Below are 41,543 nucleotides of genomic sequence, written 5' to 3' on the forward strand. Positions count from 1 at the left end.
CGACATCTCCGGCCTGACCCTGCACGCCGTCACCGAGGCCACCCTCGACGCCCCCGGCGCCACCGCCCACCTGGCCCGCGTCGGCACCACCGGAGCGCAACCGCGGAACGAGAGCCCCGATCCGTTGTGGGGTGCCGGTGTCAGCCGGCCCTCGCGGGCTCCGGCTGCGCGACGGCCGGCTCGGCCACCGGGGCGGCGGCCACCGGCCGCTCCCGCAGCGACAGCAGTACGCGTACGACTCCGATCCACACCAGGCACGAGCCGAGCATGTGCACCCCGACCAGGATCTCCGGGGTGTCGGTGAAGTACTGCACATAGCCCACGATCCCCTGGGCCAGCAGGATCAGGAACAGCTCACGGGCCCGGTGCAGCGGGCCGATGGGCGCGTCCACGGCCTTCAGGACGAACCAGAGCGCGACGGTCAGCGCCACCACGACCCACGCCAGGTCGGCGTGCAGCTGGGTGACCAGCTTCCAGTCGAGCGGGATGCGGTGCACATCGCTGGAGTCGCCCGCGTGCCGCCCGGCGCCCGTCACCACCGTGCCCACGGCGATCAGCAGCCCCGCCGCGACGGCGAGGAGCCGGGCCAGCTGGGCGACCGCCTTGCCGACCAGCGGGCGCGGTGCCTCGTCGCCCTCGCGGGCCCGCTGCCAGGTCATCAGGGCGACCGTGAGCAGCGCGGTGGACAGCAGGAAGTGCGCCGCGACGGTGTACGGGTTGAGGCCGACGAGCACCACGATGCCGCCGAGCACGGCGTTGCCCATCACGATCCAGAACTGCACCCAGCCCAGCAGGGTGAGGCCGCGCCGCCAGGGCTTCGCGGAGCGGGCCGCGATGATCGCCCAGCCGACCGCCGCGCACAGCACGTACGTGAGCATGCGGTTGCCGAACTCGATGGCGCCGTGGAAGCCCATCGCGCTCGTCGTCGTCAGGCTCTCGTCGGTGCACTTCGGCCAGGTCGGGCAGCCGAGACCGGAGCCGGTCAGCCGGACGGCGCCGCCGGTCACGACGATGACGACGGCCATCACGACCGCCGACATGGCCGCCCGGCGCACCGTCCTGGGCTGGGGCGTCCAGACCTCGGCGATGTACAGCAGCGGGTTGCGCAGGGCTTGAGCGACTTCGGCTCGGGTCAGCTTGGGCACGCGCACCATGGTAGGACGCCGCTTGTGCAAGCTTTCACGAGGGGGCGCCGCCCTGATCGGAGCGACGGCCCCCTGGGGGACGAGTTGCCCGAAACGGCGACGGAACGCATCCGGGGGCTCACTCCCAGCGGAAGAACCGCGCCGCCGCGCCGAGCCCCAGCACCGTCCAGACCGCGAGGACGCCCAGGTCGCCCCACGGCATCCCGGCGCCGTGCGCGAGGACGTCCCGCAGCCCGTCCGAGAGGGCCGCGATCGGCAGCAGCCCCAGCACCGACTGCACCGCGTCCGGGAACTTCTCCAGCGGCACGATCACCCCGCCGCCCACCAGGAGCAGCAGGAAGACCAGGTTGGCGGCGGCGAGCGTCGCCTCCGCCTTCAGGGTCCCGGCCATCAGCAGCCCGAGCCCGGAGAAGGCGGCCGTCCCCAGCACCAGGAGCAGCAGCACGGCCAGCGGGTCGCCGTGCGGCGACCAGCCCAGCGCGAAGGCGATCACCGTCAGCAGCACCACCTGGAGCACCTCGGTGACCAGCACGGACAGGGTCTTCGCGGTCATCAGCGCCCAGCGGGGCAGCGGGGAGGCGCCCAGGCGCTTGAGCACCCCGTAGCGCCGCTCGAAACCGGTGGCGATGGCCTGGCCGGTGAAGGCCGTCGACATCACGGCCAGCGCCAGCACGCCGGGCGTCAGGAAGTCGACCGCCTCGCCCGTGCCGGTGTCGACGATGTCGACCGAGCTGAACAGCACCAGCAGCAGCGTCGGGATGACCACGGTCAGCAGCAGCTGCTCGCCGTTGCGCAGCAGCATCCGCGTCTCCAGCGCGGTCTGCGCGGCGATCATGCGCGGCAGCGGGGCGGCGCCCGGCCGGGGGGTGTACGTACCGGCGCTCATGCGCGCAGCTCCTTGCCGGTCAGTTCGAGGAAGACGTCCTCCAGGGTGTGGCGCTCCACGGAGATGCCGGAGGGCATCACGCCGTGCTGGGCGCACCAGGAGGTGACGGTGGCCAGCAGCTGCGGGTCGATGTCGCCGGTGATGCGGTAGGCGCCGGTGCTCAGCTCGGCCGCCCCGGTGCCGTCGGGGAGCGCCTTGAGCAGTGAGCCGAGGTCGAGCCCGGGGCGTCCGGTGAAGCGCAGGGTGTTCTCCGCGCCGCCCCGGCACAGGGCCTCGGGGCTGCCCTGGGCGACGATCCGGCCGGCGTCGATGACGGCGACCTCGTCGGCCAGCTCCTCGGCCTCGTCCATGAAGTGGGTGGTGAGCACGATGCCCACGCCGTCGGCGCGCAGTTCCCGGACGAGGTCCCAGGTGGAGCGGCGGGCCTGCGGGTCGAGCCCGGCGGTGGGCTCGTCCAGGAAGACCAGCTCGGGCCGGCCGACGACGGCCATGGCCAGGGCGAGCCGCTGCTGCTGGCCGCCGGAGAGCCTGCGGTAGGTGGTGCGGCCGCAGGAGCCGAGGCCGAGGCGCTCGATCAGGGCGTCGACGTCGAGCGGGTGGGCGTGCAGCTTCGCCATGTGGCGGAGCATCTCGTCGGCGCGGGCGCCGGAGTAGATCCCGCCGGACTGGAGCATCACGCCGATCCTGGGGCGCAGCCGTGCCGCGTCGGCGACGGGGTCGAGCCCCAGGACCCGGACCGTGCCGCCGTCGGGGCGCCGGTAGCCCTCGCAGGTCTCGATGGTGGTGGTCTTGCCGGCGCCGTTGGGGCCGAGCACGGCGGTGACCGCGCCGGCCGGGATCTCCAGGTCGAGGCCGTCCACCGCGGTCTTGTCGCCGTACCGCTTCACCAGGCCGCTGATCCGGACGGCCGGGCCGGAGAAGGGTCCCGGGGGAGGCGGGGCGGGCTCGCTGTTCATGGCAGACGAGTCTAGGCAGCCGCGCGCCGTGCCCCGGCCCGGGGGCTTGATTAGGTAACCCTAAGTGATGGATTGCACGGTTGATCGTTTCGGACCGTGGTTGTCAGGGTCGGGTGAATTACGCAACAATGGCGTTGTGAAATACACGGGCGAGGCTCCTCAGGAGGAACTCGCGACCGGGGAGCGCTCGACGCGCAACCGCGTCGCGCGCTCCATCCTGGACCACGGCCCGTCCACCGTCGCGGAGCTGGCGGAGCGCCTGGGGCTCACCCAGGCGGCCGTCCGCCGCCATCTCGACGCCCTCGCCTGCGACGGCGTCGTCGAGGCCCGTGAGAAGCGGGTGTACGGGGCGCGGACCCGGGGCCGCCCGGCCAAGGTGTTCGCCCTCACCGACTGCGGCCGGGACGCCTTCGACCAGTCCTACGACACGCTCGCCGCGGACGCCCTGCGCTGGATCGCCGAGACCGCGGGCGACGAAGCGGTCATGGCGTTCGCCCGGGCCAGGACCGCCGAGCAGTCGGCGGCCTACCGCGCGGCGATCGAGGCCGCGGACCCCGAGGCGCGCACGGAGGCGCTGGCCAAGGCGCTGTCCGCCGACGGGTACGCTGCTACGGCGCGCAGCGCGCCGGGCCCGCAGCAGGGTGAGCAGCTGTGCCAGCACCACTGCCCGGTCGCACACGTCGCCGAGCAGTACCCGCAGCTGTGCGAGGCGGAGACGGAGATCTTCTCCAGCCTCCTGGGGACCCATGTGCAGCGTCTGGCCACCATCGCCCACGGCGACGGGGTGTGCACGACGTACATTCCGCGCAGCGGCCACCCCACCCCACAGACCACCGATTCAGCATCTGCAAGCACGGCCGGGAGGAACCCCGCATGACGCTCCCCACGGAGACTGCCCACCCTGAGCTCGAGGGCCTGGGCACGTACGAATTCGGCTGGGCCGACTCCGACGAGGCAGGCGCGGCGGCCAAGCGCGGCCTCTCCGAGGCCGTCGTCCGCGACATCTCGGAGAAGAAGAACGAGCCGGACTGGATGCTGAAGCTGCGGCTCAAGGGCCTCAAGCTCTTCGGCAAGAAGCCGATGCCGAACTGGGGCTCGGACCTGTCGGGCATCGAGTTCGACAACATCAAGTACTTCGTCCGCTCGACGGAGAAGCAGGCGGAGTCCTGGGAGGACCTGCCCGAGGACATCAAGAACACGTACGACAAGCTCGGCATCCCCGAGGCGGAGAAGCAGCGCCTGGTCGCCGGCGTCGCCGCGCAGTACGAGTCCGAGGTCGTCTACCACCAGATCAACGAGGAGCTGGAGGCGCAGGGTGTCATCTTCATGGACACCGACACCGCGCTGAAGGAGCACCCGGAGCTCTTCAAGGAGTACTTCGGCACCGTCATCCCGGTCGGCGACAACAAGTTCGCCTCGCTGAACTCGGCGGTCTGGTCCGGTGGCTCGTTCATCTACGTCCCGAAGGGCGTGCACGTCGAGATCCCGCTCCAGGCCTACTTCCGTATCAACACGGAGAACATGGGCCAGTTCGAGCGGACGCTGATCATCGTCGACGAGGACGCCTACGTCCACTACGTCGAGGGCTGCACGGCCCCGATCTACTCCTCCGACTCGCTGCACTCCGCGGTCGTCGAGATCATCGTGAAGAAGGGCGGCCGCTGCCGCTACACGACGATCCAGAACTGGTCGAACAACGTCTACAACCTGGTCACCAAGCGCGCCGTGGCCTACGAGGGCGCGACCATGGAGTGGGTCGACGGCAACATCGGCTCCAAGGTCACCATGAAGTACCCGGCCGTCTACCTGATGGGCGAGCACGCCAAGGGCGAGACCCTGTCCATCGCCTTCGCGGGCGAGGGCCAGCACCAGGACGCCGGCGCCAAGATGGTCCACATGGCCCCGAACACCTCGTCCAACATCGTCTCCAAGTCGGTGGCCCGAGGCGGCGGCCGCACCTCCTACCGCGGTCTGATCGAGATCGGCGAGGGCGCGCCGGGCGCGAAGTCCAACGTCCTGTGCGACGCGCTGCTCGTCGACACGATCTCCCGGTCCGACACCTACCCGTACGTGGACGTCCGCGAGGACGACGTGTCGATGGGCCACGAGGCGACCGTCTCCAAGGTCTCCGAGGACCAGCTCTTCTACCTGATGAGCCGCGGCATGACCGAGTTCGAGGCCATGGCGATGATCGTGCGCGGCTTCGTCGAGCCGATCGCCAAGGAACTCCCGATGGAGTACGCCCTGGAGCTCAACCGGCTGATCGAGCTGCAGATGGAGGGTTCGGTCGGCTAGTGCCGCCGAGGCCGGCCCGGCAGGGCCGGCCCCCGAACCTCCCCGACACCTGTCCGACCGAGAAAGCGAGCACTACGACAGCCATGGCTGAGGCTCAGAACATCCCCGCGGGGTCCACCACCGCCGGTTCCATCGCGGTGGCCGCGGAGTCGACCGTCGCCACGCGCATGAGCGCCCCCCCGTCCTTCGACGTCGCGGACTTCCCCGTCCCGCACGGCCGTGAGGAGGAGTGGCGGTTCACCCCGCTGGAGCGGCTGCGCGGCCTGCACGACGGCACCGCCGTCGCCACCGGCAGCGGTGTGAAGGTCGCGATCGAGGCCCCCGAGGGCGTCACGGTCGAGACCGTCGGCCGCGACGACGCCCGGCTCGGCAAGGCCGGCAAGCCGGTGGACCGGGTGGCCGCGCAGGCCTACTCGTCCTTCGAGCAGGCCCACGTCGTCACCGTCCCCAAGGAGGCCGTGCTCACCGAGCCGATCCGGATCGCCGTGCACGGCGAGGGCGGGGTCGCCTACGGCCACCAGGTCGTGGAGCTGGGTGCCTTCGCCGAGGCCGTCGTCGTCATCGACCACACCGGTGACGCGGTGCTCGCCGCCAACGTCGACTACGTCCTGGGCGACGGAGCCAAGCTGACCGTCGTCTCCGTGCAGGACTGGGACGAGCGCGCCGTCCACGTCGGCCAGCACAACGCGCTGGTCGGCCGGGACGCCTCGTTCAAGTCCGTCGTCGTCACCTTCGGCGGCGACCTGGTCCGGCTGCACCCCCGGATCGCGTACGCGGGCACCGGCGGCGAGGCCGAGCTGTTCGGCCTGTACTTCACCGACAAGGGCCAGCACCAGGAGCACCGCCTCCTGGTCGACCACAACACCCCGCACTGCAAGTCCAACGTGGCCTACAAGGGCGCGCTCCAGGGCGAGGACGCGCACGCGGTGTGGATCGGCGACGTGCTCATCCAGGCCCCGGCCGAGGGCACCGACACCTACGAGATGAACCGGAACCTGGTTCTGACCGACGGTGCGCGGGTCGACTCGGTGCCGAACCTGGAGATCGAGACCGGCGAGATCGTCGGCGCCGGCCACGCCTCCGCGACCGGCCGCTTCGACGACGAGCAGCTGTTCTACCTCCAGTCCCGCGGCATCCCGGCCGAGGAGGCCCGCCGCCTCGTCGTGCGCGGCTTCTTCGCCGAGCTGGTCCAGCAGATCGGCCTGCCGGACGTCGAGGGCCGGCTCCTCGACAAGATCGAGGCCGAGCTGGAGGCGTCGGTCTGATGGCCTTCGTCAAGGCGTGCGCGCTGAGCGAGCTGGAGGACGACACCCCCAAACGGGTGGAGCTCGACGGCACGCCGGTCTCCGTCGTCCGCACCGAGGGCGAGGTGTTCGCGATCAACGACATCTGCTCGCACGCGAACGTCTCGCTGTCCGAGGGCGAGGTCGAGGACTGCTCGATCGAGTGCTGGCTGCACGGATCGAGCTTCGACCTCCGCACCGGCAAGCCGTCCGGTCTTCCCGCGACGCGCCCCGTCCCCGTATACCCCGTCAAGATCGAAGGGGACGATGTGCTCGTCTCCGTCACCCAGGAGTCCTGAGTCACCCATGGCAACGCTTGAAATCCGCGACCTGCACGTCACCGTCGAGGCCGACAACGCCACGAAGGAGATCCTCAAGGGCGTCGACCTGACCGTGAAGCAGGGCGAGACCCACGCCATCATGGGCCCCAACGGGTCCGGCAAGTCCACCCTCGCCTACTCGCTGGCCGGTCACCCCAAGTACACCGTCACCAGCGGCACGGTGACCCTGGACGGCGAGGACGTCCTGGAGATGTCCGTCGACGAGCGGGCCCGCGCCGGCCTGTTCCTCGCCATGCAGTACCCGGTCGAGATCCCCGGTGTCTCGGTCTCCAACTTCCTGCGCACCTCCGCCACCGCCGTCCGCGGCGAGGCCCCCAAGCTGCGTACCTGGGTGAAGGAGGTCAAGGACACGATGGCCCAGCTCCAGATGGACCCGGCCTTCGCCGAGCGCAACGTCAACGAGGGCTTCTCCGGCGGTGAGAAGAAGCGCCACGAGATCCTTCAGCTGGAGCTCCTCAAGCCGAAGGTCGCCATCCTCGACGAGACCGACTCCGGTCTGGACGTCGACGCCCTGCGCATCGTCTCCGAGGGCGTCAACCGGGTCCGCGACACCGGCGAGGTCGGCACCCTGCTGATCACGCACTACACCCGGATCCTCCGGTACATCAAGCCCGACTTCGTGCACGTGTTCGCCAACGGCCGGATCGCCGAGTCCGGCGGCGCCGAGCTCGCCGACAAGCTGGAGAACGAGGGCTACGAGGCGTACGTGAAGGGTGGCGCTGCCGCGTGACACAGCTGCCGGGCCTCCTCGACACCGAGGCGATCCGCAAGGACTTCCCCCTTCTGGACCGCACGGTCCACGACGGGAAGAAGATCGTTTACCTGGACAGTGCCGCGACATCCCAGAAGCCGCGCCAGGTTCTCGACGCCCTCAACGAGTACTACGAGCGGCACAACGCAAATGTGCACCGCGGTGTGTACACGATCGCGGAGGAGGCCACGGCGCTGTACGAGGGCGCCCGTGACAAGGTCGCCGCCTTCATCAACGCACCCAGCCGCAACGAGGTCATCTTCACCAAGAACGCCTCGGAGTCGCTCAACCTCGTGGCCAACATGCTCGGCTGGGCCGACGAGCCCTACCGGGTCGACCACGAGACCGAGATCGTCACCACGGAGATGGAGCACCACTCCAACATCGTGCCCTGGCAGCTGCTCTCGCAGCGCACGGGCGCGAAGCTGAAGTGGTTCGGCATCACCGACGACGGCCGGCTCGACCTGTCCAACATCGACGAGATCATCACCGAGAAGACGAAGATCGTCTCCTTCACGCTGGTCTCGAACATCATGGGCACGCACAACCCGGTCGAGAAGATCGTCCGGCGCGCCCAGGAGGTCGGTGCGCTCGTCTGCGTCGACGCCTCCCAGGCGGCCCCGCACATGGTCCTCGACGTGCAGGCGCTCCAGGCCGACTTCGTGGCCTTCACCGGTCACAAGATGGTCGGCCCGACCGGCATCGGCGTGCTCTGGGGACGACAGGAGCTCCTGGAGGACCTGCCGCCGTTCCTCGGCGGCGGCGAGATGATCGAGACCGTCTCGATGCACTCGTCGACCTACGCGCCCGCCCCGCACAAGTTCGAGGCCGGTACGCCCCCGATCGCGCAGGCCGTCGGCCTCGGCGCGGCCGTGGACTACCTCTCGGCGATCGGCATGGAGAACATCCACCGCCACGAGCAGGCCATCACCGCCTACGCGGTGAAGCGGCTCCTCGAGGTGCCGGACCTCCGGATCATCGGCCCGGCCACCGCGGAGGACCGCGGCGCGACGATCTCCTTCACGCTCGGCGACATCCACCCGCACGACGTGGGGCAGGTGCTGGACGAACTGGGCATCGCGGTCCGGGTCGGCCACCACTGCGCCCGCCCGGTCTGCCTGCGGTACGGAATTCCTGCGACGACGCGAGCGTCGTTCTATCTGTACTCCACGCCCGCCGAGGTCGACGCCCTGGTGGACGGCCTGGAACACGTCCGGAACTTTTTCGCCTAGACGCGGCTGGGGATTGACTCGTGAAGCTGGATTCCATGTACCAGGAAGTGATCCTGGACCACTACAAGCACCCCCACGGGCGCGGCCTGCGGGACGGCGACGCCGAGGTGCACCACGTCAATCCGACGTGCGGTGACGAGATCACGCTGCGGGTGCGGTACGACGGCGAGACCATCGCCGATGTGAGTTACGAGGGCCAGGGCTGTTCCATCAGCCAGGCCAGCGCCTCCGTGCTGAACGAGCTGCTGGTCGGCAAGGAGCTGGGCGAGGCGCAGAAGATCCAGGCCGCGTTCCTGGAGCTGATGCAGTCGAAGGGGCAGCTGGAGCCCGACGACGCGATGGAGGAGGTGCTGGAGGACGCGGTCGCGTTCGCCGGTGTCTCCAAGTACCCGGCCCGGGTGAAGTGCGCGCTGCTCAGCTGGATGGCGTGGAAGGACGCGACGGCGCAGGCGCTGTCCGAAGGGAAGACCGCATGAGCGACAACGAGACCGTGACCACCAAGCCGGCCACCGAGGAGGAGGTCCGCGAAGCGCTGTACGACGTGGTCGACCCCGAGCTGGGCATCGACGTCGTCAACCTGGGGCTGATCTACGGCATCCACATCGACGACGCCAACATCGCCACCCTCGACATGACTCTCACGTCCGCGGCCTGTCCGCTGACCGACGTCATCGAGGACCAGGCGAAGTCCGCGACGGACGGCATCGTCAACGAGCTCCGGATCAACTGGGTCTGGATGCCGCCGTGGGGCCCCGACAAGATCACGGACGACGGCCGCGAGCAGCTGCGCGCGCTGGGCTTCAACGTCTGAGCATCCGCGTTCCGCGTACGAACCCGAACGGCCCCCGGCGATCCCGCCGGGGGCCGTTCGGCGTTACGGCCGCCACAGGTGGGGGGACTGTTCCTCCGGTGTCGCCGGGGTGGTCGGCAAGCGGTAGCAGCGTGACTGGACGGTGACTGTCAGCATGGCAGGGGCCTTCTCGGACTTGACCTCTTTGTTCAGTCTTATGTCAACCATGACCCGCCGCCCCTTGGACTCGGCGACGATCTGTGGACTGTTGCCGATCGTGCCGTCCATGCCGTCCTTCGTGATCTTCCAGCCGTCCTTCGGAAGCCCGGCCCGCAGGCGGTTCATGCCCTTCTCCAGCTCGGCGAACGGCGCCTTGTAGAGACTCCAGGGGTGATACGCGTAGTAGGGCTCTTCCTGGCTGTAATCGTCCGAGCAGGGCATCGTCATCGCCCCCGGCTCCGTTGCTTTACCCTTGACGTCGATGATTTCGAGAATTCGGCTGGACGCCTGCTCGACATCTGCCACCGCGGCAGCCTTGTCCCGTGTCTCCATCGCCGCATCCTTTCCTGAACACGCCACTGAAAGCGCGCATAGCGCGATACTGAGTCCCAGTGCAGAAAATCTACTATTCAAGTTTCACCTTGGAGTAACGGCCGGCGATGACGGCTGCCTGATTGAGCAGGCTGAGGGAGTCCTCTTCGTAGAATTCCTTGTGGCTGTGGGCATCGCTTTTCATGATGTTCCCGCCGAAGGAATCGTCGGTGGGGATGCTTCCGTTGTCGCCGAGCCCCAGGAATCGGCCCCCCTCGCGGACTATTCGGTCGTCCCAGCCATCGGCTCCCATGGCCCACACGTGGTCGCCTCTGACGCCCAGGTCCGCAGCGTGATCGGCTTGGACACCGGGACTGCCCGCGAAGACATAGTCGTCGGCGGCCTTGAGGTCCTGCCAGGTCCCCGACTGCGCCGAGACGCCGACGACTGTGCTGCCGTAGCTGTGTCCGAGGACGGTCGTGTGTGAGCGAGTGCCGTCGGCGGCCTGCTGCGCGACTCTGTTCCCCTCCAGGAAGTCGTGAAGCCTCGGGCCCCCTTCTTCCGCGTACTCCCCACGCGTCGCCTGCGGAGCGACGTTGTCCGGTGCGTTGTAGTCGAGCCACAGGATGGTGGAGATTTTCTGGTCAGGGGCCAACTGGTGACTCGTGCTCCAGAGTCCTTCGGTGCGGCCCAGGTCCCCGCGGGTGGATTCCAGGCTCGCTTTCGTGCCGGGGACCCAGACGCCCACATGGTCCGCCGTGTCAGGATTCCCATTGGCGAGAATGATCTTCCCGTCTCCGAGGCCGGTGGGATCGAAGCCGAGCAGATACGCCTCGGGAAGCCCCTTCTCGCCCGTACGGTCGAATCGTTCCTGGATGGCCTCCATTCCCTTGAGCGCGCCCTCGAGCCCGGCCTTCCTGCCCCCGTACTTGTCGTTCCACTGCCGCCATTCCGCGGTGACGACCGCAGCGGGATAGCTGCCGTTGGCATTGGGGGCGTATGTGACCGGCTCTTTCGGAATGGCATTCAGATCCAGCTGGTATTTCGCCCTCGTCTCGTCCAGAACCATTCTGTTCGCGTCGTCGCGGACGTCGGACGGGAGGCCGTTCATCGATCCGATGGCGTTCGGGTGGACCGCCAGGTAGTCGGCCTGCTGCTCCGGAGTGAGGCTCTTCCACCACGCCGCGCTCTCCTCGGGGGTGGCTCCTTTCGGCGGGGGCTCGATGCTGTCCAGGTAGGGGTCGGCGGCCTCGGCCACCCCGTCCCGGTCGGAGGTCACGTCCGTCCAGTCCCGGTTCGAGACCGCGAGGTCGTCGTCGGCGCGGAGGGCGCGGAGCTTCGGCTCCCACTTCGCGTCCGCCTCGGTGGCTTCCCGCAAGGCGTCCGCTATCCGGTCGGCGTACTCGATGGCCACGCCGTAGTACGGGTTCGGGTGGATGTTCGCCGCCTGGCGTTCCAGGGCGGCGGCTGTCGGGTCGCTCCCGGTGCTGCCGGTGACGGTGCCGCCCGCGGCGTCCTTCTCCTCACCGGGCTTCCTGCCGGCCGGGAAGCCGACCGAGCCGTCCGCGTGCACCGTGCAGCGGTCCGCCCGCGCGTCCTCGATCGCCGCTTCCAGCTTCCGCCTGGCCGAAGCCATGTCGAAGGCGAAACCGTTCAGCGCGGTGCTCACGAGCCCGCACTCGGTCTGTACGTACTGGAAGTTCTTCGAGACCGCGGTCAGTTCGCGCAGGGCGGCCTCGGCCGTAGCGCCCGCGAGCCGGTTGCGTATTCCCGCGGCGATCTGGTTGTCGACGGTGTCCTTCGCCGCCTCGGCCATCGCGGCCGTCGCCCGGTACGCGTCTGCGGCGTTCTCGAACTCCGAGGGCTTGAGCGCCTTCAGCGTCGCAAGATCCATGCGCCCGGATCACGCCCCCTTCGACTGACCGCCGACGGCCGGGGTGTCCTTGTACGTGCCCTTCATCGCGTCCAGCTCGGCCCTCAGCGACTCGTCGGGCTTCGCCAGGTCGTGTCCTGAGGAGGCGAGAAGCCCTCCCAGGGACGTGCAGCGCTTGCGGACCTTCTCCACGTACGTGTTCCAGGAGGTGTACAGCTCCTGCTGAGCCGCCGCGCTCCGGCAGCCGGCCGCGTCGCCCAACTCCTCCTGCCCGTCCTTGAGTTTCGTCAGCGCGGAACCGATCGGTACGGCGAGGCCCTTCGTGTCCTCGCCCGCCTGGGCCCATGCCCTTTTGCTCGTCCTCAGGTCCGCCGACGTGCCGGGCCCGGCCGGCCCGCCCCCCGAGCCATCGGCCTGATAGTGATTCAACTGCATGTGCGCAGACGTCACTGCGTCCTCCCCGTGTGTCCCCTGTCCCCTGGGGCCCGGCCCCGCCTCCGGGTTGGCCGAGCCCGTACACGCGTGCCATCATTCCCGGTTTCCACATGCAATCAAGCGGCTTTGTGTAACAGGCTGTTGGCGACGCACGCCGGATGTCACGGCCGCGCCGTGGGCGGCGACGGGCAGACTGGGGGCATGACCCTGCGCTTCTACCAGCTCGCCGTCGATGCCCACGATCCGCCCGCCCAGGCCCGCTTCTGGTGCGCCGCCCTGGACTGGCGGGTGCTCTACGAGGACGAGGACGAGATCGTCATCGGTGCCGACGAGAACGCACTGCCCGGTATCTGCTTCCTGCCCGTGCCCGAGGACAAGGCGGTCAAGAACCGGCTGCACATCGACCTGAGCCCGGACGACCAGGCCGCCGAGGTCGAGCGGCTGATCGGGCTCGGTGCCCGGCGCATCGAGGTCGGCCAGCCATCGGACGTGACGTGGGTGGTGCTGGCCGACCCGGAGGGCAACGAGTTCTGCGTACTGCGTCCGAAGAGGACGCTCACCGACTGAGCCGGCGTGCCGGGGTCGCTACGCCATGCGCTGCGGCGGCCCCGGCGAGCGCCGTGGCCGGCTTCCCGGGGACTCCCGCGTGCGCGGGCAGCCGTTGCGTACACTTGTACACATGGGATACGGACTGCTCGCCGCGGCCATCGCGGCGGAGGTGGCGGGAACGACCGCCATGAAATACAGCGAGGGATTCACCCGGCTCTGGCCCTCGCTGATCACCCTCGCCGGCTATCTGCTGGCCTTCTCCCTGCTCGCGCAGACGCTGAAGACCCTGTCCGTCGGCACCGCCTACGCGATCTGGGCGGGCGTCGGCACCGCCGCCGTGGCCCTCATCGGCATGGTCTTCATGGGGGAGTCCGCCAGTCCGCTCAAGGCGGCCGGTGTCCTGCTGGTCATCGCCGGCGTGGTGGTGCTCAACCTGGGCGGGGCGCACTGATGGCCCGGCGGTACGACCCCGAGCGGCGCGACCGGATCATCGACGCGGCGATCCGGGTGGTCGGCGAGCGGGGCATCGCCGGGCTCAGCCACCGCTCCGTCGCCGCCGAGGCCGATGTGCCGCTCGGCTCGACGACGTACCACTTCGCCTCGCTCGACGAGCTGCTGATCGCCGCCCTGCGCCGGACCAACGAGAACTTCGCCGCCGTCCTGCGCGAGAGCCCTGCCCTCGCCGACCCGGACGCGGACCTCGCCGCCGAACTCGCCCGGCTGCTCGGGGAGTTCTTCGCGGGCGGGCGGGGCCGGGCCGAGCTGGAGTACGAACTGTATCTCGCGGCCCTGCGCAGGCCCGCGCTGCGCCCGGTCGCCGCCGAGTGGACCGACGGCGTGACCGCCCTGCTCCAGCCGCGCACCGGCCCGGCCACCGCACGCGCCCTGGTCGCCCTGATGGACGGCATCTGCATCCAGGTTCTGCTCACCGGGGGCGCGTACGACGAGGCGTACGCGCGCGAGATGCTGGGCCGGGTCGCGGGCTGAGGGGCCGTCAGCGCCGGGGCGGCTCCGCGAACCAGCGGACGATGCGCGGGGTGGCCGCCACGTTGGACCCCAGGTGGCGCGAGCCGTGGTAGTCGGCCGTGCCGAGGTCCGTGACCGGGGCGTGCACCCCGTTCCCGGCGAACGCCGCGCGGCAGCTTTCCGTGTTCTCGGTCGTCGCCTGCTCGTCGCCGGATGCCATGTAGAGGCGGACCGGGGCGCGCGGGGCCCAGTCCGCGCAGACCGCGTCGGTGATCCGCAGCGCCTCGGCCAGGGAGCCCGTCGGGTGCGTGAGCAAGCCGCGGCCGTGCTCGGTCAGCAGATCGTCCAGCGTCCCCGGGGTGCCGGCCATCAGCTCCTGGCCGGTGTGCGCGCCGTCGAAGAGGGCCTCCACCGTGCCGGCGTACGGCTCCCGGAACACCTCGGCCGGCTCCTCGTAGACCACGTGCAGACGGTTGAAGGCGACCAGAGTGTAAGCGGCGTAGACGACGCTCGACTTGGGGTCCAGCTCGCCCGCGAGGAGCGCGCGCAGCTCCGCGCCTCCGAAGTCGTACGCCCCGCTGACCGGCGCGAGCGCGCCGAGCCGGAACCAGTGGTCCTCACCCGCCTGGAGCGCACGGCCGAGCCCGAGGGCCGCCGACGCCCCCTGCGAGAAGCCGGTGACCATGACCTCGCGGTCCAGGACGTGTCCGGTGCGGGGCGCGAAGGCGCGGGCGGCCCGGAGCATGTCCAGCGATGCCGTGGTCTCGGAGCCGATGTCCATCCAGGGGTGGAGGCCCGGACCAGTGCCCATGCCGAGGTAGTCGGGCGCGACCGCGAAGGACCCGGCCGAGGCGTGCGCGATCACCGGCGCCGAGACGAACGCGGCGCGCTGGGCGGACGGCGCGTCGTCCTTGTGGCTGCCGGTGCCGTGGGCGAAGGAGACGGCGCGCAACCGGGGTGCGCCGCGCAGGGGCACGGCGACGAGGCCGCTCGCCGTGGTGGGGAGGCCGCGGGCGTCGACGGTCCGGTAGACGAGGCGGTAGGCGGCGACGCCGTACCGGACGGTGTCCGCGCCGAACCCGGCCGCGGTCAGGTCGGCGGTGACGGCCCGCGGTGTGGTCAGGGTGTACAGCCGCTCGGCGGAGACCAGGGTGCCCCGCCCCGCCGCCTCGGCGGGCGCGGGGGAGGTGGGCGCCGGGGCGGCCAGGGCGGCCGGGCCGCTCAGCAGCAGCCCGCAGCAGGTGGCTGCCGCCACGGCCCGCAGGAGCGCGCGGGAGCGGCGGGCGGGGAAGGCGGGCGAGGGGGCGGATGCGGTCATGGAGCTCTCCAACTCAGGTGCTTTCTCGACCACTTGAGCGTTCCGCCCCAGGCGTCCGCGCGCATTGGCGTGCGCCCCCGCCCTCGTCCGGGGGCTGTCCCCCTCATCAGTCAGCGGCTGTCCGCACCCTCCACCGCCGCCAGGGCGGCCCGCACGCTGTCCTCGATGTCCGTGACCGGGTACAGCACCTCGCGGACCGTACGGTCCCGGTCCACCACCAGGGTCAGCCGCTTGGCCCGGACGACTCCGCCGGCGCGGAACGTCGGGAGCCGCAGCGCGGCGGTCAGTTCCAGCTCCGCGTCCGACAGGAGCGGGAAGCGCAGCCGCTCCGCCTCGGCGAACGCCGCCTGCTCGTCCGGGCGTTGCGTGGAGAGGCCGTGCACGCTCGCGCCCGCCGCCGTGAAGTCGGCCAGCCGGTCGCGGTAGGTGCACGATTCGAGCGTGCAGCCGCGGGCGCCGGGAATGCCGGACCGGCCCGGCGGACAGGACTCCTGGCGGGCGTAGGCGCCGGGGAAGAAGTACAGGACGGTGTACGGGGTGTCCGCCACCGGGTCCCGGCGGCCGCCGCCCGCCCCCGGCAGGGTCGGGTCCCGCGCGCCGCTGGCCATCGTCGGCACCGGGCTGCTGCTGGTCGGGGCCGGGTACGCGCTGCTGATCCCCGGCGCCGGTGCCGCGTTCGCCGTCCTGATGATGGTCGCCCTCACCCTCGGCGAGATCCTCTACAAGACCACGGCCACGGCGTACGTCGCCGACCAGGCGCCCGCGCACGCGCAGGGCCGGTTCCAGAGCCTGTACGCGGGCGCCTCGATCAGCGGCCAGGTCCTGGCTCCGCCGCTGGGGGGCGCCCTGTACGCCCCCGCCCCCGCCCTGCTCTGGCCCCTCTGCGCGGTCCTGGCGTGTTGGCCGGGGGCGCGGTGCTCGCCGCGCGGCGGCTGCCCGGGCCCGGCGGGGCGCACCCGGCGGTGCAGGGCTCCCTCCCGGCGGTGCAGGGCTCCCTCCCGGCGGTGCACGCCTCGCGGTCCGCCGGCTTCGCGGTTCGCCGGCTCCGCAGCCCGCCGGCTCCGCGGCGCGACGCCCGGACGCTGAGACCGGTTCGCCCGCGCGGCCCCGCTCCGGTTAGGTTTCTGGTCATGACCGACACGACTTCCACCCGCACCACCGGCGCCGTCGCCGCCGGCCTCGCCACCATCGCCGGCGACGGTTCCGTCCTCGACACCTGGTTCCCCGCGCCCGAGCTCACCGCCGAGCCCGGCCCCGCCGGAACCGAGCGGCTCGGCCCCGACCGGGCCGTCGACCTGCTCGGCGAGGGCGCCGCCAAGGCCATCGGCGTGGACGCCCGCCGCGGCGTCGAGGTCGTCGCCGTGCGCACGGTCATCGCCTCGCTCGACGACAAGCCGCTCGACGCCCACGACGCGTACCTGCGCCTGCACCTGCTCTCGCACCGCCTGGTCCAGCCGCACGGGCAGAACCTCGACGGTCTCTTCGGCCTCCTCACCAACGTGGCCTGGACCTCGCTCGGCCCGGTCGCCGTCGACGACCTGGAGAAGGTGCGGCTCAACGCCCGCGCCGAGGGCCTGCACCTCCAGGTCACCTCCGTGGACAAGTTCCCGCGCATGACGGACTACGTGGCGCCGAAGGGCGTACGGATCGCGGACGCCGACCGGGTGCGGCTCGGCGCGCACCTCGCCTCCGGCACGACCGTCATGCACGAGGGCTTCGTCAACTTCAACGCCGGCACGCTCGGCACGTCGATGGTCGAGGGCCGCATCTCCGCCGGCGTCGTCATCGGTGACGGCTCGGACATCGGAGGCGGCGCCTCCACGATGGGCACGCTCTCCGGCGGCGGCAAGGAGCGCATCGTGATCGGCGAGCGCTGCCTGGTCGGCGCGGAGGCCGGCGTCGGCATCGCGCTGGGCGACGAGTGCGTCGTCGAGGCCGGTCTGTACGTCACCGCCGGCACCCGCGTCACCATGCCGGACGGCCAGGTGGTCAAGGCCCGCGAGCTCTCCGGCGCCTCGAACATCCTCTTCCGCCGCAACTCGGTCACCGGAGCCGTCGAGGCCCGCCCGAACAACGCGGTCTGGGACGGCCTCAACGACGTCCTGCACAGCAACGACTGAGCCTCGCGCCTTCTTCCGCGGCAACGGCTAAGCCGGGGCGAGGAGTTCCTCGTACGCCGCACGCAGCCCGTCGGACGCCTCGCGCCCGGCGGGCTGCAGCGGTTCGCGCACCGGCCCCGCGGCCAGCAGCGCCTTCGCGGTCACCGTGCCCGGCAGTCCGGACGCCATCATCAGCGCCGTCAGCGGGGCGAGCCGCGCGTTGAGCCGGGCGGCCCCGGCGGTGTCCCCGGCGTCGAAGGCGTCCAGCACCGCCCGCATCCGGCCGGGCACCACGTTGGCGACCGTGCTGACGTATCCCGCCCCGCCCACCGCGTACAGCGGCAGGTTCAGCTCCTCGCAGCCCGAGTAGTACGCGAGCCCGCCGGCCGCGATCACCCGGGTCGCCGCCGGCAGGTCCTGCGAGCAGTCCTTCACGGCCACGATGCGCGGGTGCTCCGCCAGCCGCAGCATCGTCTCCGGCTCGATGCGGGTGCCGGTGCGGCCCGGGATGTCGTACAGCATCACCGGCAGGCCCGCCGCGTCGGCGACCCGCCGGAAGTGCGCCTCCACGGCCGCCTGCGGGGGCCTGCTGTAGTACGGGGTCACCACCAGGAGCCCGTCCGCGCCCGCCTGTTCGGCCTGGCGCGCCAGCCCGATCGTGTGCTGGGTGTCCGAGGTGCCGACGCCCGCGACCAGCGGCACGTCCGGGCCGACCGCCTCCCGTACCGCGCGCAGCAGTTCCGCCTTCTCCGCGTCGGACGTGGTAGGGGACTCGCCGGTGGTGCCGCTGAGCACCAGCCCGTCGCAGCCGCCCGCGACCAGGGCGGCGGCGTGCGCGGCCGCCGCCTCCGGGTCGAGGGCGCCGTCGGCGGTGAACGGGGTGATCATGGCGCAGAGGGCGCGGCCGAAGGGGCGGGGGCGGGCAGGTGCGGAAGGCGTCATTCCCGCAGTCTCGGCCCGTTGGACCGTGAAGGTCCACTTAGATCTGCTGCGGGTGAAGGTGAAGCGATGCTCAAAGGTGGGTGGGGCCGGGATCTCACGGCGCCCGCGGGCGCCGTGCGGGCGAGCTCGACATCCTCGTGGCTTGCGGCGAGGCGTGGGAGCGGTGCGCGTCCGTCCGGCTCCGGTCGGCGAGTCCGGCACCGACGCCCCCGTCCGGCGTGGGGCAGAACCCCGGCCGGGCGCCGGGAGCCTTGCCCGCATTCCGGTCGGCACGCGGCGGAATGCGTCTACGCTTAGGGTCTGTTCCCGGGAGTCACCCCGCCCCGTCGCACGTGCCGGGCGGATGGCGAGCCCCGTGGGACACGTCCTGAGCCGCCCGGCCCGTATCCGGCCCGGCGACCGAAACCCGTACGTTCCGAGGAGACCCCCTGATGTCCGCAGAGCGCCCGACCCTGCCGCCGGTCCGGCTGCACACCGAGGCCGAGCTGGCACGGGACGCGCTTGCCGCGCCGCTGCTCGCCCGCGCCGCACGGCTCGCCCGCTGGGCCGGCCCGGACACCAGGGTCGGGGCCGGCGGCGAACTCGTCGACGCGCAACTGCCCGCCGCCGCCGAGCACCTCGGCCTCACTCCGGACGAGGACGGCGCGGCGGAGGCCAGCGAGGCATGGCGGCTGGCCGTCGACACCGGGCTCGTCGACATCGAGGACCCGGCCCCGGAGGCGGGGGACCTGGAGGGCGGCTTCGACGAGGACGACGAGACCGGGGGCGACGAGGTGCTGGGGACCGTCACCGCGGGCGAGAACCTCGCGCTGCTGACCGGCGGTTCACCGGCGGACGTCCTGGCGATCTGGCTCGACGGCCTGGAGGCCGCGTACGCCGACGCCACCGCGCCCGCCTTCGACGACTTCGCCGACCTCGTGGGCGAGGACGGCTCGATCGACTTCGACGCGCTCGACTGGGACCCGGAGACCGAGGCGGAGTTCCTGGACGGCGTCCTCGGCAACCTCTACCTGCTCACCGTCGGCGAGGGGGCGGACGGCGCGCCCGTGCCGCTGCCCGCGCTCGCCGCCTCGATGATCGTCCCCGACGACATGGGCGAGCCCACCGACGACGTGCTGGAGCAGGTCTCGGACGCGATGATGCGCCTGGACGACCAGTTCCGGGTGCTCGAACCCATCGGCATCGTCGAATACCAGCCGCTGGACGAGGCGTTGCTCGTCGAGGAGGGCGAGGGCGCCGAGCCCCCCGCCGACGAGGAGGACGTCACCCGCTACGGCATGGTCCGGCTGACCCCCCTCGGTCTCTACGGCATCCGCGCCCGCATGCTGGAGGCCGGGGTGGACGCCCCGGCGGTCGGCGACCTCGTGGACAAGGGCGCCGACGTGCTCCTCGGCGGCGTCGCCCACTACCCGGAGGCCGCGGCCCGCGCCGAGATCCAGCTGTGGCTGGCCCGCCGTGGCTTTGACGGCGCCGCCGCCGAACTCCTGGACGCGGCCCGGGGGGCGGACCCCCTGGCCCCGCTGCGCCGGCTGCACTGCCAGCAGGCGCTCGCCCTGGTCGGCGCGGAGGCCGAACCCGCCGTGCGCGCGGTGCTCGACGACCCGGAGCTCGGCGGCCTGGCCCGGGTCTGGCTCGCCGAGCGGGGCGCGGACGGGGTCCCCGCACCCTCGGAGGCGATGATCTTCTGGCTCGCCATCGACACGATCGCGGCCCAGCTGGAGGCGGACGGCGACCTCGACGAACTCCAGGGCCTGGTCGAGGGCCTGTCCGGCCAGCACAGCGGCTTCTTCGACGAGGCATGGCGCGTCGACCACCCGGCGACCGCGGACGTCCTGGAGGTGATGGGGCGGCTGCACAGCGACAAGAAGCAGGCCAAGGACGCCCGCAAGGCCGCGTTCAAGGCACGCTCGCGCGCCGGTTCGGCCGACTGAGCAGGCGTACCGCGGAGATGCCACGGGCGGGCGGCCGGGCACGGGCCGCCCGCCCGTGGCCGATGTTCAACGAAAGGACCGCCCCGAAGTCGTCGCGGGTTCAACTGTTGTTGGGGAACGGACGGAACGGTGAGCCCGTCAACAGCACGCCCCCGCAGCACCAGGAGTACGTGATGGCCTTCACGCGCAGGGAATTCACCAGACAGTCCGCCCTCACCGGCGCCGGCATCGCCCTCACCGGAACCGTCGCCGCGCTGGCCACCGCGCCCGGTGCCCTCGCCGCCGGGGACCCGAAGCACGGCCACGACGACCACGACGGCCACGGTCACGACCACGACGGCCACGGGCACGGGCACGAGCCCGGCTACGGGCCGCTGCGCCCCGACCCCGAGGGCATACTCGCGCTGCCCGCCGGATTCTCGTACCGGATCATCACGCGCTGCGGGGTCACCAAGCTGGAGAGCGGCGAGTACACGCCCTCCAACCACGACGGCACGGCCGCCTTCGAGGGCCCGCGCGGGGTGACCCTGCTGGTGAACAACCACGAGCTGAGCGGCACCCGGGCCGGCTGGGAGCACCCCGTGCCCCTCACCGAGGGCCTCGTCTACGACCCGGTCGCCGCGGGGGGCTGCACCGTCGTCGAGACCCGCCGCGACGGCCGCACCGCCGAGTGGGTCGGCATCGCCGGCACCTCCACCAACTGCGCCGGCGGCGCCACCCCGTGGGACACCTGGCTCACCTGCGAGGAGACCGAGGACAAGGCCGGCAAGAACGGCCTGCTCAAGGACCACGGCTACGTCTTCGAGGTCGACCCGTACGACAAGCGCGCCAACCGCTCCCCGCGCCCCATCAAGGCCTTCGGCCGGTACGCGCACGAGGCGGTCGTCATCGACCCCAAGCAGGGGCACGCCTACCTCACCGAGGACGCCTCGGGGCCCAACGGCCTCCTCTACCGCTGGGTCCCGCCGCACGGCTTCCGGCACGGCCGCGGCAAGCTGCGCACCCTCGCCGACGACGCGGGCGTGCTCCAGGCGTTCAAGTGCTTCGACAAGAACGGGAAGTTCGTCGACGACCTCTCCCGGGCCACGAAGACCGGCACCGTGTACGGCGTGGACTGGGTCGACGTGCCGGACCGCGACGCCAAGTCCGTCTCGGTGCGCAAGCAGTTCGCCGACAACGAGATCACCCGCGCCCGCAAGCTGGAGGGCATGTGGTGGAGCGACGGCGGCGCGTACATCGTGTCCTCCTTCGCCCGGAGCGAGAGCCCCGTCCAGCACGACGGCCAGGTCTGGTTCTACGACCCGAAGCGCCGCACGCTGACCCTGAAGGTGCTTCTCGGCGTCAACCCCGACCCGTCGAAGGACGGCGCCTTCGACGGCCCGGACAACATCACCGTCTCGCCGTACGGCGGCCTGGTCATCTCCGAGGACGGCGAGGGCGTCCAGCACCTCTTCGGGGCGACGGAGAGCGGCCGCACCTACCCGATCGCGCGCAACGAGCTGAACATCGGCAGCGAGGAAGAGCCGGAGTACAGCGAGTTCACCGGGGTCACGTTCTCGCCGGACGGCAGGACGCTGTTCGCCAACATCCAGACCCCGGGGATCATGGTCGCCATCACCGGTCCGTGGAAGCGGCAGCCCAACCGTTAGCGGCGGGGCATGGCGCCGGGCGCCTCCGGGGCGCATACTCGACGTAATGAAACAGTCAGCCGGCTCCCGGCGCCACCTGCCGTCCAGTCCCTTCAACCGCCCGGCCCAGGCGGCCCCACCGGTCGAGTTGTTCGATGTGGGTGACCGGGTCTCGCACGACCAGTTCGGTCTCGGCCGCGTCCTCGCCGTCGAGGGCGACAACGACGCGGTACTCATCGACTTCTCGGGCCGCCAGGGGAGAATCCTGAGCCCGTACTCCAAGCTGACGAAGCTCTGAGGCCGATCGTCAGGGGCCGTCCGCATCCGTGCGCGGGCGGCCCCTGACGCATGCGCGCCTACAGGGCCTGGGCGGCGGGCTTGACCATGCCCCGGACGGTCCGCGACTTCACGAAGTCGCCCATCGCGGTCATCTCCCACTCCCCGGAGAACTGCTTGATCAGCTTGGCCATCATCACGCCGGTCTGCGGCTCCGCCCCGGTCAGGTCGAAGCGGACCAGCTCCTCGTCGGTGGCGGCGTCGACCAGTCGGCAGTAGGCCTTGGACACGTCGGTGAACTTCTGTCCCGTGAACGAGTTGACCGTGAAGACCAGGCCGGTCGCCTCCGGGGGAATCCGGCCCAGGTCCACGACGATCACCTCGTCGTCCCCCGCGCCCTCGCCGGTGAGGTTGTCCCCGGAGTGCTTGATCGCGCCGTTCAGGATGGACAGCCTGCCGAAGTAGCAGCTGTCCAGGTGGTTGCGCTGGGGGCCGTACGCGATGACCGAGGCGTCCAGGTCGATGTCCTTGCCGCGGAAGGCGGGCTCCCAGCCGAGGCCCATCTTGACCTGGGAGAGCAGCGGCCGGCCCGCCTTGACCAGCGAGACGGTCTCGTTCTTCCGGAGGCTGACCCGGCCCTTGTCGAGGTTGATCCGGCCCGGCGCGGGCGGTGCCGCGGGCGCCGGAGGGGCGCTCGGCGCGGGGGGAGCGATGCGCGGGTCCACCGGGGCGGCGACGGGCGGCGGGGGCGCGGGGGCGGTGACCGGTGCCGGGGGAGCCGGCGCGGCGGCCGGGGCCTCGTCGACCGAGACGCCGAAGTCGGTGGCGATGCCGGCCAGCCCGTTCGTATAGCCCTGGCCGACCGCGCGGACCTTCCAGGCGCCGCCGCGCCGGTAGACCTCCATGACCACGAGCGCGGTCTCGGCGCCCAGCCGGGGAGGGGTGAAGGACGCGAGCACGCTGCCGTTGTCCGCGTCGCGCACGGTGGCGGTCGGCTCGATGCCCTGGAAGGTCTGGCCGGCGGCGTCCGGGCTCGCCGTGACGACGATCTTCTCGATGCCCGCGGGCACCGAGGCGGTGTCCACGACGACGGAGTCCGGCGCGCTGCCGCCGCCGGAGCGGTAGCTCACCCCGGGGCCCGAGGGCTGGTTGTAGAAGATGAAGTCGTCGTCGGAGCGGACCTTGCCGTCGGCGGTGAGCAGCAGGCCCGACACGTCGAGCCGCACGGGCGCCGCGACGTCCACCGCCACGCGGACGGCGGTGAGGGAGAGGTTCGAGCCAGGTGTCATAGCGGTCATGTCCGGATGAACGAACGACCCGGCTTTGCCGTTCCCTTACCTTTCGAAGGGTTCGCCCGTACGGCGGAGGCTTCCGTGCCGCACCCGGGGCCGGCCCCGCCAGCGGTTGCGCGGGTGATCGCGCGCGGTGCGCTCGTCGCCGTGCTTGTACGCCCCCGTCCAGCGGGCCGTCACCGGCCGGGCGTCGCCCGCCTCCACCTCGGCCGGGAACTTCTCCGCCCGGCCGCCGCGCAGGGTGCCCGCCGGGCGGCCGTGGTGGGTGAGGGTGACGCCCGCGTCGCCGTGCTGCTCGTACCCGAATCCCGAAGGTCTCGTCATGGCCGCATCCTGCCGCCCCGGCGCGTGCCGGGACGACGGCTTTTCCGCGGCCTCAGTACGGCCAGACCGGCGGGTTGGTGCAGAAGTGGCCGCCGAGGTGCGCGTGGTCCGGGTTGTCCGGGTCCAGCTCGCCCTGTTCCGCGATGAGCTTCGCCGCGTACGGCTCCGAGTCGTCCTGCGGGTCGTAGCCCAGCGCCCGGGCGGAGCTCAGGTCCCACCACAGCCGGGTGTTGTCCGACGAGCCGTTCACTACGGTGTGCCCCACGTTCTCGGCGGTGAGCGCGGCGTCGAACAGCCGGGCGCCGTCGGCGGGGCTCATCCACACCGACAGCATCCGTACGGACGTCGGCTCGGGGAAGCAGGAGCCGATGCGGACGGACACCGTCTCCATGCCGTGCCGGTCCCAGTACAGCTGGGCGAGGTCCTCGCCGAACGACTTGGACAGCCCGTAGAAGGTGTCGGGGCGGCGCGGGGTGTCCACCGGGATCAGCGGGTCGCCCGGGCGCGGGCGCGGGGTGAATCCCACCGCGTGGTTGGACGAGGCGAACACGACACGCCGGACGCCGGCCTCCCGCGCGGCCTCGTACAGGTTGTACGTGCCCTCGATGTTCGCCTTGAGGATCTTGTCGAACGGGGCTTCCAGGGAGATGCCCGCGAGGTGGATGATCGCGTCGACCCCCGCCACGGCCTCGCGCAGGGCGTCCGTGTCTCCGAGGTCGGCGGTGATCGCGTCCGGCTCGCCCTCGATCGGCACCATGTCGAACAGGCGCAGCGCGTAGCCGTGGGCGGGCAGCAGCTCGCGCATCAGAGTGCCGAGGCCGCCGGCGGCGCCGGTGAGCAGGACGGTGCGGGGCGTTGGGGCGGGCATGCGGGTCTCCTCTTGGATCAGGTTCACATGCGTGGACAAGGTATGTGGGGGGTGAGGGGCCGTCAAGGGGCGCGGGCAAAGCGCACCTGTCCGGCGATCGAGGGCAAAGGCCCCGCAATGGACTGCGGTCCTCGCGCCTTGACCCCGGCGCGCCCCGCGCCCTAGCGTGGATGCGTTCACGAATATGGACATCAATCAGAAATGCGCACGCCTCAGGAGGCGCCCGTGAGCTCAGACCCGCTTGCCGCCCGGCTCACCGCCGTTGCCGGGCCGCTCTTCTTCCCCGTCACCGCGTACGACGCGGCCGGCTCCGTCGACGTGGACGTCTTCCGGGCGCACGTCCGCCGGGGCATCGACGCAGGCGCGGCGGCGGTCTTCGCGTGCTGCGGTACGGGAGAGTTCCACGCCCTGACACCGGAGGAGTTCCGGCTCGTCGTGGCCGCCGCGGTGGAGGAGACCGCCGGGCAGGTGCCGGTCGTCGCGGGTGCCGGGTACGGCACCGCGCTGGCCGTCCGGTTCGCGGAACTCGCCGAGGAGGCCGGTGCGGACGGGCTGCTGGCCATGCCCCCGTACCTGGTCCACGCCGGTCAGGAAGGGCTGCTGGCGCACTACACGGCGCTGGCCGGGGCCACCGGCCTGGAGACGATCGTCTACCAGCGCGACAACGCCGTCTTCACGCCCGCGACCGTGCTCGCGCTGGCCCGGACCCCCGGGATCATCGGCCTCAAGGACGGCTACGGCGACCTGGACCTGATGCAGCGCATCGTCAGCGCGGTGCGCACCGGGCTGACGGGGGAGGACTTCCTCTACTTCAACGGGCTGCCCACCGCGGAACTCACCGGCCTCGCCTACCGCGGCATCGGCGTCACGCTGTACTCGTCGGCCGTCTTCGCCTTCGCCCCCGACATCGCGCTCGCCTTCTACCGGGCCCTGGACTCCGGCGACGACGGGCTGGTGAACGCGCTGCTCGACGCGTTCTACCGGCCGCTCGTCGAGCTGCGGGCCCAGGGGCGCGGCTACGCGGTGTCGCTGGTCAAGGCGGGGGTCAGGCTCCAGGGGCTGGACGTCGGAGAGGTGCGCAGCCCGCTCACCGAGCCGCCGGCCGCGCACATCGAGGAGCTGGCGGAGATCATCGCGAGCGGCCGCGCCCTGCTGGAACGGCACGGAGCGAGGGGGCGCGGATGAGGACGTCCGCCCTCCTCTACCCCTGGGACGTCGTCGGGGACCCCGACGCCCCCGCCCGCATCGCGGACCTGGGCGTCCGGCAGGTGACGCTCGCCGCCGCCTACCACTCGACGCGGGCGCTGACCCCGCGTCATCCCGCCCGCCGCATCGTCACGGCCGAGCACGCGGCGGTGCTGTACCCGCCGGACGCGAACCGGTGGGCGGGGCGGGCGCTGCGTCCGTACCGGCAGGCGTGGATCGCGTCGGACGACGCCTTCGCCGAGGCGGCCGACGCGCTGGCCGCGGCCGGTCTCGACGTGCACAGCTGGGTGGTGCTCGCGCACAACTCCCGGCTCGGCGCGGAGCATCCGGGGACCTCGGTGGTCAACGCCTACGGGGACCGCTACCCGTGGGCGCCCTGCATCGCCCGGCCGGAGGTCCGCGCGTATCTGGTGGACCTGGCGGCGGAGGCGGCGGTACGCGACGGGGCGCGGGGCACCGAGCTGGAGTCCTGCGGCTGGTACGGCTTCGCCCATCTGCACGCCCACGACAAGGTGGCGGGCGTCGGGCTCGGGGACGCGGCGCAGTACCTGATGTCGCTGTGCTTCTGCGTCGTCTGCCGGGCCGGTTACGCCGGGCAGGGCCTCGACGCCGAGGAGCTCGGCGCGGCCGTGCGCCGCGCGCTGGAGCCGGTCTGGGCCGGGAGCGGGGCGCCGGACGCCGGCTGGGACGCGGTCGGGAAGCTGCTCGGCGCCGGCCTCGCCGAGGCCACGCTGCGGTGGCGCACGGAGGCGGCGCGAGGCCTCCAGGAAGCGGTGACCGGCGCGGTGCGGGCGGCGGCGCCGCCGGGCTTCCAGGTGCTGCTGCACGCCGACCCCGCCCCGTACCGCTGCGGCGCGAACGTGGGCGTCGACCCCGGGCACATCCTGTCCGTGGCGGACGGGGTGGTGCTGCCGTGCACCGGTACGGACGCGGCGCGGGAGGCGGTGCTCGGGCCGTTCGCCGGGGGTGACGGGGTCATCGCGGCCAACCTCACCGTGGTGCGGGGCATGGGCGGCAGCCCGGACACGCTGGAACGGGACGCCGCGCACGCCGCCTCGCTCGGCGCGAACCAACTGCGCCTGTACCACGCGGGGCTGGCCTCGGACCCGGACCTCGCAGCCGTCGCCGGGGCGCTCTCCCGCCTCGGCTGAGACGGGCGGGCCGGCGGGAGCCACTGGTTCCCGCCGGCCCGTCGCACCACCAGGACCGCGAACGGCGGCCACACACGCCCCGCCGGTCCACCGCCCCGAGCACCGGCCGAGGGTCGCCGACGCGTGCGAGCCCGTCGATGACGTGACCCGGAGTCCGGCCGCCGGGGCCGCCGCCGGAGCCTCGAACCCGCAGGCCACGACCGCCGCGGGGAGCAGTCCGGCCGGGCGGTCCCGCCGTACCGGGTTCGCCGCCCTCACGCCCCTCACACCCTCCTGACCTGCGGCTCCGTCATGCGTCCAGGCCGGCGGGCGAGGCCCGCGCACCGCATCGGGCGGCTGCCGTACGCCGGGCAACTCGCCTGCGTGGCACGGTGATCCGCGTACGGCTCAGGTCCATGTTCCGAAAAGTTCTTTCGTCAGAAGCGTTGACGAAACATTCGCGGCGCCTCTAGCTTCATCGCGTCGTACTCCGTACGTCATATATGAGACGCGATACGCGAGATGTGAGAGCTCTTCCCCCATGACCTTTGCGCCCACCCCGATTCCGTCCCGCACCCAGTACGTGCTGGAGGCGGTCAAGCACGCGATCCTCACCGCGCGACTGAGGCCGGGGCAGGCGCTCGTGGAGACCGAGCTCGCCGCACAGTTCGGGGTCTCCAAGACCCCCGTCCGCGAGGCGCTGAAGACCCTCGCCGGCACCGGACTCGTCGTCATGAGCCAGTACAAGGGCGCCACCGTGCGGCTCGTCGACGCGGCCATGGCCCGCGAGGTGTACGACGTACGGCTGCTGCTCGAACCGGAGGCGCTGCGCCGCTCCATCACCCGCAAGGCGTCGCTCGAAGCGGCGCAGGAGGCCCTGGAGCGGGCGGACTCGGCGGGCGACAAGGCCGACCGGTCGCTCGCCAACCGGGACTTCCACCGCGCGCTCTACCTGCCCTGCGGCAACCCGCTGCTGGCGCGGATGCTCGACGAGGTCCGTGACCAGGCCGCCCTGGTCTCCACGGTCGCCTGGTCGGCCATCCCGTCCTGGGAGCGGGAGGCGGCCGAGCACCGGGAGATCCTGCGGCTCGCGCTCGCCGACGACGCGGACGCGGCGGCCGGCGCCCTGCACGACCACATCGCGTCGTTCGTCCGCCGCGCCTTCCCCGACGACGAGGACGGGGCGGCGTGAACCCGCACACCGAAGAAAGGCCAGTCCGCATGGACCTCACACCGCTGAAGGCGGCCCTCGCAGACGTCGTGGCGATCCCGGTGACCCCGTTCGCCGGGGACGGGACCATCGACACCACGGCGTACCGCCTCCTGCTGCGGAGACTGCTCGACGGCGGCGTGCGCATCGTCACCCCGAACGGCAACACCGGGGAGTTCTACGCGCTCACCCCCGACGAGCGGCGCACGGTCACCGAGCTGACCATCGACGAGGCCGGCGGCCGCGCCACCGTCCTGGTCGGGGTCGGGCACGACGTGCCGACCGCCGTCGCCGCAGCCGAGCACGCCCGGGACGCCGGGGCCGAGATGGTGATGGTGCACCAGCCCGTCCACCCGTACGTCTCGCAGGACGGCTGGATCGACTACCACCGGGCCATCGCCGAGGCCGTACCCGGGCTCGGGGTCGTCCCCTACATCCGCAACCCGCACCTCGAAGGCGCCGGCCTGGCCGCCCTCGCCGACAGCTGCCCCAACGTCATCGGCGTCAAGTACGCCGTCCCGGACGCCGCCCGCTTCGCCGCCTTCGCCCGGGACGCCGGCCTGGAACGCTTCGTCTGGGTCGCCGGACTCGCCGAGCTGTACGCCCCGGCCTACTTCTCCGCCGGCGCCACCGGCTTCACCTCCGGTCTGGTCAACGTGGCGCCCGGCGTCTCGCTGACCATGCTGGAGGCGCTGCGGGCCGGCGACCACCCGGCCGCCATGAAGGTCTGGGAGCAGATCCGCCGCTTCGAGGAACTGCGCGCCGACCGGCAGTCCGCCAACAACGTCACCGTCGTCAAGGAGGCCCTGGCCGCCCTCGGACTGTGCGACCGCTCGGTGCGCCCGCCCAGCCGGGTGCTGCCCGAGTCGCAGCGCGCCGAGGTCGCCGACCAGATCGCCGGGTGGTCCATATGACCGGCCGCATCACCCCCGAGGAACTGCGCAGCCACCAGTGGTACGGCACCGACGGGCTGCGGTCCTTCAGCCACCGCGCCCGCACCCGCCAGCTCGGCTACCTCCCCGAGGAGCACCTGGGCAAGCCGGTCATCGCGATCCTCAACACCTGGTCGGACATCAACCCGTGCCACGTGCACCTGCGCGACCGGGCGCAGGCCGTCAAGCGCGGGGTCTGGCAGGCGGGCGGCTTCCCGCTGGAGTTCCCGGTCTCCACCCTCTCGGAGACGTTCCAGAAGCCGACCCCGATGCTCTACCGCAACATGCTGGCGATGGAGACCGAGGAGCTGCTGCGCTCCTACCCGGTGGACGGCGCGGTGCTGCTCGGCGGCTGCGACAAGTCGACGCCCGCGCTGCTGATGGGCGCCGCCTCCGTCGACCTGCCGGCCGTCTTCGTGCCGGCCGGGCCGATGCTGCCGGGACACTGGCGCAACGAGGTCCTGGGCTCCGGCACCGACATGTGGAAGTACTGGGACGACAAGCGAGCCGGCCTCATCGGTGACTGCGAGATGGGGGAGCTGGAGAACGGTCTCGCCCGCTCGCCCGGCCACTGCATGACCATGGGCACGGCGTCCACCCTCACCGCCGCCGCCGAGGCACTCGGCGTCACCGTCCCCGGCGCCTCCTCCATCCCCGCCGTCGACTCCGGCCACGACCGGATGGCCGCACAGTCGGGACTGCGGATCGTCGAACTGGTGTGGCAGCAGCGGAAGCTGTCGCAGATCCTCACGGCGGAGGCGTACGAGGACGCCGTCGCCACCGTCCTCGCGCTCGGCGGCTCCACCAACGCCGTCATCCACCTCATCGCGATGGCCGGCCGCTCCGGGATCAAGCTCACCCTCGACGACTTCGACCGCGTCGCCCGCACCGTTCCGGTCCTGGCCAACCTGCGCCCCGGCGGGAAGTACCTCATGGAGGACTTCCACTTCGCCGGCGGGCTCCCCGGCTTCCTGGCCCGGATCGCCGACGTCCTCCACCTGGACCGGCCCACCGTCTCCCACGACACCCTGCGCGCCCAGCTCGACGGCGCGCTCGTGCACAACGACGACGTCATACGGGAGCGCTCCAACCCGCTCGCCGAGGAAGGCGGCGTGGCGGTGCTGCGCGGCAACCTCTGCCCGGACGGCGCGGTGATCAAGCACATCGCCGCCGAACCGCACCTGCTGCGCCACACCGGCCCCGCGGTGGTGTTCGACGACTACCGGGAGATGCAGCGCACCATCAACGACCCGGCGCTCGCGCTGACTCCCGACCATGTGCTGGTCCTGCGCAACGCCGGACCCAAGGGCGGTCCCGGGATGCCCGAGTACGGCATGCTGCCCATCCCCGACTACCTGCTGAAGCAGGGTGTACGGGACATGGTCCGGCTCTCCGACGCCCGGATGAGCGGCACCAGCTACGGGGCGTGCGTGCTGCACATCGCCCCCGAGTCGTACGTCGGCGGGCCCCTCGCCCTCGTCCGCACCGGTGACCTCGTCACCCTGGACGTCGAGGCGCGACTGCTGAACCTCGAGGTCTCCGACGAGGAACTGGCGCGCCGCCGGGCCGAGTGGACCCCGCCGCCCAACCGGTACGAGCGCGGCTACCAGGCGCTCTACCAGGACCAGATCACCCAGGCCGACACCGGCTGCGACTTCGCCTTCCTGGCCCGGCCGGGAGAAGTGCCCGACCCGTACGCCGGCTGAACAGCCCCCTCGGGAATTCCGGCGCCCCCCTTGTTCGAGATACCGAACACCATGCGGGAAGCGCTTGCGCACTACACGCACCACCCGGGCTCCGCCCGCGTACCACCCCGTACCACCCGCACCCCCGTACAGAGAGATCGGAGACGTGTCATGGCCCAAGCCTCCGCCGCGGCCACACCGCCCAAGGTGCCCAGGCGCCGCTCCGCGAGCCCCCGCCGGCTGCCGTATCTGCTGATCGCCCCCGCGGGGCTGCTGATGCTCGGCTTCATCGCCTACCCGGTGGTCAGCGTCTTCTACTACAGCCTGCAGAACTACAACGTCACCAAACCGTGGCGGAACGGCTTCGCCGGCTTCGACAACTTCACCCGGATCTTCACCGAGGACGACCAGTTCTGGACGACGCTCGGCTTCAGCGCCCAGTGGGTCTTCGTCCAGGTCATCCTCCAGCTCACCCTGGGGCTCGCCCTGGCCCTGATCGTCAACCAGAGCTTCATCGGCCGCGGCATCTCCCGCGCCATGGTCTTCTCGCCGTGGGCCGTCTCCGGGGTACTGACCAGCACCATCTGGATCCTGCTCTACAACTCCTCGACCGGCTTCAGCCGCTACCTCGCGGACGCCGGGATCGGTGACTACGGCACCTCGGTCCTCTCCGACACCGGCACCGTCTTCTGGGCCGCGACCGTCTCCGAACTCTGGCGCGGGGTCCCCTTCTTCGCCATCCTCATCCTCGCCGACCTCCAGTCCGTCTCCAAGGAGCTGTACGAGGCGGCGGCCGTGGACGGCGCCGGACGGATGCGGCAGTTCTTCCACATCACCCTGCCCCACCTGCGCGACGCGATCATCCTGTCCACGCTGCTGCGCGGCGTCTGGGAGTTCAACAACGTCGACCTCCTCTACACCCTCACCGGCGGCGGACCGGCCGGCGAGACCACCACCCTGCCGCTCTACGTCGCCAACACAGGCATCGAGGGCCACGACTTCGGCTACGCCTCCGCGCTCACCACCGTCGCCTTCGTGATCCTCCTCTTCTGCTCGATCGTCTATCTGCGCCTGAGCAAGTTCGGAGGCGACCACAAGTGACTGCCGCCCTCGCCGAGAAGAACGGCACCCACTCCGCACGGCCGGCCGCCCCCGAAGGCCCGCCGCCCGCCAAGCCCCGCCGCAAGCCCGGCCGTGAACGCGCCTTCGACGATGTACCGCGCTGGCAGATCTACGTACCGCTGGGCATCTACCTGGTCTTCACGCTCGTCCCGTTCTACTGGATGTTCCTCTTCGCCGTGCGGCCCGCCGGCTCCACCTCGCTGGTGCCGTGGCCGATGACCGGGGAGCACTTCTCCAAGGTCTGGAACGAGCGCAGCTTCGCCGTCTTCTTCCAGAACAGCATGATCGTCGGGGTCTGCACCCTGATCGCCACGACCCTCGTGGCGCTGGCCGGCGGCTACGCGCTCGCCCGGTTCGACTTCAAGATCAAGAACGGCTTCATGCTGGCGCTGCTCTGCTCGCAGTTCATCCCCGGCGCGCTGATGCTCGTACCGCTCTTCGAGATCTTCAAGAACCTCCAGATGATCAACTCCCTGGGGAGCGTGGTCATCGCCGAGACGGTCTTCCAGCTGCCGCTCTCCATCATCCTGATCAGCGGATTCATCAAGAACGTGCCCACCTCGCTGGAGGAGGCCGCCTGGGTGGACGGCTGCTCGCGCTTCCGGGCCTTCTGCGCGGTCGTGCTGCCGCTGCTGCGCCCCGGGCTCATCGCCGTCGGCTCCTTCGCCTTCGTGCACAGCTGGAACCACTTCCTGTTCGCGCTGATGTTCCTCAGCGAGCAGGACAAGCAGACGATCCCGGTCGGCCTGAACACCCTCATCGGCGCGGACAGCGTCGACCTGGGCGCACTCGCCGCGGGCGGGGTGATCGCCGCGGTGCCCGTGGTGATCGTCTTCGCCTTCATCCAGAAGTGGCTGATCACCGGCTTCAGCGCCGGCGCCGTGAAGGGGTGACGGACATGACCTCGCTGCCCGCCACCACGCCCGTCCCGATCGTCCTCGCGGGCGCCCGGGGCCACGGACGCTGGCACCTCGCCAATATCCGCCGCCTCCAGCACCAGGGCCTCGTCCGGCTCGCCGGCATCTGCGAACTCACCCCGCTCGACGACACCGAGCTCGACGCCTTCGCGGGTGAACTCCCCGAGCAGTCGGCCGACTTCGGCGCCCTCCTGGACTCCACCGGGGCCCGCGCCGCCGTCATCTGCACCCCCATCCAGACCCACACCGCCCTCGCCCTGACCGCCGCCGGGCGCGGCGTCCACCTCCTCCTGGAGAAACCGCCCGCAGCCACCCGAGCCGACTTCGAGCGCATCCTCGCCGGGGTCCGCGAGGCCGGCGTCGCCTGCCAGGTCGGCTTCCAGTCCTTCGGCTCGCACGCCGTGCCCGCCATCCGCGAACTCGTCGCCGCCGGCGCCATCGGCACCGTCCAGGGCTACGCCGCCGCGGGTGCCTGGGTCCGCGACGACGCCTACTACCGGCGGGCGCCCTGGGCCGGGCGGCGCCGGATCGGGGACACCGACGTCGTCGACGGCGTCCTCACCAACCCGCTCGCCCATGCCATCGCCACCGCCCTCGAACTCGCCGGCACCACCACCGCGCGGGACGTCGCCGCCATCGACACCGAACTCTTCCGCGCCCACGACATCGAGGCCGACGACACCTCCTGCGTACGCGTCACCCCGGCGTCCGGGCCGCCCGTCACCGCCGCCGTCACCCTCTGCGCCGAACAGGCGGGAGAGCCCTACGTCATCGTCCACGGCGACCGCGGCCGCATCACCTTCTGGTACAAGCAGGACCGCGTCCTCGTCCAGCGGGCCGGCCACGGCCCCCTGGAGACTGTGCACGGGCGCACCGACCTCCTGGAGAACCTGGCCGGCCACCTGACGGACGGCACCCCGCTCCTCGTACCGGCGGAGCGCACCGGGGCGTTCATGGAGGTCGTCGAGGCGGTACGGACCGCCTCCGAACCGCGCCCCCTGCCGCCCGAGGCCTGGCAGACCGTCTCCGTGCCCGGCTCCGGTGCCACCCGCCGGGTGGTGCGCGGCATCGACGCCCTGGTCGCGTCCGCCGCCGAGACCCGGGCGCTCTTCTCGGAACTCGGCGCCCCCTGGGCGCTCAGCGAGGTGACCTCCCCATGACGACCACCGCCCTGCTCAGCTGCGCCGGCCGTCCGGTCGGCCGCTACACCCACCTCCCCGCCGACGCGGCACGCCCCTACCTCCACCCGGTCACCACCCTCGCCGGGACCCCCGTCACCGAGGAGCGCCCGGCCGACCACCTCCACCACCTGGGCGCGTCCGTCGCCGTCCCGGACGTCGCCGGGTACAACTTCTGGGGCGGCCGCACCTTCGTCCGGGGGCAGGGACCCACCGCCCTCGACAACCACGGCACGCAGCGCCACCTCGGCTGGAAGCTGTGCGACCCGGACGGCTTCGTCGAGGAGATCGGCTGGGAGGCCGACGGCGCCGAACTGCTGCGCGAGCATCGCACGGTGGCCGTCGCCGCGCTCTCCGAAACCGCCTGGGCGCTGGACTTCTCCTTCTCGCTCACCAACCCCGGCCCGGCCGGCCTGTCGATCGGCAGCCCCGCCACCAACGGCCGCCCCGGCGCCGGATACGGCGGTTTCTTCTGGCGCGCCCCCAAGGAGGCGGCGGCGCCCGCCGTGTTCAGCCCCACGGCGGACGGCGAGGAGGCGGTGCACGGACGGGCCGCCGACTGGGTCGCGCTGTCAGGCGACGGCTGGTCCCTGGTCTTCGCCGGGGCGACCGAGGAGACCCGGCGCGACCCGTGGTTCGTGCGCACCACCGAGTACCCGGGCGTCGGTTCCTCCCTCGCCGCCGCCGAACGGCTGCCCGTGCCCGCTGGCACCACCGTCGTACGCCGGATCGTCACCGTCGTCGCGGACGGCCCGCTCGACCGGGCCGGCGCCGCCGCCCTCGTCCGCCGGGCGGTGACCGCGTGAGCACAGGCCACCCCTGGACCGCCGACCTGGGCGACGGCACCTACCGCAACCCCGTGTTGAACGCCGACTGGTCCGACCCCGACGTGATCCGCGTCGGCGACGACTTCTACCTGACCGCCTCCAGCTTCGGCCGCGTCCCCGGGCTGCCCCTGCTGCACTCGCGCGACCTCGTCAACTGGACCCTGACCGGGCACGCCCTGGACCGCCTGGAGCCCGCCGCCGAGTTCGCCGCGCCCCGCCACGACTGCGGGGTGTGGGCACCCTCGCTGCGCCACCACGCGGGACGGTTCTGGATCTTCTGGGGCGACCCCGACCACGGCATTCAGCAGATCAGCGCCGAGGACATCCGGGGCCCGTGGACCGCGCCCCACCTGCTGAAGGCGGGCCGGGGACTGATCGACCCGTGCCCGCTGTGGGACGAGGAGACCGGCGAGGCGTACCTCGTGCACGCCTGGGCCAAGTCCCGCTCCGGCGTCAAGAACCGGCTCACCGGCCACCGGATGAGCCCCGACGGGCGGGAACTGCTCGACGAGGGCAAGACCCTGATCGACGCCGACACGCTGCCCGGCTGGTTCACCCTGGAGGGCCCCAAGCTCCACCGGCGCGACGGCGAGTTCTGGATCCTCGCCCCGGCGGGCGGGGTCGCGACGGGCTGGCAGGGCGCCTTCCGCTCCCGCGACTTCTTCGGACCGTACGAGGAGCGCGTCGTCCTCGCCCAGGGCCGCACCGGCGTCAACGGCCCGCACCAGGGCGCCTGGGTGAGCACCCCGGCCGGCGAGGACTGGTTCCTGCACTTCCAGGAGCGCGGGGCGTACGGCCGGGTGGTGCACCTCCAGCCGATGCGCTGGGGCGCCGACGGCTGGCCGGTCATCGGCGACGCCGGCGAACCCGTCGCCACGCACCGCAAGCCCGCCCTGCCCGCCCAGCCCGTCGAGGCCCCGGCCTGCGCCGACAGCTTCCCGGGCGGCCGCTACGGCAGGCAGTGGCAGTGGACGGCCAACCCGCGGCCCGGCTGGACGGTCGAGCACGCCGGGGACGGGCTGCTGCTGAGCTGCGTGACGACGGAGTACGCCCACGACCTGCGGGCCCTGCCCCACGTACTGGTCCAGCGGCTGCCCGCCGAGACGTTCACCGCCGAGGTGGAGCTCGCCCTCGACAGCGAGGCGGCCGGGGCGAAGGCGGGGCTCGCCGTGCTCGGGGACGCGTACTCCTGGATCGGCCTGGAGCGGGCGGCGGAGGGCGGGGTGCGGCTCGTGCACCGCTTCGCCGAGGCGACGGCCACCGCCGAGCGCGACGCCGGGCCCGGCAGGCCGGCGCCCTTTGCCACGGCGCGGCTGCGGATCGAGGTGGCCCCCGGGGCCCGCTGCCGCTTCCTCGCCGACACCGGGGACGGGGCCGGGTTCCGGCCCTCCGGGCAGGTCTTCGCCGCCACCCCGTGGCGCTGGGTCGGCGCGCTGCTCGGGCTGTTCGCCACCGCGCCGCCCGGGGCGGGCCCCGCGGGGACCGCCCGGTTCACCCGCTTTCACGTCACCGCGTAACCGCACCGCACGGGCCGGATCCCCGGCCCCCGAAACCCCCCACTCAGCGTACGAACCGAGAGAACCGAGAGAGAAGAGCCGATCATGAACATCTCGAAGACGCAGCGGGGGCGTGCCACGGCCGCCGTCTCCCTCGCGGCGGTGCTCGCCCTGACCGCGACCGCGTGCGGGGACGACGGCAGCGACAGCGGCAACGAGGGCAGCGGCAAGGGGGAGATCACCTTCTGGGACAACAACGGCGGCCCGCGCACCGCCGTCTGGAAGGAGATCATCCAGGACTTCGAGAAGAAGTACCCGGACATCAAGGTCAAGTACGTGCCGATCCCGATCGCCGACGTGCAGTCCAAGTACGACACGGCCATCGCGGGCGGCGGTCTGCCGGACGTCGGCGGCGTCGGCACCGCCTACCTGGCCAACATGGTCTCCCAGGAGGCCCTGACGCCGCTGAACGACCGGCTCAAGGACTCCTCGCTCAACGGCAAGCTCGTCGAGGGCATGGTCGAGAGCGTCAAGGACGCCGCCGGCCGGGGCGACGAGATGTACACCGTGCCGACCTCCGCGAACAACGGCGCGCTGTGGTACCGCACCGACCTGTTCAAGGCGGCGGGCCTCGACGCGCCCACCACCTGGGCCAAGTTCTACGAGGCGGCCGAGAAGCTGACCGACGCCAAGAACAACAAGTTCGGCTACACCATCCGCGGCGGCGCCGGCTCCATCGCCCAGGCCATCGACGCCTCCTACGGGCAGTCGGGCATCACGGAGTTCTGGAACGGCGACAAGACCACCCTCAACGACCCCAAGAACGTGGCGGCGCTGGAGAAGTACGTCGCCCTCTACAAGAAGACGACGCCCTCCGCCGACGTCAACAACGACTTCACCAAGATGGTCGCCCAGTTCGACACCGGCACCATCGGCATGCTGAGCCATAACCTCGGCTCCTACCAGGACCACCTGAAGGCCCTCGGCAAGGACAAGTTCGCCGGCGTGCCCAACCCGGTCGGCGACAGCGGCACCCGCGTCCAGGTCTCCAACCCGGTCGACGGCCTCGGCCTGTTCCGGTCGAGCAAGAACAAGACGGCCGCCTGGAAGTTCATCGAGTTCGCCGCCTCGCACGAGTCGAACAGCAAGTGGAACGAGTCCGCGGGCGCCATCCCGGCCAACACCGAGGCCGCCAAGGACCCGTGGATCAGCGAGTCGGCCCCGACCGAGCTGGCCGCGAAGGCCCTCACCGACGGCTCCACCAAGATCGTGCAGCTGCCGTACTACCTGCCCGACTGGAACAACATCAGCAAGGCCGACAACGAGCCCGAGTTCCAGAAGCTGCTGCTCGGCAAGGTCACGGCCAAGGCGTTCCTGGACAAGATGGCCGACGAGCTGAACAAGGCCCAGAAGGAGTGGAAGGAGATCGGCAACGGCTGATCCGGCTCCCGCCGGCGCGGGGCCGGCAGCGGGACCCGTTCCGGAAACGGCCCGCTCCGCCCCGCCGCCCCTGCCCTCCGGCGTACCCACCCATGAGAGAGGCAGTTCCACCGTGTCACTCACCCGCCGCCAGACCGCGGCCGCCCTCGCCGCCCTGCCCCTGGCGCTCGCCGCCACCCCCGCCGCGGCCCACGGCGCCGCCCGCCGGACCCGCACCGTGCACATCGCGGGCGACTCGACGGCCGCCCAGAAGTACGCCGTCGCCGCCCCCGAGACCGGCTGGGGCATGGCCCTGCCGTTCTTCCTCGGGCACGGCCTCACCGTGGCCAACCACGCCATGAACGGCCGCAGTTCCAAGAGCTTCATCGACGAGGGACTGCTCGCGGCCCTGCTGCCGGGGGTCCGCGCGGGCGACCTCCTGCTGATCCAGTTCGGGCACAACGACGAGAAGACGGAGGACCCGGCCCGAGGCACCGACCCGTACACCACCTACCAGGACTGCCTGCGGCAGTACATCGCCCAGGCACGCGCCCGGGGCGCCCGGCCCGTCCTGATCACCCCCGTCGAGCGCCGCAGGTTCGCCGACGACGGCACCGCCAAGCCCACCCACGGCGACTACCCGGCCGCCATGCGCGCCCTGGCCGCCGAGGAACGGGTCCCCCTGCTCGACATGCAGGCCCGCACCCTCGCCCGCTGGCAGGAACTGGGCCCCGACGGCACCGAGGCGTACTTCAACTGGCTGGAGCCCGGCGAGTCCCCCAACTACCCGGACGGCCGGCAGGACAACACCCACTTCCGGCCCGCCGGCGCCATCGAGGTGGCCCGGATGACGGCCCGCGCCCTGCTCGACGCGCGGGTGCTCGCCCCGCACGAACTGCGCCGCCTCGGCGCCCGCGTACCCGAGGCGTGGATCAGCTGGCCGCAGGCCTGACGCCCGCGCCGCACCGGAACCGCCACCCCCCATTCCTTTCCCACAGGTCCCGCACCAGAACCGAGGCTTTGTCATGCCCACACGCATCTCTGCCCGCAGAACGCACGCCCGCGCCATCGCCGTCGCGATGGGCTGCGCCTCGCTGGCCCTTGCGCTGAGCGTCCCCGCCCAGGCGTCCGCCCACCCCCACGGCAAGAAGGGCGCCGAGCGCGCCGTCCTCGCCGCGGGCGACGGCTGGGCCTCCGCCGAGGGCGCCACCACCGGCGGCGCCGCCGCCACCCCCGACCACGTCTACACCGTGCACAACCGCGCCGAACTCATCGCCGCCTTCGAGGACGCGGGCGACGCGCCGAAGATCGTCCGGATCGCCGGCACCGTCCACGGCAACGCCGACGCCGCCGGCAACCCGATCGGCTGCGAGGCCTACCAGACCGACGGCTACACCCTGGACAAGTACCTCGCCGCCTACGACCCCGCCACCTGGGGCCGCGACGAGGTCCCCTCGGGGCCGATGGAGGACGCCCGGCTCGCCTCCGCCAAGCTCCAGAAGGCCGCCGTCAACGTCTATGTGCCGTCCAACACCACGCTGATCGGCGTCGGCGACGACGCCACGGTCATCGGCGCGTCGATCCAGATCCAGAACGTCTCCAACGTCATCGTCCGCAACATCAGCTTCGAGGACACCTACGACTGCTTCCCCCAGTGGGACCCGACCGACGGCGAAACCGGTCACTGGAACTCCGAGTACGACAACCTGGTCGTCTACGGTTCCGACCACGTCTGGGTCGACCACAACACCTTCAGCGACGGGGACCGCCCCGACGCCGCCCAGCCCCGCTACTTCAACGAGCTGTACCAGCAGCACGACGGGCTCTTCGACATCGTCAAGGGCGCCGACCTGGTCACCGCGTCCTGGAACGTCCTCAAGGACCACGACAAGACGATGCTCATCGGCAACAGCGACAAGGCCGGGGCCACCGACCGGGGCAAGCTCCGCGTCACCCTGCACCACAACCTCTTCAAGGACGTCAACGAGCGCGCGCCCCGGGTCCGCTTCGGCCAGGTCGACTCGTACAACAACCACTTCGTCGCCACGAAGGGCAGCGTCTACGGCTACTCGTACGGCATCGGCGCCGAGTCCCACCTCGTCGCCGAGCACAACGCGTTCTCGCTCAGCGGCGAGTTCGACAAGGCCGAGATCCTCAAGAAGTGGTCCGAGTCCCCGCTCACGGCCGCCGACAACTACGTCAACGGCCGCCGCACCGACCTGATCGCCGTCCACAACGCGGCCGTCCCCGAGGAGCAGCTCACCGCGGGCGCCGGCTGGACCCCCACCCTGCGCAACCGGATCGACCACCCGCTGCTGGTGCCCTTCGTCGTGGGCCTCGGCGCGGGCGCCGGCCGGCTGCCCAACGCCTGATCCCGGATCTTTCTCCCCGCCGGCGCCCCGCACGGCGCCGGCGGGGCCCTCCCGCCGCCCCGTACGGAAGTTGGAGTACGCCCATGCCCACCCGCCGCACCGCCCTCGCCCTCCTGGCCGGCGGCACCACCGCCCTCGCCCTCGGCACCGCCCCCGCCGCCTTTGCCCACGGCCGCCCCTTCGGGCCCTACGGTTCACCCGCCCGCCGCCTCGGCCCCGCGACCCTGTACGTCGACGCGCGCGGCCGCGGCGACCACACCACCGTCCAGGCCGCCGTGAACGCGGCCACCGGCACCGGCCGCACCCTGGTCATCGCCCCCGGCACCTACCGGGAGACCGTCGACATCCCGGCCGACCGGACCGGCCTCACCCTCATCGGCGCGAGCGGCGACCCGCGCGACACCGTGATCGTGTACGACAACGCCAACGGCACCCCGCGCCCCGACGGTTCGGGCACCTACGGCACCAGCGGGTCCGCCACCGTCACCGCCCGGCCCGCCGGACTCACCGCCCGCGACCTGACCTTCGCCAACGACTGGCTGCGCGCCGACCACCCCGGCTACACCGGCACCCAGGCCGTCGCGATCAAGGTGACCGGCGACCGCTCGGCGTTCTACGGCTGCCGCTTCCTGGGCCACCAGGACACGCTGTACGCCGACTCCGCGTCGCTCACCGACTTCGCCCGGCAGTACTACCGCGACTGCTATGTGGAAGGGGACGTCGACTTCGTCTTCGGCCGCGCCTCCGCGGTCCTGGACCGCTGCCACTTCCGCACCCTGACCCGCACCGACCTGGCCGCCGCACCCTACGGATTCGTCTTCGCCCCCAGCACCGCCGGCGCCAACCCGCACGGCTTCCTGGTCCTGCGCTCCCGCGTCACGAGCACCGCCCCCGACGGGTACTTCAAGCTGGCCCGCCCCTGGGTGCCGTCCTCCGACCTCACCGCGCACCCGATGCTGACCGTCCGCGACAGCCACCTCGGCGCGGGCATCGACGCCGACGAGCCGTACGGCACCATGGCGGCCGGTTTCCCCTGGCAGGAGCAGCGCTTCGCCGAGTACCGCAACACGGGCCCCGGCGCCCGCGTCACCGTCCCCGCCAACCGCCCCCGGCTCACCGGGTCCGAGGCGCGTCTGCACACCCCGGCCGCCTGGTTCGGCGACTGGCGCCCCTAGGGCGCCGGCTGCCGGCGTCCGCCCCGCCGCGACGCCGTGCACGCGCTCCCGCCGCGCCGGCCGGAAGCCCTCGTACGGGGCCGTCCCCCGGGGACGGCCCGCCCCCCCCGCGGGGGGGGCCCCCCCCCAGGGGGGCGCGGGGGGGGGGGGAAGAGGGTTTGGC

The 41,543-nt window shown here is 71.9% G+C and carries 40 protein-coding genes and 2 pseudogenes; 30 read left to right on the forward strand and 12 right to left on the reverse strand.

The annotated features are described in order from the left end of the window. Nucleotides 1-140 precede the first annotated feature (140 nt). From ABZ564_RS28365 to ABZ564_RS28375, 3 genes are all read right to left on the reverse strand, one after another. Nucleotides 141-1,154 (reverse strand): COX15/CtaA family protein, encoded by a 1,014-nt coding sequence (locus tag ABZ564_RS28365; RefSeq protein ID WP_360861871.1) that lies wholly within the window; start codon nt 1,152-1,154, stop codon nt 141-143. A gap of 109 nt (nt 1,155-1,263) precedes the next feature. Beyond that, nucleotides 1,264-2,031 (reverse strand): ABC transporter permease, encoded by a 768-nt coding sequence (locus ABZ564_RS28370; protein ID WP_360861873.1) that lies wholly within the window; start codon nt 2,029-2,031, stop codon nt 1,264-1,266. Then, nucleotides 2,028-2,987, reverse strand: a complete 960-nt coding sequence (locus ABZ564_RS28375; protein WP_360861875.1) for an ABC transporter ATP-binding protein — start codon at nt 2,985-2,987, stop codon at nt 2,028-2,030. The genes ABZ564_RS28370 and ABZ564_RS28375 overlap by 4 nt, the downstream gene beginning before the upstream one ends. A 136-nt stretch (nt 2,988-3,123) precedes the next feature. On the opposite strand from ABZ564_RS28375, the gene ABZ564_RS28380 reads away from it, so the two are divergent. The 8 genes from ABZ564_RS28380 (at nt 3,124) to ABZ564_RS28415 (ending at nt 9,700) form a co-directional block, all read left to right on the forward strand. Next, nucleotides 3,124-3,864, forward strand: coding sequence for a metalloregulator ArsR/SmtB family transcription factor (locus ABZ564_RS28380; protein ID WP_360861877.1), 741 nt, complete (start codon nt 3,124-3,126; stop codon nt 3,862-3,864). Then, the gene (gene sufB, locus ABZ564_RS28385; protein WP_360861879.1) at nt 3,861-5,282 is read left to right on the forward strand and encodes a Fe-S cluster assembly protein SufB; all 1,422 of its coding nucleotides are present in this window, start codon (nt 3,861-3,863) and stop codon (nt 5,280-5,282) included. Before ABZ564_RS28380 ends, sufB begins: the two co-directional genes overlap by 4 nt. A gap of 83 nt (nt 5,283-5,365) precedes the next feature. Further along, nucleotides 5,366-6,547: a Fe-S cluster assembly protein SufD gene (sufD, locus tag ABZ564_RS28390; RefSeq protein ID WP_360861881.1), complete on the forward strand. Its 1,182-nt coding sequence runs from the start codon at nt 5,366-5,368 to the stop codon at nt 6,545-6,547. Continuing rightward, on the forward strand, nt 6,547-6,864 hold the full coding sequence (locus ABZ564_RS28395; RefSeq protein ID WP_018555702.1) for a bifunctional 3-phenylpropionate/cinnamic acid dioxygenase ferredoxin subunit: 318 nt from the start codon (nt 6,547-6,549) through the stop codon (nt 6,862-6,864). The genes sufD and ABZ564_RS28395 overlap by 1 nt, the downstream gene beginning before the upstream one ends. A 7-nt stretch (nt 6,865-6,871) precedes the next feature. Continuing rightward, complete coding sequence (gene sufC / locus ABZ564_RS28400; RefSeq protein ID WP_360861883.1) at nt 6,872-7,636, forward strand: Fe-S cluster assembly ATPase SufC; 765 nt, start codon at nt 6,872-6,874, stop codon at nt 7,634-7,636. Beyond that, nucleotides 7,633-8,889 (forward strand): cysteine desulfurase, encoded by a 1,257-nt coding sequence (locus ABZ564_RS28405; protein WP_360861885.1) that lies wholly within the window; start codon nt 7,633-7,635, stop codon nt 8,887-8,889. Before sufC ends, ABZ564_RS28405 begins: the two co-directional genes overlap by 4 nt. A 20-nt stretch (nt 8,890-8,909) precedes the next feature. Further along, nucleotides 8,910-9,365 (forward strand): Fe-S cluster assembly sulfur transfer protein SufU, encoded by a 456-nt coding sequence (gene sufU / locus ABZ564_RS28410; RefSeq protein WP_073968341.1) that lies wholly within the window; start codon nt 8,910-8,912, stop codon nt 9,363-9,365. Beyond that, nucleotides 9,362-9,700, forward strand: a complete 339-nt coding sequence (locus tag ABZ564_RS28415) for a metal-sulfur cluster assembly factor (protein ID WP_143618889.1) — start codon at nt 9,362-9,364, stop codon at nt 9,698-9,700. The genes sufU and ABZ564_RS28415 overlap by 4 nt, the downstream gene beginning before the upstream one ends. 63 nt (nt 9,701-9,763) lie before the next feature. Here ABZ564_RS28415 and ABZ564_RS28420 read toward each other — a convergent pair whose 3' ends face one another. The 3 genes from ABZ564_RS28420 to ABZ564_RS28430 all read right to left on the reverse strand — a co-directional run bounded on the left by ABZ564_RS28420 (nt 9,764) and on the right by ABZ564_RS28430 (nt 12,533). Beyond that, complete coding sequence (locus ABZ564_RS28420; RefSeq protein WP_360861888.1) at nt 9,764-10,231, reverse strand: hypothetical protein; 468 nt, start codon at nt 10,229-10,231, stop codon at nt 9,764-9,766. A gap of 73 nt (nt 10,232-10,304) precedes the next feature. Then, on the reverse strand, nt 10,305-12,104 hold the full coding sequence (locus ABZ564_RS28425; RefSeq protein ID WP_360861890.1) for an alpha/beta hydrolase: 1,800 nt from the start codon (nt 12,102-12,104) through the stop codon (nt 10,305-10,307). Between the two features lie 9 nt (nt 12,105-12,113). After that, nucleotides 12,114-12,533: a hypothetical protein gene (locus tag ABZ564_RS28430; protein WP_360861892.1), complete on the reverse strand. Its 420-nt coding sequence runs from the start codon at nt 12,531-12,533 to the stop codon at nt 12,114-12,116. A gap of 186 nt (nt 12,534-12,719) precedes the next feature. On the opposite strand from ABZ564_RS28430, the gene ABZ564_RS28435 reads away from it, so the two are divergent. The 3 genes from ABZ564_RS28435 (at nt 12,720) to ABZ564_RS28445 (ending at nt 14,054) form a co-directional block, all read left to right on the forward strand. Next, nucleotides 12,720-13,085: a VOC family protein gene (locus ABZ564_RS28435; RefSeq protein WP_360861894.1), complete on the forward strand. Its 366-nt coding sequence runs from the start codon at nt 12,720-12,722 to the stop codon at nt 13,083-13,085. A gap of 112 nt (nt 13,086-13,197) precedes the next feature. Then, on the forward strand, nt 13,198-13,518 hold the full coding sequence (locus tag ABZ564_RS28440; protein ID WP_360861896.1) for a multidrug efflux SMR transporter: 321 nt from the start codon (nt 13,198-13,200) through the stop codon (nt 13,516-13,518). After that, nucleotides 13,518-14,054, forward strand: coding sequence for a TetR family transcriptional regulator (locus ABZ564_RS28445; protein WP_360861898.1), 537 nt, complete (start codon nt 13,518-13,520; stop codon nt 14,052-14,054). The genes ABZ564_RS28440 and ABZ564_RS28445 overlap by 1 nt, the downstream gene beginning before the upstream one ends. A gap of 7 nt (nt 14,055-14,061) precedes the next feature. Here the strand turns inward: ABZ564_RS28445 and ABZ564_RS28450 are convergent, their stop codons facing one another. Then, the gene (locus ABZ564_RS28450; protein ID WP_360861900.1) at nt 14,062-15,351 is read right to left on the reverse strand and encodes a lipase; all 1,290 of its coding nucleotides are present in this window, start codon (nt 15,349-15,351) and stop codon (nt 14,062-14,064) included. 110 nt (nt 15,352-15,461) lie between these two features. Beyond that, a pseudogene (locus tag ABZ564_RS28455) lies at nt 15,462-15,932 on the reverse strand (peroxiredoxin); the annotation flags it as partial. Between the two features lie 10 nt (nt 15,933-15,942). Here ABZ564_RS28455 and ABZ564_RS28460 point away from each other — a divergent pair. Beyond that, nucleotides 15,943-16,298, forward strand: a pseudogene (locus ABZ564_RS28460) (MFS transporter); the annotation flags it as partial. A gap of 183 nt (nt 16,299-16,481) precedes the next feature. Beyond that, nucleotides 16,482-17,471, forward strand: a complete 990-nt coding sequence (gene dapD, locus ABZ564_RS28465; RefSeq protein WP_360861941.1) for a 2,3,4,5-tetrahydropyridine-2,6-dicarboxylate N-succinyltransferase — start codon at nt 16,482-16,484, stop codon at nt 17,469-17,471. Nucleotides 17,472-17,498: 27 nt separating this feature from the next. On the opposite strand, the gene dapA is transcribed toward dapD, so the two are convergent. Then, nucleotides 17,499-18,392 carry a 4-hydroxy-tetrahydrodipicolinate synthase gene (gene dapA, locus ABZ564_RS28470; protein ID WP_360861902.1) on the reverse strand — a complete coding sequence of 298 codons (894 nt, stop codon included), beginning with the start codon at nt 18,390-18,392 and terminating at the stop codon, nt 17,499-17,501. A 431-nt stretch (nt 18,393-18,823) separates the two neighbouring features. On the opposite strand from dapA, the gene ABZ564_RS28475 reads away from it, so the two are divergent. The 3 genes from ABZ564_RS28475 (at nt 18,824) to ABZ564_RS28485 (ending at nt 22,249) form a co-directional block, all read left to right on the forward strand. Further along, nucleotides 18,824-20,323 (forward strand): hypothetical protein, encoded by a 1,500-nt coding sequence (locus ABZ564_RS28475; protein ID WP_360861904.1) that lies wholly within the window; start codon nt 18,824-18,826, stop codon nt 20,321-20,323. 173 nt (nt 20,324-20,496) lie between these two features. Beyond that, complete coding sequence (locus tag ABZ564_RS28480) at nt 20,497-21,972, forward strand: alkaline phosphatase PhoX (protein ID WP_360861906.1); 1,476 nt, start codon at nt 20,497-20,499, stop codon at nt 21,970-21,972. Nucleotides 21,973-22,018: 46 nt separating this feature from the next. Continuing rightward, complete coding sequence (locus ABZ564_RS28485; protein WP_037711258.1) at nt 22,019-22,249, forward strand: hypothetical protein; 231 nt, start codon at nt 22,019-22,021, stop codon at nt 22,247-22,249. A 58-nt stretch (nt 22,250-22,307) separates the two neighbouring features. Here ABZ564_RS28485 and ABZ564_RS28490 read toward each other — a convergent pair whose 3' ends face one another. The 3 genes from ABZ564_RS28490 to ABZ564_RS28500 are packed head-to-tail and all read right to left on the reverse strand — an operon-like array spanning nt 22,308 to nt 24,711. Next, nucleotides 22,308-23,525, reverse strand: coding sequence for a TerD family protein (locus tag ABZ564_RS28490; RefSeq protein WP_360861909.1), 1,218 nt, complete (start codon nt 23,523-23,525; stop codon nt 22,308-22,310). Between the two features lie 36 nt (nt 23,526-23,561). Then, nucleotides 23,562-23,843 (reverse strand): hypothetical protein, encoded by a 282-nt coding sequence (locus ABZ564_RS28495; RefSeq protein ID WP_360861911.1) that lies wholly within the window; start codon nt 23,841-23,843, stop codon nt 23,562-23,564. Nucleotides 23,844-23,895: 52 nt separating this feature from the next. Then, nucleotides 23,896-24,711, reverse strand: a complete 816-nt coding sequence (locus tag ABZ564_RS28500) for an NAD(P)-dependent oxidoreductase (RefSeq protein ID WP_360861913.1) — start codon at nt 24,709-24,711, stop codon at nt 23,896-23,898. A gap of 225 nt (nt 24,712-24,936) precedes the next feature. Here ABZ564_RS28500 and ABZ564_RS28505 point away from each other — a divergent pair, with 225 nt between their 5' ends. The 14 genes from ABZ564_RS28505 (at nt 24,937) to ABZ564_RS28570 (ending at nt 41,380) form a co-directional block, all read left to right on the forward strand. Next, nucleotides 24,937-25,896, forward strand: a complete 960-nt coding sequence (locus tag ABZ564_RS28505; RefSeq protein ID WP_360861915.1) for a 5-dehydro-4-deoxyglucarate dehydratase — start codon at nt 24,937-24,939, stop codon at nt 25,894-25,896. Continuing rightward, nucleotides 25,893-27,068, forward strand: a complete 1,176-nt coding sequence (locus ABZ564_RS28510; RefSeq protein WP_360861917.1) for a hypothetical protein — start codon at nt 25,893-25,895, stop codon at nt 27,066-27,068. The genes ABZ564_RS28505 and ABZ564_RS28510 overlap by 4 nt, the downstream gene beginning before the upstream one ends. Before the next feature lie 520 nt (nt 27,069-27,588). After that, on the forward strand, nt 27,589-28,239 hold the full coding sequence (locus tag ABZ564_RS28515) for a GntR family transcriptional regulator (protein WP_360861919.1): 651 nt from the start codon (nt 27,589-27,591) through the stop codon (nt 28,237-28,239). 29 nt (nt 28,240-28,268) lie between these two features. After that, nucleotides 28,269-29,171: a dihydrodipicolinate synthase family protein gene (locus ABZ564_RS28520; protein ID WP_360861921.1), complete on the forward strand. Its 903-nt coding sequence runs from the start codon at nt 28,269-28,271 to the stop codon at nt 29,169-29,171. Further along, a complete protein-coding gene (gene araD, locus ABZ564_RS28525; protein WP_360861923.1) occupies nt 29,168-30,895 on the forward strand; it encodes an L-arabinonate dehydratase in 1,728 nt (575 codons plus the stop codon). The genes ABZ564_RS28520 and araD overlap by 4 nt, the downstream gene beginning before the upstream one ends. Before the next feature lie 150 nt (nt 30,896-31,045). Then, complete coding sequence (locus ABZ564_RS28530; RefSeq protein WP_360861925.1) at nt 31,046-31,975, forward strand: sugar ABC transporter permease; 930 nt, start codon at nt 31,046-31,048, stop codon at nt 31,973-31,975. Next, nucleotides 31,972-32,889 carry a carbohydrate ABC transporter permease gene (locus tag ABZ564_RS28535; RefSeq protein ID WP_360861927.1) on the forward strand — a complete coding sequence of 306 codons (918 nt, stop codon included), beginning with the start codon at nt 31,972-31,974 and terminating at the stop codon, nt 32,887-32,889. Before ABZ564_RS28530 ends, ABZ564_RS28535 begins: the two co-directional genes overlap by 4 nt. 5 nt (nt 32,890-32,894) lie before the next feature. Next, the gene (locus tag ABZ564_RS28540) at nt 32,895-34,073 is read left to right on the forward strand and encodes a Gfo/Idh/MocA family oxidoreductase (RefSeq protein ID WP_360861929.1); all 1,179 of its coding nucleotides are present in this window, start codon (nt 32,895-32,897) and stop codon (nt 34,071-34,073) included. Next, nucleotides 34,070-34,897: a PmoA family protein gene (locus ABZ564_RS28545; RefSeq protein WP_360861931.1), complete on the forward strand. Its 828-nt coding sequence runs from the start codon at nt 34,070-34,072 to the stop codon at nt 34,895-34,897. Before ABZ564_RS28540 ends, ABZ564_RS28545 begins: the two co-directional genes overlap by 4 nt. Beyond that, nucleotides 34,894-36,435 carry a family 43 glycosylhydrolase gene (locus tag ABZ564_RS28550; RefSeq protein ID WP_360861933.1) on the forward strand — a complete coding sequence of 514 codons (1,542 nt, stop codon included), beginning with the start codon at nt 34,894-34,896 and terminating at the stop codon, nt 36,433-36,435. Before ABZ564_RS28545 ends, ABZ564_RS28550 begins: the two co-directional genes overlap by 4 nt. Nucleotides 36,436-36,519: 84 nt before the next feature. Further along, complete coding sequence (locus ABZ564_RS28555) at nt 36,520-37,854, forward strand: sugar ABC transporter substrate-binding protein (RefSeq protein WP_360861935.1); 1,335 nt, start codon at nt 36,520-36,522, stop codon at nt 37,852-37,854. Nucleotides 37,855-37,966: 112 nt separating this feature from the next. After that, nucleotides 37,967-38,785 (forward strand): rhamnogalacturonan acetylesterase, encoded by an 819-nt coding sequence (locus ABZ564_RS28560; protein WP_360861937.1) that lies wholly within the window; start codon nt 37,967-37,969, stop codon nt 38,783-38,785. 85 nt (nt 38,786-38,870) lie between these two features. Further along, on the forward strand, nt 38,871-40,205 hold the full coding sequence (locus ABZ564_RS28565; protein ID WP_360861943.1) for a pectate lyase: 1,335 nt from the start codon (nt 38,871-38,873) through the stop codon (nt 40,203-40,205). A gap of 83 nt (nt 40,206-40,288) precedes the next feature. Further along, nucleotides 40,289-41,380 (forward strand): pectinesterase family protein, encoded by a 1,092-nt coding sequence (locus tag ABZ564_RS28570; RefSeq protein ID WP_360861939.1) that lies wholly within the window; start codon nt 40,289-40,291, stop codon nt 41,378-41,380. Nucleotides 41,381-41,543 lie beyond the last annotated feature (163 nt).

Source organism: Streptomyces sp. NPDC019224 (assembly GCF_040632605.1).
GTDB lineage: Bacteria > Actinomycetota > Actinomycetes > Streptomycetales > Streptomycetaceae > Streptomyces.

Coding starts and splice junctions, on each gene's coding strand:
- ABZ564_RS28480 (WP_360861906.1), top strand. CDS start 20,497: ATGGCCTTCACGCGCAGGGAATTCACCAGACAGTCCGCCCTCACCGGC.
- ABZ564_RS28450 (WP_360861900.1), bottom strand. CDS start 15,351: ATGACCGCATCCGCCCCCTCGCCCGCCTTCCCCGCCCGCCGCTCCCGC.
- araD (WP_360861923.1), top strand. CDS start 29,168: ATGACCGGCCGCATCACCCCCGAGGAACTGCGCAGCCACCAGTGGTAC.
- sufD (WP_360861881.1), top strand. CDS start 5,366: ATGGCTGAGGCTCAGAACATCCCCGCGGGGTCCACCACCGCCGGTTCC.
- ABZ564_RS28420 (WP_360861888.1), bottom strand. CDS start 10,231: ATGGAGACACGGGACAAGGCTGCCGCGGTGGCAGATGTCGAGCAGGCG.
- ABZ564_RS28495 (WP_360861911.1), bottom strand. CDS start 23,843: ATGACGAGACCTTCGGGATTCGGGTACGAGCAGCACGGCGACGCGGGC.
- ABZ564_RS28370 (WP_360861873.1), bottom strand. CDS start 2,031: ATGAGCGCCGGTACGTACACCCCCCGGCCGGGCGCCGCCCCGCTGCCG.
- ABZ564_RS28530 (WP_360861925.1), top strand. CDS start 31,046: ATGGCCCAAGCCTCCGCCGCGGCCACACCGCCCAAGGTGCCCAGGCGC.
- sufB (WP_360861879.1), top strand. CDS start 3,861: ATGACGCTCCCCACGGAGACTGCCCACCCTGAGCTCGAGGGCCTGGGC.
- dapD (WP_360861941.1), top strand. CDS start 16,482: ATGACCGACACGACTTCCACCCGCACCACCGGCGCCGTCGCCGCCGGC.
- ABZ564_RS28515 (WP_360861919.1), top strand. CDS start 27,589: ATGACCTTTGCGCCCACCCCGATTCCGTCCCGCACCCAGTACGTGCTG.
- ABZ564_RS28375 (WP_360861875.1), bottom strand. CDS start 2,987: ATGAACAGCGAGCCCGCCCCGCCTCCCCCGGGACCCTTCTCCGGCCCG.
- ABZ564_RS28440 (WP_360861896.1), top strand. CDS start 13,198: ATGGGATACGGACTGCTCGCCGCGGCCATCGCGGCGGAGGTGGCGGGA.
- ABZ564_RS28520 (WP_360861921.1), top strand. CDS start 28,269: ATGGACCTCACACCGCTGAAGGCGGCCCTCGCAGACGTCGTGGCGATC.
- ABZ564_RS28485 (WP_037711258.1), top strand. CDS start 22,019: ATGAAACAGTCAGCCGGCTCCCGGCGCCACCTGCCGTCCAGTCCCTTC.
- ABZ564_RS28510 (WP_360861917.1), top strand. CDS start 25,893: ATGAGGACGTCCGCCCTCCTCTACCCCTGGGACGTCGTCGGGGACCCC.
- ABZ564_RS28555 (WP_360861935.1), top strand. CDS start 36,520: ATGAACATCTCGAAGACGCAGCGGGGGCGTGCCACGGCCGCCGTCTCC.
- ABZ564_RS28395 (WP_018555702.1), top strand. CDS start 6,547: ATGGCCTTCGTCAAGGCGTGCGCGCTGAGCGAGCTGGAGGACGACACC.
- ABZ564_RS28425 (WP_360861890.1), bottom strand. CDS start 12,104: ATGGATCTTGCGACGCTGAAGGCGCTCAAGCCCTCGGAGTTCGAGAAC.
- ABZ564_RS28435 (WP_360861894.1), top strand. CDS start 12,720: ATGACCCTGCGCTTCTACCAGCTCGCCGTCGATGCCCACGATCCGCCC.
- ABZ564_RS28570 (WP_360861939.1), top strand. CDS start 40,289: ATGCCCACCCGCCGCACCGCCCTCGCCCTCCTGGCCGGCGGCACCACC.
- ABZ564_RS28500 (WP_360861913.1), bottom strand. CDS start 24,711: ATGCCCGCCCCAACGCCCCGCACCGTCCTGCTCACCGGCGCCGCCGGC.
- dapA (WP_360861902.1), bottom strand. CDS start 18,392: ATGACGCCTTCCGCACCTGCCCGCCCCCGCCCCTTCGGCCGCGCCCTC.
- ABZ564_RS28365 (WP_360861871.1), bottom strand. CDS start 1,154: ATGGTGCGCGTGCCCAAGCTGACCCGAGCCGAAGTCGCTCAAGCCCTG.
- ABZ564_RS28415 (WP_143618889.1), top strand. CDS start 9,362: ATGAGCGACAACGAGACCGTGACCACCAAGCCGGCCACCGAGGAGGAG.
- ABZ564_RS28475 (WP_360861904.1), top strand. CDS start 18,824: ATGTCCGCAGAGCGCCCGACCCTGCCGCCGGTCCGGCTGCACACCGAG.
- ABZ564_RS28545 (WP_360861931.1), top strand. CDS start 34,070: ATGACGACCACCGCCCTGCTCAGCTGCGCCGGCCGTCCGGTCGGCCGC.
- ABZ564_RS28490 (WP_360861909.1), bottom strand. CDS start 23,525: ATGACCGCTATGACACCTGGCTCGAACCTCTCCCTCACCGCCGTCCGC.
- ABZ564_RS28445 (WP_360861898.1), top strand. CDS start 13,518: ATGGCCCGGCGGTACGACCCCGAGCGGCGCGACCGGATCATCGACGCG.
- ABZ564_RS28540 (WP_360861929.1), top strand. CDS start 32,895: ATGACCTCGCTGCCCGCCACCACGCCCGTCCCGATCGTCCTCGCGGGC.
- sufC (WP_360861883.1), top strand. CDS start 6,872: ATGGCAACGCTTGAAATCCGCGACCTGCACGTCACCGTCGAGGCCGAC.